The sequence below is a fragment of the Halanaerobium saccharolyticum genome, from assembly GCF_003259895.1.
Taxonomy (GTDB): Bacteria; Bacillota; Halanaerobiia; order Halanaerobiales; family Halanaerobiaceae; genus Halanaerobium; species Halanaerobium saccharolyticum_A.
This window is the reverse complement of sequence record NZ_QLME01000017.1, coordinates 1-57,671: the sequence shown is the minus strand read 5'-3', so window position 1 is coordinate 57,671 and position 57,671 is coordinate 1. Positions and strand designations below refer to the sequence as shown.

Sequence of the window (57,671 nt, the reverse complement as noted above, 5' to 3'; positions counted from 1 at the left end):
GTCATTCTATTTTCATCATCAACAGTGGTTCCTGTCTGCAGAGCCAGTAAAATATCCTGCAGTTCTGCATCTTCTTTGTTCAGGTAATGGCTGTCATTTGTAACAACAGCTGGAATATTATTTTCTCGACTCAATCTGAGTAAACCCTGAGCTGCTTCTTTCTCCTGCTGCAGATTATGATCCTGCAGTTCTAAAAAGAAATTCTCTTTACCAAAAATAGCCTGGTAATCAGAAGCAGCCTTTTTTGCCAGGTCATAATTACCATTAATTAAAAGCTGCGGAATTTCGCCCTGCAGACAGGCAGATAAACAAATTAGACCCTGACTGTATTCGGCCAGCAGTTCTTTATCAACCCGGGGTTTATAATAAAAACCCTCCAGCCAGGCTTTAGAAACCAGCTGAATCAAATTGTGATATCCCTGCTTGTTCTGGGCCAGCAGAACTAAATGATAACGCTTGCGGCTCTTTTCCAGACGGCTGCCCGGCGACAGATAAAGCTCGGCTCCGATAATCGGTTTAATTCCTTCTTTTTTTGCTTTTCTATAAAAATCAATCATTCCATAGAGAACTCCATGATCGGTGATGGCAGCTGCCGGCATCTCATATTCTTTTGTTTTTTTAATTAAGGAATCCACTCTAATTGCCCCATCCAGGAGACTAAAGGCAGTATGATTATGAAGATGGACAAAATCGGACATTTAAATCATTCCTTTTAAATTTATGCTTGTAAAATCTTGAGTTTTTTTGTATAATATAATCAAATGCTAATTTAGGAGGTGCAAGTATGAAAGAAGAAGTAGAAAAATATATTGATAAAATCAGACCAAGTCTTCAGGCTGATGGTGGAGATGTTGAATTAGTAGAAGTTACTGAAGATGGAGTCGTTAAAGTAAAACTTTTAGGAGCCTGCAGTGGTTGTCCAATGTCAACCTTAACCATAAAAAATGGTATTGAAAGAACTTTAAAACAAAATGTTGACGGGATTCAGGAAGTACAATCTGTTTAATTTCGTTAAACAAATTAGAGTTTTCAACATTTAAATAGAAAAAGATTTTAAAAGCATCCTCAGGTGGGGATGCTTTTTTAAATTTATTTTTTGCTGTCTTCCGCTTCAGCTGCAGTTTTACTATCTTCTGAATCAGCTGTTTCCGACTTTTCGGAAGGCTCACTCTCAGGCTGTAATTCTTCTTCTGGAATTCCAACTTCAATATCCGAAAATATTATTTTTTGAATATCCTGTATTGTCTGGCTTAAAGCATATTCTGCCTCTAAATATTTCTTTACATTATTATTAATCTCAATAAAATTCTGCAGGTTCTGCAGTCTTTCTTTATCTTCTTCACTTAATTCTTCTCCTGACATTCTCTTACTCTGCATCTCCATCATTAAATTCTGATAATCCAGGAGCATCTTTTTAGAACCTTCCTTTTTCATCACTTTTTCGCGCAGCTGCTGATATTTTTGATACTCATCAGAATTCTTTAACTTTCTCTGCAGTCTTCTTGCTGTATCATGTACTGACATTAAGATTCCTCCTTCAAAATTTTAATTTCAGCTTTTATTTCTTCTTCAATTTCTATTATACCAAATGTATAGTTTTTTTCCAGTCTTTTATCCGTTGGTGAACCTGGATTAAAAAATAATTTATCACTCAAACGCTCATTAAAAGGTCGATGTGTATGCCCAAAGACAATAATATCACTATCTACAAAAGTGTAATTTAATCCCTGAAGAATGTTTTTTCCCCTAAATTGATGGCCGTGAATAACCGATATTTTCTGTCCGGCAGCTTCAAAAGTCAATTTATCTTTTAATTTCTTCTGTAAAGGATAACTATCACGGTTGCCGGCAACAGTTTTAACTTCCGTAATCGACTTTAATTTATTTAAATATCTTTCTTCACAGTGATCACCAGCATGAATAATTAAATCAACATTTCTTAATTCTGCAATCAGTTCTTCAGGCAAGTCCTGCCCAGCATTCGGCAAATGCGTATCTGAAATAACTCCTATTCTCATTTTTGTTAAACCTCCATTAATTTGAAAAAAGCAGCTTCGCCAGCAGTGGATATTTTATTTCTACTGCATCATAGGGACAGAGTTCCTGACAGCAGAAACAGCGAATACATGCATCTAGCTCCACTTCCGGAAAATCATCAACCATTGTAATTGCATCAGGCGGGCAGTTTTCGGCACAGGTTCGACAGCCCACACAATTTTCTTCTTTAAAAACTGGTTTGGGACGCAAAAATTTTTCCAAAATATCTGATAAAAAATCAGGCAATTTTGCATCAAGCAGATTATTTTCCTTTTCTATTTTGGGAATCTCAACATTAGTTAACGGCTTAATCTCATCTCCCCGGAGCTCTAACTTTTCTTTTTTAAGAATCTGATCAGCCAGTGCTGCCTTAATTGAAGGGACTTTTTCCTCCGGTGTAATTCCCATTAGTCTGACAGCTGCTAAATCAAGATAATAGGGAGAAGTAGAAGCCAGTAAATAATTAAACTTCCGCGGCTGTCCATTCGAAGGACCTTCTCCTTCCATGCCCACAACTGCATCCATAATTGTTAATTCTGGAGCAACCAGGCCAGCCAGATCATTTAACATCCTCGAGAAATCATCAACTGACTGCATCCGCAGATGGTATTCTGCTTTCAAAACTCCCGGGATACAGCCAAAAAGATTTTTAACTGCACCTGTATACATTGTTAAACCATGAGTTTTTAACTTTGGTAAGTTGATTACTAAATCAGCAGCTTCTAAATAAGAGACCAGCTGAAAAGATTTATTTATTTCCCCTGCTCGATATTCATGTTTTTTAGAATCAGTATTATAATTTAATTTTAGATCTTCTGCAGCAGCCATCTCATAAAGACCTGATTTTTGATAGGCTCTTTTAAGCAGCTTTTTATTAAACGGTCCACCCGGACTATCAGCAATAATTACCTCTGCCCCCAGTTCTTTGACCTTTCTGGCTAGAGCTCTTATAAATTCAGGATTGGTGGTTACAGCTGCCTCTGGTGCTTTCCCCATTAAAAGGTTTGTCTTAAAAACTACCTGATCACCGGCCCTGATAAATTTTTTCAGTCCCCCAAGCTCCTGCAGCAAAAAATCCAACTTTTCAGAAAGTTCTTCTGCCTGATAACTATAACATTTTTTAGCAGCTACAATAGTCATTTTTTACCTTCTTTCGTCTTCAAAAGCAAAATTATAGATAAAAAAATTAAAACCGGCACTAAGGCCGGCTTATTTGCGTAATTTTATGGCTCAAATATAAACTGGCCTCGCACCAGCAAAAAAATACTTTAAGAAACTTTTTCACTCTTTTTTTCTTTAGCATTGGTTGAGCTTTTGGATGAACTTGTGGTTGAGCTTTTTTTCTCCTGATTCACATAAAAATTAGATCCTTTAAAAATAATCCCAGGTGAGCCAATAATTCGCTTAACCTCACCACTGCATTCCGGACATTCCTCTAAAGCATCCTCACTAATATTTTGAAATTCTTCAAATCTACCACATTTTTCGCATTCATATAAATATGTCGGCATTTTTATTCCTCCTTCATATCCTGTTTTCAAATTCAATTTTATTCGTTAACAATATTTAAATAACCCCAGTAATTATAAAGCTGGATAAAAACAAATAAAGCAGCAATTAACCACTTAGAATGATAAATAAAATATCCTAATCCTGCTACTGAAGAAATAATTATAGCGGTTAAGACAAATTTTCTCTTTATCTTAATTTTTAAAATCTGCCAGGGCATTAAACCCAGGCCAATAAAAACACCCGAATCAACATTATAAATTAAGCCTGCAATTCCAACTATTACAAATATAATTAATAGAAATAAATTCATAATTCAACCCCCAATTATGGAGTAACTTGATTCTTAAAATAATGACCAACTTTATAATAATATATCATAAGAATACCAGTCTTGGCAAGCTTTTTATCATAAATTGGTGCAAACTACTTATAACAGCTGGTTTTTAAATGCCAGCTGTTATAAATGATAAAAAATTTTATATTTAGCTTTCAAATAACATAAATAAATTACAGTCAGTTATTAAACTAATATCTAGAGAAAGCCCCTTCCAAAAATAAGGGTCAGAATAAACAAAATCAGAAAAACAGCAAATATCAGTTTAGCAATTGATGCCGAAGCATTAGCAACCCCTCTAAACCCAAATAGCCCCGCAACAATAGCAATAACCAGAAAGATTATGCCATATTGCAACATTTTTTTCACCTCACTTGAATTTGAGACAACAATTTAAAAATTATCTTTTTTAAGCTTATAAGTTATCCAGCCAGCTATCCACTTCTTTTTTTGCCTTTTCTTTTGTCTTATTGTACTTTTCCTGAACTGTTTCAATCAGTTTATCTTTATCACCTTTAATTTCACTAAAATCCTGTTCTGATATTTTATCCCATTGATTCTGTACCTTATCCTTCAATTCTTTCCACTGCAATTTAAGATCATTTTTATCCATCATTTAACCCTCCTTAATTGTAGTTGAAATATTTATTATTTATTAATTTAAAAATAAATAATCAAAATCAATTAAAGATAATAATAAAATTTACTGAATAACGTATTTTATTCCAAACTTATTTTCTATTTAATATTGTTTCATTTTTATTTGATATATTCCGTAAAAACAAACACAATTTTTAAGTTTTATTCAAAAAAGCAACAGATTCTAGATGATAAGTCTGCGGAAAAAGATCGACTGGCTGGATTTCTACTAACTGATATGCTTCCTTTAAATTTCCAAGATCTCTTGCCAGAGTAGCTGGATTGCAGGAAATATAGATTATTTTCTCAATCTTATTTTCCAGCAGCAAATTAATTGTTTTTTCATCCAGTCCTTTTCGTGGTGGATCAAAAATAATTGTATCAATTTGATCATTTTTCAGTAATTCCGGCAGTTTATCTTCTACCAGTCCCTGCTCAAATTCTACATTATTAATCTTATTTAATTCAGCATTAGCTCTGGCATCTTCCACAGCAGATTTTAAAGATTCAACTGCGTAAATTTTTTCCGCCTGATCTGCCAGATAAAGAGCAATACTACCCGTACCGGAGAAAGCATCAATCACTCTCGCATTACCATCATCACCAAGATATTTTGCTGCTGTATCATACAACTTTTTGGCCTGCATGGTATTAACCTGAAAAAATGATCTGGCAGAAATTGAATAAGCTGTCTTACCAATATATTCAGTTATTTTATTTTCACCAGCCAGCAGAATCTCCTCTTTACCAAAAATAACATTTGTATTCTTAGTATTAATATTTTGGACTACTCCTTTTAACTCCGGAATTTTACGCATCAGAGTTCTGGCAATTAAATTTTTATCAATAAAGTCATCACCATTTGTAACCATGACCAGTAAAGCCTGATTAGTACAGGTTCCAACTCTAATTACCAGGTGCCGCAGCAGTCCCCGTAGTGTATGCTCATTGTAGACACTCAACTGAAATTTATTTAATTCTTCCAGAGTGATTCTTAAAATTCTGTTGATTAAGGGATGCTGAATCAGACAGTCCTGATTGGGAACAATGTCATGACTTCCCCTTTTATAAAAACCAGCAGTTATCTGATCATTCTCATCTACATCCAGTGGGAACTGTGCCTTATTGCGGTAGCGAAAATCATCATCTGCAGCCAGCACATCTCTTAATTTAAAGTCTTCAATTTTTGCAATCCGATTAATTAGCTGTTTAATATTGTTCTGTTTAAATTCTAATTCTTTTTGGTAATTAATATGCTGAAGTTGACAGCCTCCACACTCATTATAAACCGGGCAGGGAGCTTTGATCCTTCCTTCACCGGATTCAATAACTTCTACCAACTCAGCAAAAGCATAGTCTTTTTTGATTTTAGTAATTTTTGCCTTTACAAGGTCTCCAGGTAAAGTTAGAGCAATAAAAACAGCCTTCCCATTTTCGGCTCTGGCCACTCCATCTCCCCCGTGGGCTAAATCTTCTATTTTAAAAGTTTTAATTTCATTTTTTTTCAAAATGTGCACTCCTCAATAATTATAATTACTATCTATCCTTCTAAAAGTTTATCACAAAAAACTCCCGGATAGCAAACACACTTTACAGGCTATTGCTTCTATGGTAGAATTATTTGATAGAATATTTATGATTTAGAAACAAATTTAATTAAATTTACTTATTAACAATAATGTTTGAGACAACTAAAACATTTTACAAGGAGGCAGTGCTTTGAATTTTCAGATTGTCATAACCCAAATTATATCATTATTTTTACTAATTGCTGTCGGATATTTTCTCAGACACAGCGAACACCTGGACAAAAAAGAAACCGGAGCGATCTCTAAACTGCTTCTGGACTTAATCCTGCCCGCTATGTTAATTTCATCCCTACAAATTGAGATCACAGCTAAAATGCTGGGGGATTTTAAGAACTTATTTTTATACTGGATTGCTTTTTATTTAATTTTAATAGCAGCTGCTTCTCTAATTTCTAAACTTTTTCCAATTTCCAGAGACAAAAAAATTGTACTGAAGTTTTTCTTAATTTTTGGTAATGTTGGTTATATGGGACTGCCGGTGATTGATGTCTTATTTCCAGAAAACGGAATTTTCTTTGGCTCAATTGGAGTAGTTGTCTTTAATATCTTTTTATGGACTTATGGGGCCAATCTTTTTTTACGTGGAAATGAAGGAAAAAAAATTAATTTAAGGGATATTTTTAATAATGGAGTAATTGCAATTATTATTGGCTTATTTTTAATGTTAACAGGCATCAAGCTCCCCACATCAATTATGACAGCTGTTGATATGCTGGCAGAAGCTACTTTTCCGCTTTCCATGCTGGTTATTGGTAGTGGGCTGGCCCAGATTAAAATATCCGGTATTTTTAAGGATTTAAATATTATTGCTTATTCAACTTTAAAATTATTAGTAATACCTGCAGCTTCCCTGCTGATTTTAAGCTACTTAAATGTTGCTGATCCGATTAGGAGTATTTTGGTTTTACAAATAGCGATGCCAGCTGCTGCCAATGGAGTAATTTTTGCAGAAAGATATGAAGGAAATTATGTTTTTGCAGCTGAAAGTCTATTTTTATCTACTTTGATGGCAGCACTCAGCATTCCTTTGATTTCGTATTTAACAACATATTTTAAATAATAAATAACTGGAGGCAGTTAAAATGCAAAATAATTCCCAAAAACTTGGCACAGAATCAATAATTCCGCTGCTGATAAGGCTTTCGATTCCCTCAATTATTGCTATGGCAATTCAAGCTTTATATAACGTAGTTGACAGTATTTATGTAGGAAGAATCAGTACTGATGCTCTTTCAGCTCTGTCTCTAGCTTTTCCGATTCAAATTATTTTAATCGGTATTGGAGTAGGGACCGGTGTTGGAGCCAGTTCATTAATTTCCAGGCGACTGGGAGAAAACAATGAACATGCTGCTGTTAATGCAGCGGAACACAGTATTATGCTTTCTGTGTTTTATGGAATAATAGTTGCTATTTTTGGTTTTTTCTTTTCTGATCAGATTCTTCAATTATTTACAAACGAAGCTAATTTGATTAGAATGGGAAGTGAATACATAAAAATTATTTTAATTGGTTCTATAGCTATGTTTTTCCCGATGATTAGTAATAATATACTACGCGGAGAGGGAAATACATTTACGCCCATGATAGCCATGTTGATCGGCTCTATTTTGAATATTATCCTTGATCCCTTTTTGATTTATGGACTCTGGATTTTTCCGGAAATGGGAGTGGCTGGAGCAGCTATTGCAACAGTAGCTGCACGTATAATTAGCGGCAGCTTTTTAGTTTATATCTTACTTTTTAGCAGAAAAAATGAACTTCAGATTTCTTTAAAAGATTTTTCTTTTGATTTTCAAATAATAAGAGACATTTATGTGGTTGGTTTTCCAGCAATGGTTATGCAGTTTCTGGCCAGTTTCATGCTGGGAGGAATGAATAGAATTCTAGCCGGCTTTGGGAGTACAGCAATTGCAGCTGCCGGTATTTATTTCCGGCTGCAGTCTTTTATTTTTATGCCTGTTTTTGGACTCAATCAAGGATATATGCCGATTATGGGGTATAATTTTGGTCATAATAATCCTGAGAGGATGAAAAAGACTTTTAAATCTGCTCTTTTAGTTGCTGTAATCTTTACAACTACAGGTTTTATTATTTTTCAGACGGTTCCCGAATTATTAATTAAAATGTTTAATAGTGATCCAGAGCTGCTTAAGATTGGTACAGACGCCCTGAAAAAAATAAGTATTGCTTTCCCTGTTATCGGCCCTGCAATAATTATCTCAACTACTTTTCAGGCTCTGGGTAATGGATTTCCCAGTCTAGTTTTCTCCTTTTTACGACAAATTGTTGTACTGCTGCCGGTAATGTATTTTTTAGGGCATTGGTTTGGTCTGGAGTATCTCTGGTTTGCTTTTCCAATCTCAGAAGCAGTCAGTATTTTTCCGGCTTCAATCTGGCTTAGATATAAATTTAATCGAATTTTTATAAATATGGAAGCAAAACAAAAAACTTAAAATAATTCTCTATCCTCAATATGATTAAAAAATAATTTTTGACATTAAAAACCCCTGAGAAAGCTTTAAAAAACTTCGCCTTCTCAGGGTCTTAATTTAATAGTTTTCTTTTTTAGTTAAGAATAAGCTCCAAATCTATATTAAGTATTAAATTCACTATTTAAATAAAGAGACTCATATTTGATTCATCAGCTGAACCTAAGAAAGTTGCAACTCCTCCAACTTCCACGCCTGAAATTAATTCCTCTTTTTTAATGCCGAGCATATCCATTGTCATCTGACAGGCAACAAGTCTAACTCCATTATCAACAGCGTTTTCAATCAATTCTTCCAGAGAATCAACTCCTTTTTTCTCCATAATTCCTCTAATCATTTTGGGACCAATTCCCATCATGTTCATATTAGAAAGAGGGAGTTTTTTACTGCCCCGGGGCATCATTTTTGCAAACATCTTTTCCATCATATTTTTATCTGCGTTTACCGGGCCATCTTTTCTTAAAACATTTAAGCCCCAGAAGGTGAAAAATAAAGTTACCTGATTACCCATTGCGGCTGCTCCATTAGCGATAATAAATGATGCAATTGCCTTATCCAGTTCACCACTAAAGACCACCATAGTTTTACCCTTTTGAACTGGCTTAGAGTTTTCATTACTAATTTCATTACTTTTCTGCTGGAGTTTATCAAATTGTCCTTTTGCTAGTGTAACCTCAATTTTATCAGCAGCCTCATCAATGCTTAAAACTTTATTGCCTGTATTTTTAGCCCAGGCTTTGATGTCCTGCACAAAACCAGGATCTGTTGCTGTAACCTCCAGAAGATCTCCGTCTTCCATTGTTTCCATTTTCTTATAAACCTGCATAATCGGCCCTGGACACTGCAGACCACAGGCATCAAGTTCCACTAATTTCCCCCTGCTGTGCTTGAGCATATCTTTACCAGCAAGTTTAGCTTCTTCTGGACTTTCAGCCGAGTTATAACTTGCTTCAGCTGGATCTTCAATAACCTGTTCCTGATCATCTTTAACAGCCTTGTATAGTTTATAACCTCCACTTAAATTTCTGGCTTTTTCAAAACCATTTTGCAGCAGTATCCTGGCTCCTATATAACCTCTTAATCCCACTGCACAATAAACTATATATTCTTTTGTAGGATCTAGTTGATCCAGATTGTCACGTAAATCATTTAGGGGAATATTAATTGAATCTTCAATACTACCTAATTGAGTTTCAACTTCTTCTCGAACATCTAAAATAACAGTCTCCTCTGGGTTGATATTCTCCAACTCCTGCCAGTAAGCGGCTTCGACTATTCCTTTTAAAAGGTTACCAGCAGCAAATCCTGCCATATTTACAGGGTCTTTGGCTGAACCAAAGGGAGGTGCATAAGCAAGTTCCAGCTCCTGCAGATCAAAAACATTCATTTCCTGCCTGACCGCCACAGCCAGAACATCGATTCTCTTATCAACTCCATCATAACCTACTATTTGAGCTCCAAGCACTTTACCACCATCAGGAGCAAAAATTAATTTAATCATCATTGGAACTGCCCCCGGATAATAACCAGCATGATTATTGGAATTGGTATGAATAACTTTATAATCCCATTTTAAATCCTGAAGTTTTTTCTCGGAAACCCCTGTTGAAGCAATAGATAAATCAAAAGCTTTAGCAATGGAAGTCCCCTGAGTTGCTTTATATTTTTCTTTTCTGCCGCAGATATTATCTGCTGCTATTCTCCCCTGCTTATTTGCAGGTCCAGCCAGAGGAATTCGAACAGCCTGATCTGTAACTAAATCTTTCACTTCAATTGCATCACCAATCGCATAAATATTGGGATCTGATGTCTGCAAATATTCGTTTACTTTGATCCCCTTACTGCTTCCAATTTCCAGTCCGGCTTCTTCTGCCAGCTCGGTTCGGGGACTAACTCCTATTGATAAGATAATCATATCAGTTTTTATAGTTTTACCGCTCTGTAGTTTTACTATTTTTCTTCCAGCAGCTTCTTCTACTGCAGTAATGCCATCTCCTAAATGAAGATCAATACCTTTAGTTCTGAGATGGTTATGCAGCATTGCAGCCATTTCATAATCTAGAGAACCCATTAGTTGATCCATCATTTCAACCACCGACACTTCGATTCCTCTTTCATGAAGATTTTCAGCCATTTCCAGGCCAATAAAGCCACCTCCAACCACTACAGCTCTTGCCGGCTTTTTGTTATCTACAAAATTCTTTATTTTATCTGTATCTGGAATATTTCTCAGCGTAAAAACCTCTGGAAAATCCAGACCAGGAAGTGGTGGCTTGATAGGTTCTGCCCCCGGAGATAAAACTAGTTTATCATAATTTTCTTTATATATTTCCCCACTTTTTAAATCTTTTATCTCAACTGACTTTTCTTCCCGGTTAATTCTTACAGCTTGATGTTGAATTCTAACATCAATTTTAAATCTTTCCTCCATTGACTGCGGAGTTTGAACTAATAGTTTTTCTCTTTCCTCAATTACCTCACCAATGTGATATGGTAAACCACAATTAGCAAAAGAAATATGTTCTCCCTTTTCTAACATAATAATTTCTAGATTTTCATCCATTCTTCGCAGGCGAGCTGCAGTACTTGCCCCTCCAGCAACACCACCTACTATTATTACTTTATCCGACATTTTATACCTCCTAGATATTTTTCAACACAAAACAGATTAGCACTTATCTATTTTTTTCAAAATCACTTAGTACATTTACGATCTTCCTAATCGTTTTATTAACAACATAATAATTTCTTTCCAGTCCATTTCTTTTACTATTCAAAATATTGGCCTCCCTTAATTTCGCTAAATGCTGAGATAAGGTTGACTGAGGAATATTTAAACATTCCTGCATTTCTGAAACATTACAACCCTCTTCAGCCATTAACCCTTTAACAATCACCAGTCTAACAGGATGAGCCAGTGCTTTTAATAATTTTGCTTCTGCTTCCAGAACATCTTCATTCTTTTCTAAAACTTCTTTTCCCTTCTCACTTGTAAAAAAAGGCATTTTTCTACCTCCATTCTGAATTTGTATTGCTTTATCTAAATAATACGATATAGTGAATAAAATGTCAAGCTATTTAAGGATTTTCTTAACAAAGTCATTTATAAAAATTATGCGGTTTTATTACAATCGATTAAATTAAAATAAGCTTTTAGTGCTTTATAATCTCAATAAAACTCCTTGTAATCTCTGCTGTAATACCCCAGATAACCCTATCCTGATAGCGGTAAAAATAGATTTGATAATCTCCCTGACGGGGATTAAACTTTTCTCCCTGTGGTAAAAGATGATAGGGAAAATCCTGATCGAATTCACTTTTTAAAACAGCTGCATATTTTTCAGCCTGATGGTTAAGAAAAAATTTCAGAGGAACTGTAAAAATCTCTTCCACTTCATAATTATTAACCTTGATTGACTCGAGTGAATCAATATTAATTTTACCGACAAAAGTGTAAATTATAAAATTATAAGGAGTTATTAAATAGTCAGCCTCTCCTAAAAGTTCAATTTTGGATTCAGGAATTAAAAGTTCTTCACTGCATTCCCTAACTGCAGCCTGAGAAAACTCTTCTCCCCGTTCAATTCTACCTCCCGGAAATGATACTTCCCCCGGCTGGGTTTTTAAATTTTGAGATCGCAGCTCATATATTAAATGAATTTCCCCATTTATTTCTATTAAAGGCACTAAAACTGAGTAATAATGCTGAATTCTAGTTGGCCCGGGTATTCTGTTCTGAATTTTTTCTTTTATAGTTTTAATTTTCAAAAAAATCACCCTCAAAAATAAGATTCAGTGCTTCTAATTTTAACTGGCTTCCAGAACTCTGCAGCTCCAGAAGCCAGCTGATAATTAGGCTATAATTATTGAATTTAGTACTAATTCATTAATTTATCTCTGAGCATCTGATTTACCAGGCCAGGATTGGCTTTACCTCTTGTTTCTTTCATAACCTGTCCTACTAAAAATCCAATTGCTCTCTCCTTACCATTTTCTACATCTTCTACTGCCTCTGGATTATCTTCAATAATCGCATCTACAATATTATCTAATTCATCCTGATCACTAATCTGTTTTAATCCCTCTTCTTCCACAATAGTTTCCGGATCTTTGCCGCTGTTATACATTTTCTCAAAGACTTCTTTAGCAATTTTACCACTGATAATATCCTGATCGATCATTTTTAACATTTTCGCCAGGTTAATTGGACTAACTCCAGATTCAAAAGGAGAATGGCTATTTTCATTTAATAACCTCAAAAATTCTCCCATCATCCAGTTGCTTAAGTTTTTAGGATCATCATAGTCAGAAAGTACTTCTTCAAAGAATACTGACAGATCCTTATCTCCAGTTAAAACTCCTGCATCATACTCAGGCAGTCCCAGCTCAAAAATAAAGCGTTTATATTTTTCTCTGGGAAGCTCCGGAATTTCTTTTCTCATCTCTTCTTTCCAGGCTGCATCAATTTCTAAAGGAACTAGATCAGGCTCCGGGAAATAGCGATAATCATGTGCTTCTTCTTTGCCGCGCATAGAAATTGTCTTATTTAAAGACTCATCCCAGGTTCTTGTTTCCTGAACTACTTTTTTACCTTCATCAAGAAGTCCCTGCTGTCTTTTAACTTCATATTCCAATCCTTTTTCTACAGCACTAAAGGAGTTCATATTCTTCAGTTCAGCTTTAATACCAAACTCCTCCTGCCCCACAGGCCGCAGTGAAACATTGGCATCACAGCGCAGTGATCCTTCCTCCATATTGCAGTCAGAAATATCAAGATATTCCATAATCATTTTTAACTCTGTTAAATAGGCTTTTGCCTGAGCTGGAGTCCTCATATCTGGTTCACTTACAATCTCGATCAGAGGTACCCCAGTTCTATTGTAATCTACTAAACTACCCTTAGATTTATCAATACTTCCCTCATGAATCAGCTTACCTGCATCTTCTTCCAGATGAACCCTGGTAACTCCAATATTGAAGATTCCTGCTTCAGTTTCTATTTCAATCTCACCATTCTCAGCAACCGGCAGGTCAAACTGAGAAATCTGATAGGCTTTAGGTAAGTCTGGATAGAAATAATTTTTGCGGTCAAACTTAGAGTATTCTGCAATATCACAATTTAAAGCAAGTCCTGCCATAATCGCATAATCTACTACCTTTTTATTTAAAACCGGTAAAGTCCCTGGTAAACCAAGACAAACCGGACATGTGTTTTCATTTGGCTCTTTTCCAAATTCTGTACTGCAGCCGCAGAAAATTTTGGATTCTGTGTTTAACTGGACATGGACTTCAAGTCCAATTACTGTTTCATATTTAGTGGTCATTTTTTCACCTCTCTCAATGATTTATAGTTCTGCTCTCTTTTCGTTAATATTTAATAATTTCTCTAAGGTATAAGCTGCCTGTATGATTTTCCCTTCGCCAAAATGAGGTCCAATCAACTGCAGTCCAATTGGCATTTCACTGCTGTCAAATCCACAGGGAACAGACATTGCAGGTACCCCAGCTATATTTATTGGTACAGTAAAGATATCTGTGTGGTACATTTCTAAAGGATCACTTTTTGATCCCAGTTCAATCGCTGTTGAGGGAGCGGTTGGGGTTATGATCAGATCAAAATCATTAAAGATACGGTCAAAATCATCTTTAATCAGGGTTCTAACCTTTTGCGCCTTAAGATAATAGGCATCATAATAACCTGAACTTAAAGCATAAGTTCCGATCATAATTCTTCTTTTTACCTCATCACCAAAGCCCTCATGTCTGGTATTAGTGAACATCTCACTTACATCAGCTGCCTGCTCACTGCGCAGTCCATAACGTACTCCATCATAACGGGCCAGATTAGAGCTGGCTTCTGCAGGTGCAATTACATAATAAGCTGCCAGTGCATAAGAGGCATCTGTCATATGTACTGTTTCTACTTCAGCGCCTGCTTCTTTTAGTTTTTCCACTGCTGCCAGAACACTGGCTTTAACTTCTTCATCAAATTCCAAATTAAAATATTCTTCAGGAATTCCAATTTTCATCCCGCTGACATCTTCTTTTAGATACTTAGTATAGTCCTCTTTTTGACCTGCAATAGAAGTCGAATCCTTTGGATCATGGCCTGCAATTACATTCATTAAAATTGCACTATCTTCAACATCTTTGGTAATTGGTCCAATTTGATCTAGAGAAGATGCAAAAGCTACCAGTCCATAACGGGAAACCATTCCATAGGTGGGTTTTAGACCAACTACACCACAGTAAGATGCAGGCTGTCTGATTGAACCGCCTGTATCCGAACCCAGAGCTGCTGCGCATTCTCCTGCAGCAACTGCTGCTGCTGAACCTCCACTTGATCCACCCGGAGCGTGATTTAAGTTCCAGGGGTTATGGGTATCAAAAAAAGCTGAGTTTTCTGTAGAAGAACCCATAGCAAACTCATCCATATTGGTTTTCCCCATTATAACCGCCCCGGCTGCATTTAGTTTTTCAACTACTGTTGCATTATAGGGTGGATTATAGTTTTCCAGCATCTTAGAACCACAGCTGGTTTTAATTCCATCAGTTGACATATTATCTTTAACCGCAATTGGAATTCCAGCCAGCAAAGCTTCTTTTTTGTTTTCGTATTCTGCAAGATCTTGTTCTGCAAGCTCATCAGTTACTGTAACATAAGACTTAACTCTATCTTCTACCTCATTAATTCTATCTGCATATGCCTTTTTTATCTCTGCTGGAGTCAATTCTCCGGCAGCAATTTTTTCTTTTAATTCGTGAATTGTTAGGTCATAAATATTCATTTTATTATCTTACCTCCTTAGCTGCTTAATCTGACATAATTTTTGGAGCTCTAAAGTGCCCATCTTTTTCGTCTGGCGCATTTGCCAGTGATTTCTCGCGTAGTAGAGATTCTTTTACTTGATCCTCACGCAGAACATTTTTCATCGGTACAGTATAGGCTGTTGGTACAACATCATCTGTATCCAGTTCACTCAGCTTATCAACGTAATTTAAAATTTCACCAATCTGTTCTGTATACTTTTCTTTCTCTTCTTCGTCAAGTTTTAGCTGAGCCAGTCCTGCTGCATATTCTACATCTTTTTTATCAATCATCTAAATTTCCTCCTCACTTTAGGATAATTTCTGTTAAATTAATAGCTAGCTGTTATCATAAATTATTCATTTAAACTATTCAGATACTCGGATTTTTCTAGTTTACTCAACTTCTTTATTAGTTGTCCTGTTTTCAATCATCTGGGTAAATTCATCTTCTTCCAAAATTTCTACCCCCAGCTCCTGAGCCTTATCATATTTAGAACCAGGATTATCTCCGATAACCAGATAATCTGTTTTAGAACTAACTGAAGAAACTGCTCTCCCCCCAGCTTTTTCGACCAGGTCCTTAACTTCAGAGCGGGTATAATTGTTAAGTGAACCTGTAAAAACGAATTTTAGTCCATCTAGAAACTTCTCATTTTCCTGCTCTTTTTCTTTTTCCAGTCTGATTCCTGCCTGTTTTAATCGGCTTAAAAGATCTCTATTATGTCTTTCCTGAAAAAACCCAACAATACTTTCGGCAATTACAGGTCCTATCTCATCAATCTCTTCCAAATTTTCAGCTGAAGCTGCTTTTATCTCTTCTATTGAATTAAAATTTTCAGCTAAAATCCTGGCAGCTCCAATCCCGACATGTCTGATACCTAAGGCATAAAGGACTCTAAAAAATTCTCTCTCCTTACTGGCTTCAATCGCTTCTATAACATTCTGAGAAGATTTTTCTCCCATTCTTTCCAGATCTTTAAGATGTGCCTGTTTAAGAAAATATAGATCAGCATAATCTTCAATCAAATTGTTTTCCAGCAGCTGTTCAATTAAAGCCGGTCCTACTCCATCAATATTCATTGCATCTCTGGAAACAAAATGAAGTATACTTTCTTTACGCTGAGCCGGACAGCTGATGTTAGTACAGCGGGTAACTGCTTCTCCTTCAGGCCTGATTACTTCACCACCACAAACCGGGCACTCATCGGGCATTTTAAATTCTTTTTCACTGCCATCCCGTTCTTCTTTGATAACTTTTACTACCTCTGGAATAACATCTCCTGCCTTCTGTACCAGAGCAGTATCACCAATCCGGATGTCTTTCCTTTTAATTTCATCTTCATTGTGCAGAGTAGCTCTGCTGACAGTAGAACCGGCAAGTTCAACAGGTTCCAAAATAGCAGTAGGAGTCAGAGCACCTGTACGTCCCAGAGAAATTTCTATATCTTTGATTTTAGTTGTTTTCTGCTGGGCAGGAAATTTATAGGCAATTGCCCAGCGTGGTGATCTAGCTGTTGTACCCAATTTTTCTCTTAAAGCTAAATTATTAATTTTAATCACCAGACCATCAATTTCAAAGTCAAGACTTTCTCTTTCTTCCTGCCACTGCTCACAAATTTCGATTACAGCTTCTATCTCAGCAGCAGACTGATGCCAGTTAACCTTAAAACCCTGTTCTTTGAGATAGGAAAAAACTTCAAGATGGGTTTCAAATTCTCTATCCGAATGGGAAATAAGATCATAAATTAAAATCGAAAGACTGCGCTGAGCCGCAATTTTGCTATCTAACTGTCTAACTGAGCCAGCTGCTGCATTACGTGGATTAGCAAAAGGAGATTCCTCATTTTCCAACCTTATTTCATTTAAACGCTGAAATTCACTTTTAGGTAAATAAATTTCTCCTCTAAGTTCCAGTTCAGCTTCTTCTTCAATTTTTAAGGGAAGTGAACGGATAGTTTTCATGTTTTTAGTGATATCCTCACCTACTTCCCCATTTCCACGAGTAGCACCCAGCTCAAAACTACCATTATTGTAACGGATTACTGCAGAAAGACCATCAATTTTATGTTCTACCACATACTGATAATCTTCACCATTAAGATTTTTTTGCACTCTTTGATCAAAATCACGTAATTCTTCTGCTCCAAATGCATTATCCAGACTGAGCATTGTAGAAGAATGTTCAACTTTTTCAAACTCATCCAGAACTTCCCCTCCCACTCTTTGAGTTGGAGAATCTTCAGTTATCAGCTCAGGAAAGGCTTTTTCCAATTTAATCAATCTCTGCATCAGCTGATCAAATTCTGCATCAGAAATTGAAGGATCATCCAGCACAAAATATTTATATTCATGTTCCCTGATTTTCTCTCTTAAAGCCTTAATTTTCTTTTCAGCTTTCTCTTTTGTTAATTTTGACATTCTAGCACCTACCTATACTTTCTGAATTGGAGCATATTCTGCCAGTAAATTCCTGGTTTTTCCCTGTTCAAAGGCAATCTTTAGTTCTGGATTTTTATCGCCTCTGATTGAAAGAATTGTTCCAATTCCCCAGCGAGGATGAACAATTTTCTGACCGATTGCATAATTTGTTCCAGAATTATCACTGTGAATCATTTCTTCTTCTCTTGCCATCTCAGAACGAGTATCTGCTGCCCCAGATAACAGTTCAGCTGGTATCTCTTCAATAAATTGAGAGGGAGGATTCATTTTTCTTTCCCCAAAACGAAGTCTGACCTGAGCCCTGCTTAAATATAACCTTTCTTCAGCTCTGGTCATTCCAACATAGCAGAGACGTCTCTCCTCTTCCATACCCTGCTGCTCAAACATTGAGTTTGAATGAGGGAAAATACCATCTTCCATTCCAACCAAAAAGATCACCGGAAATTCCAGACCTTTAGCAGAATGAATAGTCATCAAGGTTAGAGAACTCTGTTCTTCATCCATTGAATCAATATCTGACATCAGAGTAACTTCTTCTAAAAAGCCAGCCAGGGTATTATTATCACTATTTTTCATATATTCGTTAATTACAGAAAACAGTTCTTCAATATTTTCCAGTCTGCTTTCTGCCTCCGCTGTTTTTTCTTCTTCTAAATTATGTCGGTAACCACTCTTATCCAGAAGCTTCTCGGTCAAGCGGGCCAGAGCAATCTCTTCCTGCTCTGCTCTCAATTCTTCTATGATCTCTGTAAAGTGAAGTACTCTTTTTGCATAAGTTCCACTTAAAGCAGGATTTTCTTTAGATTTTAAAGCTGCCTCATATAAATTTAGTCCTTCTGTCTCGGCAAAATCCTGAACCTTGGCCAGAGTTCCAGCACCAATTCCCCTTTTGGGACGGTTAATGATTCTTAAAAAACTAATATCATCAGCCGGATTATAAATCAAACGCAGATAAGCCATTATATCTTTGATTTCCATCCGCTCATAAAATCGAACTCCTCCAACAATTTGATAGGGGATGCCGTATTTCATCAGCATATCTTCAAAAGCCCGGGACTGAGAATTAGTTCGATAAAGCACAGCCAGATCATCAAAAGTTAAATCCTCTTTTTCTGTCAGCTCTTTAGCTGTCCGACAGACAAAGTCTGCTTCTTCTTTTTCATCTTTTGCCTCATATAACTCAAGTTTGGGGCCTTCTCCCTGATCTGTCCAGAGTTCTTTTTCTTTGCGGGAAGAATTATTTTTAATCACTGCCTGGGCAGCTTTTAAAATATTACCTTTTGAACGGTAATTCTGCTCCAGGCGAATGGTTTTAACATCAGGATAATCATCCTCGAAATTTAAAATATTCCGGATATCCGCTCCTCTAAAACCATAAATACCCTGATCAGGGTCACCAACCACACATACATTGCGGTAGCGCTCAGCCAGCAAATTTACCAGCTGATACTGGGCATGGTTTACATCCTGATACTCATCTACCAGAATATACTTAAAACGCTCCTGATAATGCTCTAAAACCAGTGGGAATTCTTCAAAAAGTCTCACAGTCTGCTGGATTAAATCATCAAAATCCATTGCATTATTTTTTTTGAGCCGTTTTTGGTATTCCTCGTAAATATCAGCAGCTGTCTGATCAAAAAAGCTGCCTGAAATGGCACTCATCTGCTCCGGAGTTTTTAGTTCATTTTTTGCATTAGAAATTTTATTTAAAACTGATCTTGGCTTTGTTTTTTTCGGATCCAGATTTTTTGATTTTAAAACTTCTTTAACCAGTTTGCGCTGATCAAGGCTGTCAAAAATAACAAAGTTTTTATTATAACCCAGTTTTTCTGCTTCCCGGCGCAGAATACGCACACAAAAAGAATGGAAAGTACTAACCCAGAGACTGCTGTTTATTCCCCCTACCATTTCTTTAGCTCTTTCTTTCATCTCATTTGCTGCTTTATTGGTAAAAGTTACAGCTAAAATATTATAGGGAGAAACACCATAATGATTGATCAAATAACCAATTCTTCTGGTCAAAACCCTTGTTTTTCCACTTCCGGCACCTGCAAGCACAAGCTCCGGACCTTTGTGGTGTTCAACTGCCTGTTTTTGAGCCTGATTAAGATTTTTAAGTATTTCAATATCCTCCACCAAATCACTTCCTTATTTTAAGTAACAAATTATTTCATTATAATCACACTAAGAATTAATTTTTTTAAATTCTGCTGTTAAATTTTTGCTTTTAATTAAATCTTCCAAAACAGTCCTGCCTGCAGTCAAAGAAAAATATATTAAATGACTTTCACAGCTGCAGTCACTGGCTCCAAATCCAGCAGCAGGAGTCCTGCCTCCATTTTCTGTCAATATTCGGGCCAGAAAACATTCTCCCTCTCCCGGCAGCTCAAAAACAAAATCATTTTCTAAATCTGCCTCAGCCAGAAGATAATCAATATGCCAGTGAAATTTTTTATCACTGCTGTAATGGCGATTTATTCTTGCTGCAAGATTAGTCTGTGCTGTACCAGTATAAAAATAATAACCGGGAGTAAAAGTTTTTATTCCCAGAGCTCCAATTTTAATTTTCTTTTCTTTTCCCAATTTAACTTTCAAAATATAAACCCCACCATCAGGGTAATCCTGCATAAAAATCACTCCACTAACTATCTTAATTCTAGTTTAAGCCATTAGTTTCCTGCATATTGAACAGAAAAAATGCCGGTATCCCGGCACTTCAATTATAATACATTTATTTGTTTTTATCAATTTTTAGAGAGATTTAAAAAATTATCTGATTTAAAACACTTAAGGTATCAGCTTTAACAGCTATTAATTAGAGTCTGCAAAATTCTGAACTAATTTTTTGGCAGCTTTTTCAGAAATCATTGCCGAAGGACCACCAATACACCCACCAACACAGGCCATTCCTTCCAGAAAATTATAATTATTTTTTTTAGCTTTAATTAAATACAGTTCCTTTTTTAAGCGGCCCAGTCCATCAATCTGTTTGCTATTATAATTATCGGTTACCAATTCCTGCAGACTTTTCTGCAAACCACCAGCATAAGCAAATTGTCTACCTAAAACACCTGCATCTTCTAATTTTTCACCCTTCTCTATTGCAGCCAAATTGATATTATGAGCAGTAAATAAAGCAAGTAACTCTTCAAAGGTTATTACATAATCAACATTCTCATTTTGTAAAGCTTCTTCTTTCTTGGCTGTGCAGGGCCCAATAAAAATAGTTTTTAGCTTATTATTTTCATTTTTTATTTTTTTGGCTGTAACTGCCATTGGAGAATCAGTATTAGAAATCAAGCACGACAGACTTTCAAATTCATTTAAAACCATTCTTTTAAAAGCTGGACAGCAGGAAGAAAGCAGAGTTTTCTCTTCCATTATTTTTTCTTTTAGTTCTTTACTTTCTGCAGCAGCCGTTATTTCTGCCCCCGCCGCTACCTCTCTTACTTCTTCAAAGCCCAATTTTTTTAAGGCATATTTAATTTTGGCTGGGCTCTGTTGATAGCCAAACTGGCCAACAAAAGATGGGGCCAGCATTGCAGCTAAACTATTCTTTTCAGAAAATAATTCCAGAGCAACCTGAATTAAATCTCCAGTCTCAGTAATTGCTCCAAATGGACAGGCAGTTATACAGCTGCCGCAGCTAACACATTTTTCTCGATCTATTTTTGCCTGGCGATTTGAATCAGAACTGATGGCATCAAGTTCACAGGCTCTACTGCAGGGGCGCTGATTTTCTAAAATAGCATTATAAGAACAGGCTCCTGCACACTTACCACATTCAACACATTTATCCTGATCAATATAGGCTTTATTCTGGATAATTACAATTGCATTTACCGGACAGGCATTAACACATTTATGGGCAACACAGTTTCTACAGGCATCAGTAACTATATATTTATCAATTGGGCAGCTGTCACAAGCAGTGTCAATTACTTCTACAATATTTCTTTTTTTCTCCTGTCTGGGTAATGATTCTGCCAGCTCTTCTAAACTTTTATCTTTATTACTGGCAATATTAAATCCCATTACCGCTTTAATTCTCTGATCAAAAATAGCTCTTTCTTTAAATTCGCAGCATCTATAACGGGGGGACTCTTTTGTTATCATCTTTTGAGACAGATTGGAGATTTCTTCGACCAGCTTCCCTGTTTTTACAAGTCTCAGTAGTTCAATATATAACCTTCTTTTTAACTTAATTACCTCAGAAATAGTATTTCTACTCATTTTAACATCTCCTATCTTATATTATTTCTTATAATCTTATATAGTTTTTCAGGATTTAAATCCTGATAGATTTTACCATTAAATTCTACAACAGGGGCCTGCTCACAACAATCATCAATACAGTGACTTGTTTTTAGATCAATTTTATCTCTTAAACTCTGATCAAGCTCAGCTATTGATTCCAGCAACTCTGAGGCTCCCATCAAGTGGCAGGGAGTTCCTATACATATTTTTAAAGTATTTTTAGGCATTTAATCCACCTCCTCTATTTTAAAACCATTCAATTTTAACTTCTTTTTTTATTCTTCGCAGCTGTTCTGCAATCTGACTTATTATCTGGCTTCTAATCCCTAAATTAATGGGAAGGTTTAAACTTTGATGAGATTCATTAACAGCTCTGCCAACAAAAAATTGAACACTATCACTTTCAAGTAATAATCTAGTGAAACGAGATGCCCCATCTTTACCATCAACCGGAATCTGCCCCGGTTTATATTTTTTAAGTAAGGAAAGTACTTTATTTAAAGTTAATAATCCTTCTGTTAAAAGATCAAATCCCTTCATTTTGCTGGTAGGCGGAATATCTTTATCATAATATTCAAGTCCAGGTTCTAATTCTTCATCTAACTCCCGGGACGCTATCTGTGCAGTTGTACCTCCACTGATCACCTTTTTCCCTTCTGCATTATGAATTTTCTGAGCCAGATGCTTATCATCTGCTTTTTTTAAAGGTGGACCACTCCAGATATTTAATTTTCTTTTCTTTCTGTATTTCATTCCAATTATAGTAAAATCATCACCAGCCTGATCTCCATAAAAAGTATTAAATATTTTAACAAGATTATTGATACTGTCTTTTAAGTCCTCCTGATTTTTATTAACTGTTCTCTCAATCTCTTCTGCAACTCCATTCCATCCCAGGCCAAAATTTAATAATCCACCTATTCCAGCATGTGTTACCCCATCACTTACCAAAAAGAGCTGATCCTGACGTCGAAATTTAAAGTTAGCTTCCTTAATTTTTTTTCCTTCCAGCTCAAATTCCTGATATTCTAATTTTTTAACCTGATTATTTCTAAATAAAAAAGCTGAAGGGGTGTCAATTTCTATCAGTCGGAGCTGTTGTTTTTGGTCTATTATTAAAAAAGCAAGGGTTGCATAAGCAATACCTCTAACTTCACAAACAGGTAGTGTCGCAAGAATAGTTGAAAGTATTTCCTTTAAAGGTAGTTCTTTATCCAGAAGTCCAGAAGCAATTTTAGATGTCAAAGTAGAAAGAATATTAGCCTTAATCCCACTCCCCAGTCCATCAGATAAAACAATAATTGTTTTATTTTCTTTTTTTATAATTTCTACATTATCTCCACAGACTTCTTCTCCAGCTTTAGGTATCGATCTATAAAATTCTTCAAAAACTAGTCCCACTAATCATCACCTGCCTGCAGGAGCTCAGATAATTCTGTCAGAGCTGCTTTTGTTTCTACAGTCGTTTCTCCTAAAAGACCCGCTATTTCCTGTACAGTCTGCACCTGTTTATTAACAACATCATTTGTTTTTTCTACAGCAACCTCTTTCATCTTCTGCATTTTTCGCCTCTGTTTTTCCTGTTCACTAATATCAGTTAAGATTCCAACTATAACTTTATGCTCTCTGAGAGCAAAAATAGTTTGGTCAACTGTAATACTTCCATTTTTATAAGAACATTTTTGATGAATCAGCCGTTGATTGAGATTCCATGCTTTCTGAAAGCTGCTGCTGTCCATAAATTTATCAAGTTTCATACCCTGCAGCTCTCTACTTTTCTGGGTAAACAATTCTTTAGCTACAGGATTAAATTTCTGAATTTTCATCTGATCATTAACTACTATTATTGCATTATGTGATGACTCAACTATAATTTGAGAAAGTGACTCTGCTCTTGATTTCATATAAGGAATACACATTTTCTTTTCTGCAAACCCATAAAAAACTGCTGCTGCCTTTTCTCGACAGCTGGAATAACCACAGCCCCCACAATCTTTTTCGTCTTCTTTATTTTCTTTAGCAATCGAGGTTAATATTTTTTTAATTTCAGACTCCGGTACCTCTGGCAGAGATATCTTTTTATTCTTATGTTTTCGCCTGACTGATATTTCATTTATCGATCTTTCATTTTCCAATGAAGGAGTTTTTTTGTAGTTATTTCTCTTACTGGTTGATAGATAATTATGTACTTCCAACTCCTTTAAAGGAATACTTAAGTCATTATTTATTGCTGGCCCATTAATACAGCCTCCTGAGCAGGCCAGAAGTTCTACCATTTCAACATCTATCTTATCTTTATCCCTTTTAAAATCCTCTAAAAAATTTATTATGTTTTCTAATCCACTTAAGTGTAGGGCTTTATTGCCACAACCTGGATCTGCTTTAAGCAGATCAGCTGCCTTAACTGCTCCTCCGGAAAGAGCATAATCTGCAGTTAAGTGGGTTGCCGGGAGATCAACATCTGCTGAATCAAGCTCAGAGATTTTAATCCCTTGTTCTTCTAAAAAAATTCTTAAATGTTCAAAGGTAATTACAATATCCGGTCTGTAATCTCTTCTTTTTTCATTTTTGCTTTCTTCTATTTTGGCCAGACAGGGGCCAATGAAAATAACTCTGGCACAATCAAAATTATTTTTTAACTCAGCAGTTTGCAGCATCATTGGCGAAAGTACTGGTGCCAGCTGCGGCAGTACTTCCGGATAATGTTTTTCAATTAAATTTACAACTGCCGGACAGCAGGAGGTTATAAGAGTACTGTCCATTTTTTCTCTTTCCTTTTTAAATTGTTTAACAACTCTGGTTGCTGCTTCTGCAGTTTCTGCTATGTAATCAAAACCAATTATTTTTAAAGCTTGAATTAGCTGTCCTGGTTTAAGATCAGGAAAAGCAGTTACAAAAGAAGGGGCAATAGATGCTATTAGATAACTGTCTGATTCTAGAAAAGCTTCTAATTTTTTTTCTTCAAACAGAGCGCTCTTTGCTCCCTGGGGACAAGTTTTAATACAGTTACCACAGTAAATACACTTTTCTTCAATAATAAACGCCTGACTATCTTTAAAACCAATCGCTGCAACTGGACATTCCCTCAAACATTTGTGACAGTCTTTACAGCTAGCTGGTTTTACAATTAAAGTATCATTCATTCTGATCATGCATTAAATGCTTTTTAAAAATTTCTCTTGCATTCTCTTTATTAACTGCTGCTATTTTTTGCTTATTAATTTCTATATTAACTCCTTCAGTACAGTTCCCCTGACAGAAACTGCCGGAAATTTTGATATCGTTTAAATTGTTTTTCTTTATTTCTTCTTTAAAAATTTCTATTACTCTTTCTGAACCTTTAAGATGACAGCTGCTGCCGACACAGATAATAACCTCATTCATTATAATTCATCCTCCTATAATATCAAATCGAAAGCTAAAGATAAAAACTATATTATATTAGTTTTTTGAAAATTTGAAAATATTCACTTTATACGATATTATCAATCACAAAAAGATGCTCTGGGGAGAGCACCTTTCTGCATAGAGTATATTTTAGCATTTGGGCAAATTTATTATAAATCTCCTTTAAATGATTTTTGATATAGACCTTTGATTTCAGAAATAAGTGGATAGCGGGGATTAGCTGCTGTACACTGATCATCAAAGGCTAATTCGGAGATTTTATCAACTTTTGAGTTAAACTGTTCTTCAGTTATTCCTGCATCTTTAATTGCTGCAGGAATATCCAATTCTGCTTTTAGTTTATTAATAGCATCTATTAAGAGATCAACCTTCTCATCCGGAGTCTTTCCCCCGAGTCCAAGGTGATCTGCAATTTTTGCATATCTGATCTTGGCTCTAGGATATTTATACTGCGGGAAAGATGCCTGTTTAACCGGTTTATCACTGGAGTTATACTTAATAACATTGTTAATTAAAAGCGCATTTGCTAATCCATGTGATAAATGGAAAGCAGAACCTAATTTATGAGCCATTGAGTGACAGACTCCTAAAAATGCATTGGCAAAAGCCATCCCGGCAGTTGTTGCTGCATAATGAATCTTTTCTTTTGCCTTGCGGGCATCTGCTCCTCCATGATAGGATTCCGGCAAATATTTAAAGATTAATCTAATTGCTTCTAAAGATAAACCTCTAGTATATTCACTGGATAAAACCGAAACATAGGCCTCAATAGCATGAACTAAAGCATCTATTCCAGAATGTGCTGTCAGAGTTTTGGGCATTGAAAGCACCAGATCTGGATCAACAATTGCCATATTTGGAGTTAATTCATAATCGGCAATCGGGTATTTAATACCTGTACTGTCATCTGTGACTACTGCAAAAGGCGTAACCTCTGAACCTGTACCGGAAGTAGTGGGAATAGCAACTAATTCTGCTTTATTTCCGAGTTCAGGAAATTTATAAATTCTCTTTCTGATGTCCATAAAGGTCATTGAAAGTTCTTTAAACTCTGCCTCTGGATGTTCATATAATAACCAGGCAATCTTTGCTGCATCCATTGGTGAGCCTCCACCAAGGGCAATAATTAAATCAGGTTTAAAGCTCTGCATCTGTTTTACAGCTTTTCTAACCATTGATATTTCCGGATCTGGCTCAACATCAGCAAAAACTCTATAATCAACTCCATATTTGTCGAGTTCATCAGTTATTCGATCAGTATAACCCATTTTAGCCAGCGGTTTATCTGTCATAATAAAAGCTCGTTTTTTATCTTTTAATTCTGCCAGAGCAGAAGGTAAAGCACCATATTTAAAGTAGATATTTTCAGGTACTTTAAACCAGAGCATGTTTTCTTTTCTTTCTGCAGTTGTTTTGATATTCATTAAATGTTTAACCCCCACGTTTTCACTGACTGAATTTCCACCCCAGGATCCACAACCTAAAGTCAATGATGGTTCCAACTTAAAGTTGTAAATATCACCAATTGCACCCTGAGATGAAGGCATATTAACTAAAATTCTACCTGTTTTCATCTGCTGACTAAAATAATCTTTTCGCTGATCATTTATTCTGTCAGTATATAAAACGGAGGTGTGTCCAATTCCACCAAATTTAATTAATTCTACTGCATTTGCTACCGCATCCTTAAAATCAGGTGCTTTATATAAAGCCAGAGTTGGAGATAATTTTTCATAGGAAAAAGGTTCCTGACTACCAACCTCTTCTACCTCTGCAATTAATACTTTGGCATCCTCTGGTACATTTACTCCTGCCATTGCTGCAATATCATGGGCACTCTGACCTACAATCTTAGAATTTATATGTCCATCAACCAGAAGCAGTTCAGAAACTTTTTTTCTTTCTGCTTTATTTAAAATATAGGCTCCTCGATCAACAAATTCTTTTTTTACTTTATCGTATACCTCATCAACTACTGTTACCGACTGCTCAGAAGCACAGATAACTCCATTGTCAAAAGTTTTACTCATCAAGATTGAACTTACTGCCATCTTAAGGTGAGCAGTCTCATCAATTACTGCCGGAGTATTTCCTGCACCAACTCCAATCGCTGGTTTACCTGAAGAATAAGCTGCTTTAACCATTCCTGGTCCACCTGTAGCCAGAATCATGCTTACCTTTGGGTGCTGCATTAAATGCTGAGATAATTCAATTGAAGGTTGATCAATCCAGCCAATAATATTTTCTGGAGCTCCTGCTTCTACTGCTGCTTCCAGAATCGTTTTAGCTGCCTCAATTGTGCATTCTCTGGCACCCGGATGTGGTGAAAAAATAATAGCATTTCTTGTTTTTAAAGAGATGAGCGATTTAAAAATAGTGGTTGAAGTTGGATTGGTAACCGGAACAATACCAGCGATAATTCCAATTGGTTCTGCAATCTTCTTAACACCATGAGCAGTATCCTCTTCTAAAACACCGCATGTTTTTTCGTTTCGATATTTATTATATATATATTCTGATGAAAAGTGATTTTTGATCACCTTGTCCTCTACAATTCCCATTCCAGTATCTTCAACAGCCATTTTTGCCAGCTGAATTCGCTGATCATTGGCAGCTATTGAAGCTCGTCTAAATATCTCATCAACCTCTTTTTGACTGTACTGAGCATATTTCTCCTGGGCTGCTTCCACTTCTGCAATCAGTTGATTAAATTCTTCCACATTACTAACATTTCTAATCTTCATTAATTATCCTCCTTCTGGACTTATAAAGTTATTGTGAAGATTATAACAAGACTTAATAAAAAAATATATTCACTTAAATTATAAATAGTTACTTCCTTATTTCATCAGTCTTTTTGGCTTATTAACTTAACTGACACTTATAGAATAACATGCAAAAATGATTTTTTCAAACAGTCAAGTGCTTAATTTCACATTATAAATAGACTTTAAATCGGATTAACTCTTAAATACTGCTTTAGATCATATAATTTCTTAGATTTAATCAGTAATCACTACTTAAGTTTTTAAAATTTTTAAAAAATGTTATAATAAATTATAGAGAATAACAACTAAAAAATTTTTAACTGTTTTAAAAACTTTAATTGGGAGATGATATTATTAATAATAAATTTGAAATAAATGAAAATAATGATATGTATCAGATAGAAGAAATGGAAGAAAAAGCTGTTCTGGTTGGTTTAACTGAAGGTGAACTAAAGGAACTGGAACTGCTGGTTGAAACTGCAGGTGCAGAAAGTATTTTAAAAATGACCTATCATGATCGCAAAATTGATCCTGCTTACTATATCGGCAGTGGTAAGGTTACTGAAATTAAGGAAGCTGCCGAAACTGTTGGGGCTAATCTAATTGTATTTGATAATGAACTCTCTCCTGTACAGCAGCGTAATCTGGAAGATAAAATTGAGGTTAAGGTAATTGACCGTTCTCAGGTAATCTTAGATATTTTTGCCCGTCATGCTCACAGCCGCGAAAGCAAAATCCAGGTAGAACTGGCTCAGTTAGAATATCGGCTTCCCAGACTTCAGGGTCGGGGAGTAGAGATGTCCAGACTGGCAGGTGGAATTGGAACCAGGGGTCCTGGTGAAACAAAACTCGAGGTTGACCGCCGCCGCATTGAAAAAAAGATACACCGACTACAGGAAAAACTGAAAGAAATCAAGGCAAGCAGAGAACTTCAGCGCAGCCGCCGCAAAGATCCTCTGGTAGCACTTGTTGGTTATACAAACGCTGGTAAGTCAACACTAATGAACAGACTTGCTGGAGCTGACAGCTATACTGCCGATAAATTATTTGCAACTTTAGATTCCACCATGAGGCAGCTGGAACTTCCTGTAGGACAAAATGTTATTTTAAGTGATACAGTAGGTTTTATCAGCAAACTACCTCATCAGCTGGTAGCCTCCTTTAGAACTACCCTGGAAGAAGTAGAAAATGCTGATATTATATTACATTTAATTGATGCTTCAAATTCGGAAATGGAAAAAAACATGCGGGTTGTAAATAATGAAATCAGAGAACTGGTAGATCCTGACTGCAGAATTATCAAAGTTTTTAATAAAATTGATTTAATTGAAGAATCCAGACTTGATGATTTAAAAATCATTTATCCGGAGGCTCTCTTTATTTCAGCTTTAAAAGGAATCAATACTGACTCGGTAATAGAAAAATTAAACAGGATTATCAGTGAAGAAATGGTAGAAGTAGAATTAGACCTTCCTTATTCGGAAGCAGGCTGGGTAGAAAAAATTCATAATACAGCTAAGGTCTATGAAGAAGAATATCAGAAAAACAATATTTATATCAAAGCTCTGCTGCCTCAAACTACAGCAGCAAAGTTAGATAAATACCGCAGAGAGGTTTAACTCTCTGCTTTATTTTTATTAGCTACTATTTTTCTTTATTATTTTCAGTTTCAACTACAATTTGTTCAGTATCAACTTCTGGAATATCCTTTTCTCCTGCTTCCAGTTCAGCCAGCAGTTCTTCTACTTCCTCTTTCTCAAAAGTATAGGTGTTATTACAGAAATGACAGCGGACTTCAATTTCTCCCTCCTGGGCCAGGGTTTCCTCTATCTCATTCTTACCGAGACCTGCTACCAATTCATAACTCCTTTCTCTGCTGCAGCGGCACTTAAATTTAACATCTTTGCGGGCCATTATCCGATAATCCAGATCTCCCAGCAGTTCTTCCAGTAATTCTTCAGGAGTCATCCCCTCTTCAATTAGCTTGCTGATAGACCCAATTTTATCCAGATTGTTTTCCAGCATTTCAATTGTTTCCTCAGAAGCATCAGGTAATAACTGAATAATAAAACCTCCGGCAGCTTTAACACTGAGATCTGTATCTACCAGAACTCCCAGTCCCACTGCAGATGGAATCTGTTCGGAAGCAGTAAAATAATAGGTTAGATCTTCACCTATTTCTCCCGAAACTAAAGCTACACTACCTGTATAGGGCTCCTTCATCCTCATAATTTTTGTCAGAGAAAGTTCTCCAGCTCCAACAGCTTTTGCAACATCAAGTTTACCAGTATCAGTCTGATATAAGTCCAGATTTGGATTCTGGATATATCCCCGCACTTCTCCCTCCTGATTTGCATCTGCAACAATTTTACCGGCTGGACCTGTACCCTGGATCTTTAAGACAATCTCATCCCCAGATTTAACTAAAGATCCTGTTAACAAAGCGCCTGTAATTACTCTGCCTAAAGCTGCAGTTGCTACAGGAGTAGTCTGATGTCTCTCCTGTGCTTCTCTGACAACTTCAGTAGACTTAACTGCCAGAGCTCGAATTTCCTTATTTGTAGTTATTGCTCTTATTAAATAATCATCCATTATATAATCTCCTCCAGATTAATTAGCTTCAAAATAAATAGTTTTCTTTAATTATCCATACATTATTTTATTAAACTGAGTTTTAAAGTCAAATTACTTTATCTAACTGTCTCTTAGCCTTGACTCAATGTAAAGAAGCTATTAAATATTCCCAGGTATTTAACCTCACTATCTGATTTCTCTAAAGTGAAAATACTAAAAAACACATAATCATTAACTTCTGTCTGCAATTCCAGCATTGGTGCCGCAACTGCTCCTCCAAAAATTCTTTCTAGATCACTTTCTGCCTCAGACCTAATTTCTGCCACACCCCAATTGATAAATTCATCTCGCGAAGGATTGGTAACTGCTGCTAATAATAATAAAGCCAGAACAACAATAGTAATTATTATTGGTTTTCTCATTTATCTCACCTCTTCTTTTTTTAATTGATAAATATCAGTGTCTATCTTTAAGGCCTTTATAACAAAATCAAATTTATTAATTTTTAAACAGTACTCAAAATCCTCTTTCGGCATCTCTGACTGAGTCTCTTCTCTAAAAAATCTATCCCCAGCCGGACTGCGCAGACGCCTTTTAATCTCTGCTTCAGCCAAAGTTCTTTTTCCATTTAAAAGTTTCTTTAATTCCTGAGCGTATAGATTATCCTCATCTGCTTTGCTAACCCCATTATTCCCCATTGCTATCAGAGAAACAAGCTCCGGGTTCCTGGCTTTAATATATTCTGCAGCTGCCTTGAGGTTAACAAAACTGCCGGTGATAATTTGATCGGCATTCTCAGCTGCAATGATTCCTTTGGTACCTGCACTGGTACTTAAAATGATTTCTTTTCCGGCAAAATTAGACTGAGAAATAAAATAAGGCGAATTATTATAATCAAAATCTTCTATTTTGATTCCTTTTCTTTCTCCAATCAAAATCGGATCATCTAATTTAGCTTTCAATTTTCTTGCAGTTTCAAGTTTACTGACAATAAAAATCTTTTCGGCCTGATTTGCAAAAAGATAGGCAGCAGTTGTATAGGCCCTGAAAACATCAATAATTACTGTTAATCCTTCTGCTTTAGCCGCACCCTCTAAAAACTTTAAAGTTTTAATTTTCATCTTCCCACATCCCAACTATTTCTTTAATTGTAATACAGCTTTAAGTTTTTTCGATGTTAGATAATTTACCAAAATCAAGATTTTCCTGAAATTAGAGTTTTATTTATTAGATTTTCTATTTTAGCTGCTGACTTATTATTAATAAATCTTCTAAATGCAGAACTTTCTTTTAAAAGTTTGGTCAAATTTTTTTTGCTTAAATTTGCTTTTCCCTGATCCTTATTTCCACCTTTTGTAATTAAAAGTTCCTGATAAGAAATATATTCAAAATTAATCACTGCCTGAGCCTGCAAAAATTCTAAGCTTCTTTTGATAGTTATATCTTTAGCTCCCAGAGCTAGTGCAGCCTGTTCAATATTAAAAACCCCATTTTCCTGCTGCAGACTGTATTTAATCAGAGATAGAAGCTTATTAATAAAATCATTTATACTTACCCCTTGCTTTTCATTATTAACTAAAATCAATTTTTTAGCTGTGGTTAACAGTATAATTTCTTTTAAGATAGCTAAAGAAGGTGGAATAGTAAGCAGGACTAAATTTTCAGCCCCTCGATAGTAGTTGCGATTAATTAAAGGGTAGAGATCATATTCTGCTAAACCTTCAGCAAAATAAACAGTATTTTCCACCCCTGCTTCCAACTGAGATGCCTTTTTCTGCCGCCAGTCTAATATGCTAAGTTTCTTTTTCGCTTCAATTTTACTTTCTGTTTTTTTACTTTTATCTTTCAGGGGGGCCAGAGCTTTAATTTCCAGCTGCAGGCTCCTGCTGCCCCTATAAATATTTTCTGTAAGTCTGCAGGCACTCTGCTGTCGGTAATTATTTTCTATTTCCCCGGCCCACCACCAGAGAGCAGTAATTTTTTTCTCTGCTGAGCCTAAAATTAGACGTTTATGTCTGCCGGCCGAAATCTCACGGCTGCTCAAAATATCACTTTCCAGATAAAAGAGTGGTTCCGGATTTCCTTCACCAAACGGAGCAAAGAGGCGTAAGCCCTGGTAAAATTCCTCTGTAATTTCCGACATTTTTAAATTTATATCTGTCTCAATTTCCAGCTCTGAATCGAGTTTTTCTAACTCCTGTTCAATTAAGCGCTGCAGTCTTAATTTGAACTTCTCCAGCCTATCTTTTTTTAGTGAAAATCCAGCCGCTGCAGCATGACCACCGTGTTTTTCCAGAAGATCAGTACATTCAGCAATTAAATTATTGATATTAATACCTTCAATTGAACGAGCTGAACCTGTAATCAGACCACTCTGCTGATTGGAAGTCATCAAAACAGCTGGCACCTGATAATTTTCTGTAATTCTACCGGCAGCAATCCCAATTACTCCCTGATGCCAGTCAGAATCATAGCTTACCACTGCCTGTCTCTGCTGAGGATCGAGCTTTTTTTCCAGTTCCTGATAAATTTTCTGGCTTATCTCCTTGCGGTGTTGATTGATCTGTTTTAATTCCGCCGCCAGACCAGCTGCTTGATCTTTATTTTCTGCCAGTAATAATTTTAAACCTTTTTCTGCACTGTCAATTCTACCGGCAGAGTTTAATAATGGTCCAATTTGAAACCCCAGGGTCTTTTCGTTGATCTCCAGCGGGTTAATCTCAAGCTCATTATAAAGTGCCTTAAGTCCTATTCTGTCTGTGTGTTGTAGTTTTTTTAGTCCTGTTTTAAATAAGTATCGGTTTTCTCCTTTAAGAGGTACTACATCTGCTATAATTGCCAGCAGTAAAAGATCTAAAAATTCTTTTTCCTCCCCCTTATTCCCGGACTTTATAAAAATTGCTTTAATTAAAAAATAGGCCATCCCTGCTCCTGGCAGCCAGTAACCCTGATGATCTTCAGGCAGCAGCCGGGGGGAAATTACATAATTGGCAGGCGGCAGTTCCTCCGGTAAATCATGATGGTCTGTTACAATAAAGTCCATTCCGGCTTCTCTGGCAAATTTGACTTCCTCATAATTGCTGATTCCACAATCACAGCTGATCACCAGATCAATCTCTTCCTGATAAGAAGCCAGCACCTCCTGATTAAGACCATAACCTTCTTTAAAACGGTCCGGAATATGATAGCTGATCTGATTGCTCAGACGACTCAAAGCCCCCACTAGAATTGAAGTGGAAGTTATTCCATCAACATCATAATCACCATAAATTAAAATTCGGCTCCCTTTTTTAATATGTTCTAAAATAAAGTCCCCAATCTCCATTATCTGGGGAAAGTCTTCCAGTTCAAGTGGAGAATATCGTTCTGGTTCAATAAACTCAATTAATTTAGCTTTAGTGTCCAGTCCCCGCTTCTGGGCCAGACAGGCCAGCTTCCGGCTGCCCAAATATTCGACTAATTCTTTTTTTGCTCTGCAGTTTTCTGCCTTTTTTATCCTCATCTCTGCCCCTTTCATTCTCTATATTTAAACAGTATATTTGAGTCCAGATAACGAAAATATCTTTTTTTCTTATCTTTAAGTTCACGGCTGCCAAAAAAGAAAATAGAAAAAGCCTCCCAGAGAAAAACCCAACCCCCAACAAATAATCCTTCCATCAACAGGGAAATTAAAAGTGATAGATCTTTACTCTCGGGAATTAAATAAGCTGTAATTAAAAATGTAATCCCCATTAAAATATAGGTGGCAATTTTTTTGCTATTTTGCTTTAAATCCTGATTAATAAAAAAGAGCTTCATTCTAAAATTATTTTTAATAGTAGCCCTGGAATCAGCTTCCATTTTTTCGTCCTTTTTGCTCTCAGGTAGATAAAAACAAAGCTCCACCCTGTCTTTTAAAGGCAGTTCATAACTTGCTCTTTCCAAAAAATGACTCAGTTCCGGATCAAGCTCTTTGCGGTCAAGAGCCGAACCATCCCAGCTGTTAAATAAATCATCATAACAATCTAAATTAAGCTCAATTAAATAGGCCTTATTGTGCTGGTTGGTATGGTAAATATAGCGCAGCTGATAATCTTCCTCATCTTTTCTAAACATAACATAAGAATAAATTTTTAAATTTATTCTGTAAAAATCACCTCATCTTAAAAATTATAAAGCACCAGTTTTCAGCATTATTTTTTGTTTAAAACTCTATTTCTTCTACTGCTTCCCAGTCTAGATTTAAATCCAGGTCTTCTTCTATTACTTCCTTGCTTTCAGGGGTTTTTCCCCTGCAGATTGGTCTATATTCACAAAATCTACATTTATTTAAATCATCTGTCAGCGGAAATACTTCTTCAGTTAAAATTTCTGTGATTAATTTTTGAAAATAGTCCCTATCCTTTTTGAAATCAGCTTTACTATAATTAATTTGAATATTTTGGTCCGGATAACGAGGATTCCAGTAAATAAGTTCTGGCATTTCCTGCAGCTTATAATCAGCAGCAAAATATTCATAACCTGCTTCAAATAAAAGATATAGATAAAAACGGCTCTGCATAGAATTTTCAATATCCTTTTCGTACAGACTTTTTTTGTCTGTTTTCCAGTCATATATTATAAATTTACTCTGTCCTTGATCATATTTTAAAAGATCATATTTGGCCAGTAATTTTAAGTTTTTTTTCTGAAAACGCAGTTCCTGTTCTGCAGCAACTATGTTTTCTGCCGGACAGAAAGTTTTTAATCTATTTAACCAGGACTGCAGCAGCTGATTTGAACTTAGAACAGTTTCTCCCAGAGTCTGACTGTAATATCTTTCTGCCAGAAGGTGGAACAGGCTTCCCTGTTTTAAATCCTTTTTTACTTCTTCATTCATTCCCCATTCTGCCGGCCAGTAAAGTCCATCCAGATAACGATAGCGAAATCTTCGGCGGCAGTCCTTAAAAATAGAGAGAGCAGACTGTGAAAAATAAAGATCTTTTAAGTTATTGACTGCCATTTATTTTTTCCTCCCTCTTATAATTTCCGCTTTGAAATTCCTCTTTCTTTTCTGAAATGAATTTTTCCAGGGAAGTAAAAATAAATGCCGGATCCTTATCCCATTTCCCCCGTTTTTGATGAGTGCTTAAAAATAAATTTATACGGGCTCTGGTAATTCCTACATAAAGCAGGCGGACTCTTTCGGCAATTAATTCCTGTCTGGCTTTATGATCTGCATTGCGTTCCTTTTTTTCATTTAAAATAAACTCCAGTTCCGCTCTGGCGGAAGCTTTAGGGTTTTTAATTTCTTCGTTTAAATAGAATTTTTCTCCCATAAAATAATCATCACTATCGTGCTGAAAGTGACTTGAAGTTAAGCTGCCAATAAATACTGTATCCCATTCCATACCTTTGGCCTTATGCAGAGTGGAAAGTGTTACCTGATCCGGTTTAGCTTCAAATCCTTCCATTTCTGTCAAAGTTTCTGCAAACTGTCTGATTCGGTCTCTAATTTCCGGCAGCTCTGCTGTTAACTGATCCAGCCGCCAGGCAGGATTTTCCTTTAAAAGCCTGCCAAATTCCAGAGCCAGATTTTGAGCCAGAGCCAGCTTCTTACCAGTCAATTCGATTCTTTCAGCCAGAAATAATACCAGTTCATCTGGAGGAAGTTCCATTGAAGCTTCAAGCCAGCCCTGAACTTGAGTCAAGCTTTTAAAAAACTGATCGAAAGCATCTTTTTTTCTAAACTCAAGCTCAAAATTATCTCTATTTAAACCTGAAAGCGGAAAAATAAGTTCCTGATTTTCTTTTGCTGCCAGAGCTTCTTCCAAGAGCTGATTTAATTCTTCCTCTTCTCTGCCAAAAACTTCGGTAAAGAGCAGTTTTAAATTATCAGCTGAAGCAGGGGAAGTTAAAAATTTTAAAATTACCTCCAGTTCTGTTAAGAAAGCATCCCGGGAACTGCTGCCGGCAAGCTGAAATTCGCCTCCCAGAGCATTAATTTCTCTTGCTATTTCTTCCAGCTGCCAGCCGGTAGGCATCAGCACTGCAGTAGTCTGCTTATTATTTTCTCTGGCTTTGCGCAGAGCCTGTCTGGCTATAAATTTCTTTTCCGTTTTCCAGTCCTTAAATGACCGGCTGCCGATTCTATAGCCTTCAACTTCCGGATTTGGTGAAGGATCGTCTGCTGCAGTAGGTTCAATATACTTTTCTTCTAGAGGGTCAATCTCTCTTTCGGAAAACTCTTCCTGGCTCCAGTCAACCAGATAATTTGCCAGGTCAATAATCTCCCGGGTACTGCGGCTGGAAACTGCCATAGTTTCTACTTCAACATCTTCTCTTCTGCAGTAGCTGCGGAAAATATCAGGATCTGAAAGGGTAAAAGTCCCTGTGATTGCCTGGTTGCTGTCTCCAACTCGAACTAAGTTATTATTTTTTCCTGCCAGCAGATAAAGCATTTCTTCCTGGGCCTGATTGGAATCCTGAGCTTCATCTTCAAACACAAAGGCATATTGAGCGGCAATACGTTCGGTAAATTTCGAGTCTTCCTTAAGCAATTTTAAGCTCTGCTGAACCAGATCATCAAAATCCAGTAAACCTGCCTGAGCCATCCTGAATTCATATTCTGCAAATATTTCTGCTGCCGGAGTTAAAATATTAGCTGACTTAAGACTGGAATACTTGACCATATTTTTTAACTCTTCTCCCTCGAGCAGCTTCAGTTTAAAATAAGAAATCATGGAAGCTACATAGGCCGGGAAATCATCTTCTTTCCATTTTTTTAAGTATTTATCAAATTGATAGCTGTTTTTTTCCAGATTAAAAAACTGCTGTAAAAGATTACTATTTTCTCCCGCCCATTTGCGGCATAAATCTTTAATCCAGCGGTAGCGTCTGCCTGATTCAATTAATTCGAAATCCTGATTAATCAATCTGGCTTCGGGTTTTTCTTTAATAATACCCAGGGCAAGTGAATGAAGGGTTTTAACACTATAACCTCTGCTTCGGGGCAGTCCCTTTTCAGCCAGAAAGTCTCCAATTCTTTTGCGAAAGTTGGCAACTGCTGAGTTCATATAGGTCACTATTAATATTTTTTGATCATTGTCTAATTCAGAGGCAATCAACTCTGCTGCCAGATGAGCAAGAACTGTTGTCTTACCTGCACCTGGTACTGCAGGAACAGCAAGCTGTCCACCTCGATATTCTAAAACTTCTTTCTGTCCGGGTCTCGGTTTGAAATCCATCCTTACTCTCCTCTCACATCTAGCCAGCGGTAAAGTGGGCCTTCCTGTTCTTTACCACTGCTGTTTAGAAAACTATCTGCTATATAAATTCCTTTTTTTACTTTATAAATTAAACTAATCAAAAAATCACTAAGCTGATTTAAGCGAATCTTTTGGTCAAGCTGATCATCCCAGTTATTTACCTGCTGCCACTGTTCGGTATAAATATAGGGATTAACTAATTCCTTAGCAATACTCTGCAGCCAGTCACTGCTTGAAATATCAAGTAAGAATAAATAATCAACTCCAGCCAGCTCAGGTGAAAACAAAAATTTATAAGGAGAAGCCAGGATAACTCCCGCCTCTTTTTCCTGTCCTTTAAATAGAGTTTCGGCAGCCAGAGTTCCCTCATAAATCATATTTATATAACGCTCACTTAAATCATCTTTTTGATGATGAAAGTTTTCTACCGCCTGATGAAAACGAGCAACTGATTCTATCATCTGTCTACAGGCAAAAATATCTTCCTGCGAAGGATCTAAAGGTGCTAAAACTTCACTAAAAACGAGCTGAAAGAAGACCTCAATTTCTAATTGTTCTTCCTTTTTATCCTGCAGCCAGTCCTTTAAATAATCATATTTTTCTGCTGCCTGAAAATTAATCTTATCTCTTAAATCTGATTTGTCAAGATCAATTAACTCCATACCTGAAGCTGCAATCTCTTCTGCCAGAATATATGAGCGCAGGGGGTCAAGTTCTAAGAGCAGTGAAAGAGCCTGCTGCAGAGAAGAAACTCCAACTATGTTGGTCCGCTCACAGTGAAATAAATATAATATTAAGAGGGCTCTGGCGAAGGGAATATCAATTAAACGCTTTGAGCGGTTAAAATTACTTAATTGATACCCATTTTTTTCTAAAATCTGCTCCAGACTGAAACTTAATACCTTATCTATTTTAGGAGAAATAACTGCTATCTGATCAGCTTCAACCCCTTTTTTTAAGAGAGAAATAATTTTTTTTCCGACTTTAATTAACATTTCTCCTCTTAACTCACTGTCTATCTCTTCTAATAAAAGCGGTGACTGAACTAAATTTGATTTCCTTTCCTTAACCACAGACTTTATTGCCGCAGCTAACTGACTGCTGGCTTCTGCTGCTGTATAATTTTCCTTAATTTCTATTATTTCCGCATTTGAATCAAAAAAACGTTTTTTAGCTGCTGCCGGATTTCCACCAAAAAAACGATTAAAGCCTCCGCTTTCATTAAAAGTAAAAATTCCTTTGATCTGAGCTTCAGTTAATGTTTTTATCAATTCCTGACCGGCAGGAATCATCTTCTCTAAATCATCTACCAGCAGATAATTATATTTATTATTCAAATTTTTTAGATATTGCTCGTTTTTAAGGAGATATCTGTTAAATAATGATACTGCAGCAGAATAATCAAACAAACGGTAGTTTAACGAAAAATTTCTAAAAGTCTTCATAATTTCAATTGACTGCTCTGCATATTCTTTACGTTCTTCCTCATTTTGAGTCCAGCTGAGCAGCCTCTGTTCAAGTTCTTCAAAATCAAGCATATTAAAAGCCGCCAGATTTAAATTATCAATCAGCTGGACTGCAATCTGCACCGGTCTGGCTTTAATACTGCGAAAATAAGATTTATCTTTTCTATATTTAGCTACATAATTACTCATTAAAAAATGAGATGTTTCGATATTCATAAAAGTTGGTTCAATTACCTGATTTACACCGCTGTAATTTCTTTCTACAGCCGGCCAGTGTTTATTTAACTGCTGGTTGACAAAACCAAAATATGTATAAATATTTAAATTACCCAGCATCTTTAAGTCAATTTCTTCCCGGAACTGACTGACAGAACGAGCTGAATTCAGAAACAGCAATATTTTCTCACTACCTGAGTCGGCAGCCAGTCTTTGATATTCCGCTTTTAATTTTGTAGTTTTACCACTGCCAGTACTGCCGCTGTAGATTTTATACATCTGCCAGCCTCCCCTCATTCAAAATATCAATATCTAATAAATTTTCCGTAATTTCTTTTAATAAGCGGTTTAAAGCTGATCTATATTTAATATATTTCAATAAAAAACCAGATCATCAAAAAAATCTGCATTCCCAGTCTGGATGCCGTACTGGCTACAAAAGCAAAAATGCTGCTTACAGCTAATTTAAAAGAATTCCTTTTATTTCTGCTCTGCCAGTATTCGGCAATAAAAATTAAAACAAAAGGACCAATTATAAATCCTAAAGGCCCCAGGAAAATTGTCCCTACAATCATTCCAACAACTGCAGCCATTATCGTCCTATTACTGCCTCCACGTTTTTTAATAAAATAGGCATTAGCCAGATAATCTGCCATAAATATAACTAAGGTAACCAGAATTGCCCCTGTCCAAAAATAGGGGGAATAACTTATATCAGTTTTTATTAATCTGTATAAAATAACTGCTGCCCAGAAAAAAACTGAATCCGGCAGTACCGGTAAAAATATTGCTGCAATTTCTACTGCAAATAAGATCAAGACCATAATAATTAAAAAAATCTCCAAAATGACCACTCCTAAATTATTGTCAGCTTTAAGCTGTTGAAATCAGTTTTTAAAATAATAAAAATTAATCTGCAGAAAGCTTTATTTAAAATACCTACTAAATTTAATTATAACACAAATCACAAAGAGCAAGCAAAAAACCCTGTTTTGAAAACAGGGCATTTACTTGCTCTTAAATATAATTATTTAGAATAAATTAGTTGTGAACTTTTTACTCTACTGCTGAATAACATTTAGAACTATTCAGGTTATTCCAGCCAACTATATATAATCAAATTTTAAGCATTATCAGCTACAGCTTCTAAAACTTCATCAATATCGGGTAATTCTGGAACTTCATATTCTTTTGCCCAGAGAACTTCGCCCTGATCATTAACTAGAATATTAACTCTACCTGAAATTCCTTTTTTCTTAATAAAAATACCCAGTTTTGTGGCAAATTCTCCATGGGGCCAGAAATCGGATACAAGTTTTAAGTTTTCTAAACCTAAAGTATCCGCCCAGGCACTCTTAGAAGGTACAGGATCAACACTAATTCCCAGTGGAACTGTATTATTCTTTTCAAATTCTTCGTAATTATCTTCTAATTCCTGCATCTGGTTGCGGCAGACACTGGTCCAGGCTAAAGGATGAAATGACAGCAGTACATTTTTACCCTCAAAATCGTCCAGAGAAACTTCTTCTTCATTCTGATCTACTAATTTGAATTCCGGAATTTTTTCACCTTTGTCAAATTTCAAGAATTTCATTTTTTATACCTCCTGTTAAAAAATATTAAAACTTTAACTCTTAACCTAGTTTAATTGTATAGTTATTGAGAATAAATATCAAGTGAAAATTTAACAATTACTGAGATAATTTTGCTTTAGTATTTTTTGAAATCATGATATAATATTCTATATTAACAGCTGGCTGTGGCGCAGCTTGGTAGCGCGCTTCGTTCGGGACGAAGAGGTCCAGGGTTCAAATCCCTGCAGCCAGACCATTTATTTTAAATATAAATTCATCTTAAAATATAGAAAAGCAATAAAACTCACTTGCTGTCTTTAAACAGACTGAGCTTTATTGCTTTTATTGTTTAGTTTACACTTTTAAGTATTCATTTTACAATTAAACATTAATTTTAAATATATATTTTTAGCTAATTAGTTATTTGCTTTTAACTTTTCCATTATTGAGCGGGCAATTACTATCCCGGAAACTGAAGCCTGCATTAAACCTCTGGTTATACCTGCTCCATCCCCTCCGAAAAATAAGTTTTCCACCTTACTTTCCAGATTATCTTTAACAGCAAGTCGGGAAGAGTAAAACTTAACTTCTACTCCGTAAAGAAGAGTATCTCTTCCATAAATACCCGGAGTAATTTTATCTAAAGCTTTTAACATCTCAATAATTCCTGTCAGATGTCTGTGCGGCAGGACAAGAGATAAATCTCCCGGGGTTGCATCTTTTAGAGTCGGTTCAGTAACTGAACGCTTTAATCTTTCTTCAGTAGTTCTTCTACCTTCAAGCAAATCTCCCAGTCTCTGAACTAAAACTCCTCCAGCCAGCATATTTGCAAGTTTAGCTATATCTTTACCATAAGTAATTGGTTCGTGGAATGGCTCAGTAAATGTTTTGCTCACCAGCAGGGCAAAATTTGTATTGTGAGTTTTAAGATCAGAGTGACTGTGACCATTAACTGTAATCAAACCCTGATTATTTTCACTAACAACTTCTCCATATGGTGACATACAGAAAGTTCTTACCTTATCCTCAAAAGTTGGGGTATGATATATTAATTTGGATTCATATAAATTATCAGTCATATATTCTGTTACTGCAGCAGGACATTCTACTCTAACTCCTATATCAACAGGATTAATTGCTGTCTCGATCTCTAATTTTTTTGCCTGATTGGTCAGCCATTCTGCATTTTCTCTGCCTGCAGCAGTCATTACAAAATCAGCTGTAATTGTATTACCCTCAGCTGTTTCTACTGCTTCAATTTTATCATTTTCTACAATAAATTTCTTTACATTTACTCCAAATCTAACTTCAACACCTTTTTCTTCTAAGTAATCCTGCATATTCTGTAAAACTACCTGACTGTAGCCGGTTCCTAAATGTCTTAAACTGGCAGGGATAAATTTCAATTCAGCTTTAACAGCCTTTTTTCGAATTTCATCCTGCTTATCTTCGGCAACCCCAAAAACTCTATCCGGGGCGCCAAATTCCATATAAATATCATCTGCATAAGAAATATTATCAATCAGCTGCTGTCGCCCAATATAATTTTCCAGGTTTCCTCCAATATCGGGAGAAAGTGAAAGTTTTCCATCACTGTAGGCACCTGCTCCACCCCAGCCTGATACTATTGCACAGCTGGGACAGTTAACACAGCCCATACCAGGGTTTTCCTTCATTGGACAGACCCTTTTTTCCAGATTAGTTCCTTTTTCTAAAATTAGAATATCTAAGTCTGCTTCCTTTTTTACAAATTCCATCGCAGTAAATATTCCAGTCGGTCCAGCACCAATGATAATCACATCATAATCTTTTTTACTCATTAATTTTTAAACCTCCAGGTTTTTAAAATAAAGTCTAAATATTATTTTTTAGACAAACCAATACTATAGTTTCTAGACCAAAGGTGAGATTCCTGCTTTTAATTTAATTTTTTTAAATAAAAAACCGATCCTTAATCAAAAATGACTAAAGATCGGTAGCTTGATTTGTTTATTTTATCTTATTTTATTTCTCATCAGTATTGATTAAAAGCCAATAAAAGTAGAGATTCCAAACTTAAGACCTTTAGCACTATCACTTAAAGCCATCAGATCAGAAATACCTACATTAATTTTAAAATTATCGCTGATATTAATTCCCATTCCAGCTGCCAGCTCAACATCTTCTCTTAAAGAAGAATAATTAAGTCCCAGACGCAAGGGGATAAATTTAGTTTTTCTAAATTCACTACCTATGGCATAGATATTATCATCCTGGCCGCCATCATAACTTACACGTGAATAATCAGCATAAAGAACAGTGTTTTGACTAAATTCTTTTTTGATACCCAATCTGTAAACCCGTGGAAGCTTATATGTTATTTTTTTGTTTTGCAAGGCGCCTTTGTAAGTTGTTTCCTCTAAATAATCATTATTTCCATCACTATCAGAATCTTTAGCTTCATATTTAGCTCCATCTTTATAATATTGATCGGCTGAGAGTTCCCCAATATTCATTGCACTGAAAGCAAAAGTGTAATCGTCTTCAGTTTTCATTGATAAACCAAAATCAAAAGCATTACCACTGGCTTCACCGTCTTCAGTTCGATTAGCAAAAAATTCTGCACTGCCATCATACTTTACATATGAATTATTTGGATTAGAGTTATCTATAATAGCTTCTGCATTAATTTCCCCATTACCAGCAAATTTATAAATCTCTCCTTCTAAATAGTGATAGGTAGCTCCAAAATATACAGAATCAATATTTTTAGAATTATTTGACCAGTTATTAAAAATCTCACGAGCATAACTCAAAGACACATCAGCTGTAGCTGCTGCTCCACCTCCACTTTCTTCAAATTTAACCCTAATTAACCCTTTGTCTCTTAACGCATCAAGACTTATTTCTGGAGTGTCACCTGTCAAAATCTCAGCTGCATCACTATCTGTTTCCAGCATTCCTTCTGCTCTTCCATTAACAGCCAGAGCAAAGTTTTTGTAATAAAACTGAGTTCCAAAAGCACTTCTTCCAGCTAAAATTAAATCTTCACCAGTTAGTTTGCTTTCAATTTCATCTTCAGTAAATTCACTATTCTCAAAAACATTATTCCAGACAGAAAAACCAAAGTTTGCTTTTAAAGCAAAATTATTTTCTCTTAAAGCCATTCCAGCTGGATTGGAATAGTAAGCAGCCTCACCTGTCATAGTAGAAAAGTTATCTCCCATTCCGATTGCTTCAGCATCAAGTGCTGCAGAGGCAGTTAATGCTGTTGAAAAAATGATTGTAATAGTTAGTAAAAATAATAGTGATCTCTTCATTTTTTTCCCCCTTGATTTGTTTATATTTATTATTATCAAAGAAAAAAGCCCAAAATGAGCTTTTTTCTTAATAATCTTTAATTATCAGGATTACTGCTTGCTTCCAGACGAGCCAGAATTAAATTATAGCCGTCTTCTCCGTATTCCAGCGAACGCTTAACCCGACTGATGGTTGCAGTACTGACTCCAGTTTCAGCAACAATATGATCGTATGTATAGCCTTCTTTCAGCATTCTGGCTACTTCCAGTCTCTGACCCAGCGCTTTTATTTCACCAATAGTAGCTATATCCTGAAAAAAATTATAACATTCTTCTTTGCTTTCCAGCATCAATATTGCTTCAAATAGCTGTTCCGTAAATTTATCCTTTATATTTCGGGACAAAGTTTACACCTCTTTCCTGGATATTACTCCCATTCTATTGTTCCAGGTGGTTTTGATGTAATATCATAAACAACTCTATTTACTTCTTCCACCTGATTAACTATTTTATTAGAAATTGACTGCATTACCTCATAGGGTAGACGGGCCCAATCTGCTGTCATAGCATCATCACTATTTACAGCTCGTAAAATAATAGGATAACCATAGGTTCTTTCATCACCCATAACCCCAACACTCCTGAGATCAGGAAGAACTGCAAATGACTGCCAGATATCACGATAAAGTCCAGCTTCTTTTATTTCTTCCTGCACAATCGCATCAGCATTTCTTAAAATTTCTAATTTGTCCCAGTCCACATCACCGATAATTCTGATTGCAAGTCCAGGTCCGGGAAAAGGCTGCCTCCAGACAATTTCATCCGGCAAACCAAGAACTTCTCCTATTTTTCTAACCTCATCCTTAAATAGAAAATGCAGTGGTTCTACAAGTTCCAGATTCATTTCTTCCGGCAGCCCACCTACATTGTGATGACTTTTAATCGTTGCTGCCTTTTCTGTTCCACCACTTTCTATAACATCAGAATAGATAGTCCCCTGAACTAAGTAACGAACATCTGATAATTTTTCAGCTTCTTCGTCAAAAACCTTTATAAACTCATCCCCAATTATTTTTCTTTTTTCTTCTGGATCGTTAACTCCAGCTAATCTGTCTAAAAATCTTTTTTTAGCATCTACATAAATCAAAGGAATATTAAATTCTTCACCAAAGGTTCTTTTAACCTGTTCTGCTTCACCTTTGCGCAGCAGACCGTGATCAACAAAGATACAGGTCAGCTGATCCCCAATTGCTTTGTGGACAATAGCTGAGGCAACTGCAGAATCAACACCTCCAGAAAGACCACAAATTACTTTACCCTGACCAACCTGTTTTCTGATTTTCTCCACTTCTTCGTTAATATAATCTGCCATATTCCAGTTGGCTTTAAGATCTACAATTCTGAATAAGAAATTATGCAGAATTGTTTTCCCCTGAATGGTATGATTAACTTCGGGATGAAACTGGACTCCGTAAAAATTTCTTTTAAAATCAGCCATTGCAGCCACAGCAGTTATCTCCGTTTTAGCAATAACTTCAAAGCCTCTGGGCAGCTCTTTTACATGATCACCATGACTCATCCAGGCCTGGGAGTGGTTTTCTATCTCTTTAAATAGTCTTTTCTGGCTAAAAATTTCTAAATCTGCTTTGCCATATTCACCCTGTTCTGCTTTTTCTACATGACCGCCTTCTAAGAGCTGAGCCATTAACTGCATCCCATAACAAATCCCTAAAATTGGAATCCCAAGCTCAAATACACCCTGATCAACACCAGGAGCCCCTGGAGATGTTACACTATCCGGCCCACCTGAAAAGATTATAGCAGCTGGATCTATTTTTTTAATTTCCTCCAGCTCAATATTATGGCCTCTAATAACAGAATAAACATTAAATTCTCTCACTCTTCTTGCAATCAATTGGCTGTACTGACCGCCAAAATCAAGAATCAATATCTTATCGTAATCCATCTAATTCCCCTTCCGCTTTTATTTAATAAAGTATACAGTGGATTTGCTGTCTTTGTCAAGGGTTCTGCGGCTAGATAAAATATTTTTTTGATTTAGATATTTAAAACTCCCTCCTAATTAATAGATAAATAGGAGGGAGTTAGGTTTATAAACATCTAGTAGCTCATAAACACAGCTATCTATTTAACAGCTAGTCATTTTTTAATGCAGCCTGAGCTGCGGCCAGACGTGCAATCGGCACTCTATAAGGTGAGCAGGATACATAATTTAAACCTTTTCTGTGGCAGAACTCAACTGAAGAAGGTTCTCCACCGTGTTCACCGCAAATACCTAATTTAAGATCTGGTTTTTCTTGACGTCCAAGTTTAACTGCTGTTTCAACCAGCTGACCCACACCTTCCTGATCTAAGACCTGGAAAGGATCTTTTGCAAATATATCCTGATCTAAATATTTGCTGATAAACTTACCGGCATCATCACGAGAGAAGCCATAAGTCATTTGAGTCAGATCATTAGTACCAAAGGAGAAGAAATCAGCATGAGCTGCAACCTTATCTGCAGTTAAAGCAGCTCTTGGAATCTCAATCATAGTTCCAATACTATAGTTAATATCTACACTTGAATTTTCAATAAGTTCTTCTGCTACTTCTAAAGCATCTTCTCTTAATATTTCAAGCTCCTTAGCTGTACCAACAAGAGGAATCATAATATCTGCTTTAACATCATAGCCCTCTTCTTCTTTAACTTCTAAGGCTGCAGAGATAATTGCTTTAACCTGCATTTTATAAATCTCTGGATAAGTTATTCCCAGACGACAGCCGCGATGTCCAAGCATTGGGTTCATTTCTTCTAATTCCCCAATCAGCCGTTTTAAGTCATCTACTGGAACACTCAGCTGGTCTGCCAGATTTTTGATATCTCTATCATTTTGCGGCAGGAATTCATGTAAGGGTGGATCTAATAGTCTTACTGTTACAGTCTTATCTTCCATTACCTTAAAGATTCCTTTAAAATCTTCTTTCTGATAAGGGAATAGCTTATCTAAGGCTTTCTTCCGTTTTTTCTTGCTGTCAGCAACTATCATTTCACGAACAGAAATTATTCTTTCACTGTCAAAGAACATATGCTCAGTCCGGCAGAGACCAATTCCTTCTGCTCCAAAATCAAGTGCTACTTCGGCATCATGTGGAGTATCCGCATTTGTATAGACACCCATTGTCCGATATTTATCTGACCATTTCATCAGCATCTTAAAGTTCTCTGTTAAATGGGCATCTGTAGTTTCTACTACTCCAGCATAAACTTCACCTGTACTTCCATTTAAGGATATAAAATCTCCTTCATTAAATACCCGGTCATCTACAAAAAACTGGCGGGAACTTTCATCAACCTGAATATCCCCGGCACCTGCAACACAGCATTTCCCCATACCACGGGCAACCACAGCTGCATGAGAAGTCATACCACCACGAGAAGTTAAGATACCATTGGACTTAACCATACCTTCAATATCTTCTGGAGATGTTTCTTTACGAACCAGAATTACATCTTCACCATCGGCAGCAGCTTCAGCTGCATCTTCTGAATTGAAATAGATTTTACCTGTGGCTGCACCAGGAGATGCTGCAAGTCCTGTAGCCAGCAGATCAGCTTTTTCTAACTCGTCTTCTTTAAAGTTAGGATGTAATAATTGACTGATATCTTCAGGATCTATCCTCATTACTGCTGTTTCTTTATCAATTAATCCTTCTTCTTCCATATCAACAGCAATATTTACAGCTGCATCAGCAGTTCTCTTACCGGTTCTAGTCTGCAGTAAGTAAAGATCACCCTCCTGAATAGTAAACTCAATATCCTGCATATCTTTATAATGCTGTTCTAGGGTTTCAGTTACTTCTATAAATTCATCATAAACATCAGGCATCAAATTTTGTAATTCCTGAATATCTTTTGGAGTTCTGATGCCAGCAACAACATCTTCTCCCTGAGCATTAAGCAGGAATTCTCCAAATACTTTATTTTCTCCAGTAGCAGGGTTACGGGTAAAGGCAACACCTGTACCAGATTTTTCACCTATGTTACCAAAAACCATAGTTTGTACATTTACTGCAGTACCTAAATCATGTGGTATATCATTGTGATTTCTGTAAGAAATAGCACGGTTATTATCCCAGGAACTAAATACGGCTTTGACAGCCATTAATAGCTGTTCTTCTGGTTTTTGTGGAAATTCTATGTCTTTTCTATTTTTAATTAAAGCTTTAAAATCTTTAATAATGTCTTTTAAATCTTCAACAGTTAAATCAGTATCATTATCATAACCTTTTTCATCTTTTTTATCTTCAAGATAATTATCAAATTCATATCCTGGAATTCCAAGGACAACATTACCAAACATCTGAATCAAACGTCTGTAACTATCATAGGCAAAACGAGGGTTTGAAGTTTTCTTGGCAAGCCCTTCTACACTCTTATCATTTAAACCTAAGTTTAAAATTGTATCCATCATACCAGGCATAGAGATTACTGCACCAGATCTAACAGAAACTAAGAGAGGATCATTGACATCACCAAATTCTTTGCCTATTTTTTCTTCTAAATCTTCCAAATGCTCAAAAATACTTTCTTTTAGGCTATCTTCTAACTTTTCACCAATTTCAATATAGTGAATACAGGCTTCGGTAGTTAGTGTGAATCCTGGAGGTACCGGCAAACCAATTTTACTCATTTCAGCAAGGTTGGCACCTTTACCACCCAACAGTGACTTCATTTCCTTTTTACCTTCTTCAAAGGCATAAACATATTTCTTCAACAAAACCCCTCCTTTTATTAGTTAAGATCGTTTATGATATCAATAACTAGATTGGCTGCTTCTTCGACAGCCTTTTTAGTCATATCAATTACCGGACAGCCAATTTTTCTCATTATTCTCTCAGCATAATCCAGTTCTTCATAAATTTTTTCTACTGATACATAATCTACACTATTGTCAAGTCCTAAAACCCTGATTCTTTCCCGGCGAATTTCTATTAAATCAGACGGATCAATCATCAGCCCAATAATTTTCTTTCTGGGAACTTCAAATAATTGATCAGGAACTTTAGAACCTTTAACCAGCGGAATATTAACAACTTTGTAATTTTTATGAGCAAGATACATACTTAAAGGAGTTTTTGAGGACCGTGAAACTCCAATTAAAACTATATCTGCTTTTAAAATTCCGCGTGGATCTTTACCATCATCATATTTTACAGCAAATTCTACAGCTTCTACTCTTTTAAAATAATCTTCATCAAGTTTGCGAATAACTCCAGATTCCCTTACAGGTTCCTTATCCAAAAATTTAGTAAAAGTCTCCAGACAGGGATCCATAACATCAATATAGGGGACCCCTTTTTTTTCGCATTTTTGCCGCAGATATTCAGATATTTCTTTATTAACAATGGTATAGACAAAAATTGAATTTTCTGAATTAAGGTTTTCTATAATATTATCAACTTTTTCTTTGCTTTCAACATAAGGATATTTCTTAATATCATAATCTGTATCTTTATACTGTTCTGCTGCAGCTCTTGCCACCTGTTCTGCAGTTTCTCCTACAGAGTCTGATAATACATAGACTAAGAAATTTTTTTTCATATAATCACCTTATCCTACTGAGCTTTTTTTATGAATTGTCTTTACTCCTTATCTTTTTACTACCACCACCTGTATTTTATCTCTATTTTTTGAAAAATAAACCTTCTCTTTTCGCGAAAAATTGTGAAAATTTAAAGCAAAGTATTTAATAGATAACTTATTGCCTCTCTTATTTTATTCAAACAACTACATTTTAAAGGAATTATTATAATGAAAAACTTTAATTTAAACTTTCACAGCTAAATAGTTTTCTCTTATTAATATTTATTCTCTGTCCATTAAAAAAATCCTTTTTTAAAAGCAGAAAAATTTTCACTGACTCTTCATTTTATTACGGATGGTCGAGTCAGCATTAGGATATCGAATCCGTCACTCTAACTCTTCATTTTATTACGGATGGTCGAGTCAGCATTAGGATATCGAATCCGTCACTCTAACTCTTCATTTTATTACGCATGGTCGAGTCAGTATTAGGATATCGAATCCGGCACTCTAATTCTTCATTTTATTACGGATGAACAAGGTTATTTTTATTTTGATAAATAGAAAAAAGGATGCATTCTCTAATCAAAGAGAATACACCCCTGAATTTTACAATTAACTTATTGAGTGGTTCGGGCTTACATCATACCGCCCATTCCACCCATACCGCCCATGCCGCCCATTCCTCCGGGCATGCCACCAGGCATTCCGCCACCATTGCCATCATCATCATCGTCGCTGTTATCAGCAACAAGGCATTCGGTGGTTAAGAGCATGGAAGCAGCACTTGCCGCATTCTGTAAGGCAGAACGTGTAACTTTTGCTGGATCAATAATACCAGCCTGAATCATGTTTACATATTCACCTTTTAATGCATCAAAACCAATTCCTGCTTCTTTTTCTTTAACTCTTTCTACTACAACAGATCCTTCGTGACCTGCATTATTTGCAATCTGCTTTATTGGAGCTTCCAGAGCTTTGCGGACAATATCCACACCAGTTCCTTCGTCTCCTTCTAAATTAAGGTCATCAAGAGCAGACATAACTTCTAGATATGTTGTACCTCCACCTGCAACCAGACCTTCTTCTACAGCTGCTCTGGTAGCAGATAAAGCGTCCTCAATTCTATGCTGTTTTTCTTTTAGCTCAGTTTCTGTAGCTGCACCAACTTGAATTACAGCAACTCCACCGGCTAGTTTAGCTAATCTTTCCTGAAGCTTTTCTCTATCAAAATCAGAAGTAGTAGTCTCAATCTGCTTTCTTAACTGAGAAATTCTATCCTTAATCTTTTCTTTATCTCCATTACCTTCAACAATAGTTGTATCATCTTTAGTAATAGTCACTTTATGAGCCTGACCTAAATCATTAATGCTTGCATTTTCAAGCTTTAAGCCAAGATCTTCAGTAATTAGAGTACCACCAGTTAAAACTGCAATATCTTCTAACATTGCTTTACGGCGGTCACCAAATCCAGGTGCTTTAACAGCAACACAGTTAAATGTTCCACGAATTTTATTAACTACTAATGTAGCTAGAGCTTCACCTTCAACTTCTTCTGAAATAATCATCAAACTCTTACCTGACTGAGCAACCTGTTCTAATAATGGTAAAATATCCTGAATGCTGGAAATCTTCTTATCAGTAATTAAAATATATGGATCTTCTAAAGAAGCTTCCATTGTATCAGTATCAGTTACCATATATGGAGATGAGTATCCACGATCAAACTGCATACCTTCTACAACTTCTAAGGAAGTCCCCATACTTTTTGATTCTTCAACAGAAATAACTCCGTCCTGACCAACTTTTTCCATTGCTTCTGCAATTAAGTTACCTACTTCTTCATCATTACCAGCAGAAATTGTAGCAATCTGAGACACAGCTTCTTTTCCTTCTACTGGTCTTGCAACTGAAGCTATCTCATCAGTTAATTTTTCTACTGCTTTTTGAATACCTCTTTTTAGAAGCATTGGGTTAGCACCAGCTGCTACATTTTTAAATCCTTCTTTTAAAATTGCTTCTGCTAATACTGTTGCAGTAGTTGTACCATCACCAGCAACATCATTAGTTTTAGTGGCCACCTCTTTTACTGCCTGGGCACCCATATTTTCATAACGATCTTTAAGTTCTATTTCTTTGGCAATACTTACTCCATCATTAGTAATTGTAGGAGCACCAAAGCTCTTTTCTAAAAGTACATTACGTCCTTTAGGACCAAGAGTTACCTTTACTGCATTTGCTAAACGAGAAACTCCGCTTTCTAACTTGCGGCGTGCATCTTCACCGAACTTTAATTGTTTTGGCATCTAAAACCCTCCTGTATAGTTAAAACTGATTTTTTAAGTAAAAATTTAAAATTTAATGTTCAGATTTATTTAACAGTAAAATAAACTAGCATTCAAAATCTATCAGATGCTAGTCAATAACTGCTAAAACATCTTCGATTGAAAGAATAATATATTCTTCAGAATCAACTTCTACCTTTGTTCCAGCATATTTGTCAAAGACTACTGTATCTCCTACAGCTACTTCTGCTTCTTCGCCTTCCGGAGCAATATTTTTGCCTACAGCAATGATTTTTGCCTGCTGTGGTTTTTCATCTTTTTTTGCTGTATCAGGAAGTACAATTCCTCCCTTAGTTTTTTCTTCACCTTCATCTTTTTCTACATGTTTTACTACAACTCTGTCATTTAGCGGTTTAATACTCATTTAAAAATAACCCCCTTCTAATATGATATTCTTTTATAGTAATTAGCACTCATTTGAGTCGAGTGCTAATAAGCACTGTAAACATAATATCTAAGTCAGAAAGGAAAATCAAACTCTCTAAAAGACTATTAATTACTATCTAAAACAATTAAAGACTCTTAGACTAGTTTAAGTCTCTAAATCTTTGAAAAGCATTAAATGTTTTTCTAATGGACTGCAATCATGTTTTTTTAATATTATTAAATCAATATAACTTTTGTTCCAAATTCATCTTCTAATTGACTATAATGGTTTCCCAGTAGATCATTCCCATAGTAATCAAAGATTATTTCTGGTAAAATTAAACGTTCAATTTTATTTTCAAGACTACTTAAAGCTTTAATTAAATCCTGATTAGTTAACAATCCGGCAGCAATAATTGAACCTCCAAAAAAATTATTTTCTGTCTGCAGCAGTTCTAAATTATGATTTGAATTTAAATAAGGCTGTAAAAATTCTTTTAAAAAATCATAGGCCAGCCGGGAACAAAGAATTACAGTTAAATAATTATTCTGTTCTTTCTTACTTTCTTCAGCATAAGCCTTCAATTTTCTTTTTTGTTCCAGACTTAAATCGTAAGACATTATTAGACCAGAACTTTGATTTTTTTCTTTACTGACAATTGCTGACATCTTTTTATTTGCTCTTAGAAATTCTATCTCAGGATTTAAAGCAGACTTAATTTTATAAAAAGCATCAACTCTGCTTTCAACTTGCCGCTGATTAACTTTAGTAATTATATCTTTCTCTTTTAAACCGGCAGCTTCGGCAGCTGAATCAGTCATTACAGCATTAACTTCTGCCTGCAGAGAAGAAATCTGCTGGGGCTCAATAATAATCGGATAAGAATATTTATCTCTTTTTTTAGCAATGAATTGGGCCAGCTGATGATATTGATTTTGATCAATAATTAAATTTTCTGCTGCATAACTGCTAAAACCGGCGATGAATACCCTCAGACTCCGGGGAAGATATTTTTCTAAAAAATCAAATGTTCTATTTAAATATTCAAATCCCTGCAGCTGATGCATCGAAACAATACTTGCTTCAAAATCAATCTTGTATTCTCTCAACTTCGGAATTACTTTAAAAACATTATCCGGACGAGAATCATTCATTAAAAAAACCCGTTCCTCAGGAGCGGGGGCATTTAAAGAAATATTTAATTCTAGGGGATCTAAATTTTTCAATGCTGCTATTTGACTCAGATCCAAAAATGAGCCGCTGGTAGTAATTTTGATTTCAATTTCTGGCCAGCGCTGACGCAGATATTTGAGAACTTGATAAATCTCAGGATGAACAAAAGGCTCTCCCTCTATAATCTTGCTGGCTGATTCTCCTATAAAAACAGCCCGCTCTGGATCCAAAAATTCAATCATGGTTTTAATTAATTCCAGCTCTAGATGGCCAAAACTGTAAGTTTCAACCTGAGGCGGATTATTTTTATGACTGCAAAAGATACAGTTTAACTTACAGATTGAAGTTATGGGTAGAATATTATCTTCTTTAACTGTTTTAAAAAGTATTTCTTCTCTGCTTCGTTTGTTTTTCAATTTAATCACCTACAATTTCAAAGATGGTTCTGCACTGAGGCTTAAAGGGGCAAAATCACGCTCAAGATACTGATAATATGCAACTGCTCCAATCATAGCAGCATTGTCAGTACAGAGTTCTAAGGGAGGATAATATAACTCTAAATTATGTTCTTTTAGTCTTTCGGCTATTACTTCTCTAAGCCGCTGATTGGCTGCAACCCCTCCGGAGATAACAACACTCTCAACCTTATATTCCTGAACAGCTTTAATCAAATTAGAGGCCAAACTGTCAACAACAGCTTCCTGAAAACTGGCTGCCAGATCATTTTGGTCAATCTCATTTCCCCGCTGTTCTTCATTGTTTACATAATTCATTACAGCCGTTTTTAAACCACTGAAACTAAAATCATAACTGTCACCTAAATCAGCTCTGGGAAAATAAATAGCAGTTTTGTTTCCGGAAAGGGCCGCTTTTTCTATAGCCGGACCACCAGGATAACCCAGTCCCAGAAAACGAGAAATCTTATCAAATGCTTCACCTGCAGCATCATCTATAGTGCGTCCTAAAATCTGGTAGCCCCTTAAATCTTCAAAATATAATAAATCTGTATGACCTCCAGAAATTGTTAAACAAATAAGAGGTTTCTCTATCTCGGGATTGGCAATAAAATTGGCATATATATGTCCGGCAATATGGTTAACGCCAATCAAGGGTATATTCAAAGCCAGAGAAACAGTTTTAGCTGCAGTCAAAGTCACTAAAAGTCCACCAACCAGTCCCGGACCATAAGTGGAAGCAACTGCATCTAAATCCTTAAATTCAATTCCGGCTTCAGCCAGAGCCTGATCAATTACCGGCAGCAGCAGTTCCAGATGCTTACGGGAGGCAATCTCTGGCACCACTCCTCCAAACTTTTTATGTAAATCAACCTGAGAAGAAACAACATTAGATAATATCTCCAACCCATTTTTATTAACTGAAGCTGCTGTCTCATCACAGGAACTCTCCAGAGCCAGTATATAAATATCTTCGTCTTTATCTTTTAATTTATTCTTATAATTCACTTTCTCCACTCCCATATTATTTGCTGCCATATTTCTGCTGCCAGTTAATTTCTGCCTGAGGTATTTTAAGATAGGCGGGTTTGAGCTGATAAATATCATCAGCCTGACCGGAACATATATAATCTCCTCCCAATCTTGCTAATACTGCTGCTCGAGGAAGATTCTTTTCTGCCTCAAAAATCCTGGTTTTAAAGTTATTCTCTACCAGTAGCTCTCTAACTTCAGCGGTCTTTTCTCCAATAATTGAAATTTCTTGATTTTGATATTCATTCAAAATTTGAGGCAGCTCAGAAATGCCGGCACTTGCTGCTTTTTTAACTTCTTTCAAAAAATTATTATCTTTATTCCCATTTCTCTGATAAAAAGAATAATAAACTCTTTTTCGTCTGGCATCAAGCAGAGGTAGGATATATTCTCCTTCAGCCCCGGCTGCCATAATCTCTAGAGTAGAGATTCCTTTAACTGGAATCGAAAATATTCTCCCCAGCACTTTGGCTGTAGTAATTCCAATCCGCAGCCCGGTAAAAGAACCTGGACCAACAGCCACAGCTATTCCGTCAAGATCTCCAGCTTCAACACCAAGCAGCTCAAAAATTTCTTCTATTAAAGGCAGCAGTTTTTCGCTGTGCTGCCTTTTTAAACTCAAATTATATTCTCCCTTAAGCTGACCGGAATCCATTAAAGCCAGTCCTAAAATATCTGTAGAAGTATCAATTCCTAAAATTAACATGCTTTATTCAACCTTTCTATTAACAATCTGCTCTGTTCTCCTTCCCCCCGAACAGTAATTTTTCTCTGCTCAGCAGAAATCTTTTCCAGATTTATAAAAATAAAATCAGCCGGAATTAAAGGTAGGGCAAGTTCCGGCCATTCTATAAATATCACTGCATTTCTATTTAAATAATCTTCAAAACCAATATCTAATAATTCATCACTGCTGTTAAGTCGGTAAAGATCCATATGAATAATTTCGACTTCAGCCTGATACTCCTGAACCAGATTAAAAGTAGGACTTGTAACATCTCCCTGATAACCCAGAGCAGAAACTGCGGCTTTAATAATTAAAGTTTTTCCCGTACCCAGCTCACCCTTAAGTAAAACTAAAGTTGGAATTTCAATTAATTCTGCCAGTTCTCTCCCAAAGTCTTTAGTTTCAGCAGGTGATTCAGTGATAATTGAATAACTGCTCTTCATTTATTTCCCCAGCTCCTCAGATCGCTCAACTGCTGTTTTAACAGCCTTAATAACAGCTGAACGGAATGCATTACTCTCCAGCTCAGAAACACCAGCAATTGTAGTTCCGGCCGGAGAACAGACCATATCTTTTAATTCAGCGGGATGTTTACCTGTACTTAAAACCATCTCAGCTCCCCCTTTAACTGTCTGCGCAGCCAGTTTTAGAGCAGTCTGACGATCAAGTCCATTTAATACTCCTGCATCAGCTAAAGCTTCTATAAAAAGGTAAACATAAGCAGGACCACTGCCGCTAAGACCGGTAACTGCATCCATTTCGCCTTCTTTAACCTCTGCTGTTTTCCCCAGAGCTCTGAATATTTTTTCTACAAAGGCTTTCTCATCTGCCTCAACAGGTGGAGAATAATAAAGTGCACTCATCCCCTGAGCCACTAAAGCCGGAGTGTTAGGCATAACTCTTATTATTTTGGCATTTGAGCCAAAATACTGGGAAAGCAAATCCGTCTTAATTCCTGCTGCTATTGAAATAATAACTTTCGCAGCAGCATCTTTTTTGATATCTTCCAGCACAAATTTAATTATCTGTGGTTTAACAGCCAGAATAATGTAATCTGCTTTCTGAACTGCCTCCTGATTGTCAGCTGTAATTTCTATTCCTGAAAACTCATCCTGAAGTTTAAAATCTGGTTCAGCAAACTTTTTGTCTGCTGCTATAATATTTTCAGGCGTAATTATATTCTGTTTTAAAATGCCACTTATAATAGCCTGGCCCATGTTGCCCAGGCCAATAATTGCTAATTTCATCTAAAAGTCCTCCTCCAGCTTACTCGTACTGTAAAATATTTTTGAACATTTTTCAGTCTAAACCTTGTTATATCAACAATCTATATTTAAAACTTGCCAACCTCCCCTTTTCAAGGTAT

General features: G+C 36.0%; 51 protein-coding genes and 1 tRNA gene (1 of these 52 running past the window's edge). 5 read left to right on the top strand and 47 right to left on the bottom strand.

What is annotated here, in order from left to right:
- On the bottom strand, positions 1-698 hold the 5' end (the start) of the coding sequence (locus tag C7958_RS10945) for a DNA polymerase III subunit alpha (RefSeq protein WP_111572717.1). 2,659 nt of this gene lie to the left of the window's left edge; 698 of the gene's 3,357 nt are visible here — the first part of the coding sequence; it begins with the start codon at positions 696-698; its stop codon lies off the left edge, out of view.
- Positions 699-784: 86 nt separating this feature from the next.
- On the opposite strand from C7958_RS10945, the gene C7958_RS10940 reads away from it, so the two are divergent.
- The gene (locus C7958_RS10940) at positions 785-1,006 is read left to right on the top strand and encodes a NifU family protein (RefSeq protein ID WP_111572716.1); all 222 of its coding nucleotides are present in this window, start codon (positions 785-787) and stop codon (positions 1,004-1,006) included.
- Positions 1,007-1,089: 83 nt separating this feature from the next.
- Here the strand turns inward: C7958_RS10940 and C7958_RS10935 are convergent, their stop codons facing one another.
- The 8 genes from C7958_RS10935 to rlmD all read right to left on the bottom strand — a co-directional run bounded on the left by C7958_RS10935 (position 1,090) and on the right by rlmD (position 6,030).
- On the bottom strand, positions 1,090-1,524 hold the full coding sequence (locus C7958_RS10935; RefSeq protein WP_111572715.1) for a YlbF family regulator: 435 nt from the start codon (positions 1,522-1,524) through the stop codon (positions 1,090-1,092).
- Positions 1,524-2,018, bottom strand: coding sequence for a YfcE family phosphodiesterase (locus C7958_RS10930; protein ID WP_111572714.1), 495 nt, complete (start codon positions 2,016-2,018; stop codon positions 1,524-1,526). Before C7958_RS10930 ends, C7958_RS10935 begins: the two co-directional genes overlap by 1 nt.
- 16 nt (positions 2,019-2,034) lie before the next feature.
- The gene (locus tag C7958_RS10925) at positions 2,035-3,177 is read right to left on the bottom strand and encodes a DUF362 domain-containing protein (protein WP_111572713.1); all 1,143 of its coding nucleotides are present in this window, start codon (positions 3,175-3,177) and stop codon (positions 2,035-2,037) included.
- A 128-nt stretch (positions 3,178-3,305) separates the two neighbouring features.
- Complete coding sequence (locus C7958_RS10920) at positions 3,306-3,548, bottom strand: FmdB family zinc ribbon protein (protein ID WP_111572712.1); 243 nt, start codon at positions 3,546-3,548, stop codon at positions 3,306-3,308.
- A gap of 38 nt (positions 3,549-3,586) precedes the next feature.
- Positions 3,587-3,859 (bottom strand): hypothetical protein, encoded by a 273-nt coding sequence (locus tag C7958_RS10915; RefSeq protein ID WP_111572711.1) that lies wholly within the window; start codon positions 3,857-3,859, stop codon positions 3,587-3,589.
- A gap of 222 nt (positions 3,860-4,081) precedes the next feature.
- A complete protein-coding gene (locus tag C7958_RS10910) occupies positions 4,082-4,243 on the bottom strand; it encodes a DUF1328 domain-containing protein (RefSeq protein ID WP_111572710.1) in 162 nt (53 codons plus the stop codon).
- 55 nt (positions 4,244-4,298) lie between these two features.
- Positions 4,299-4,496 carry a hypothetical protein gene (locus tag C7958_RS10905; protein WP_111572709.1) on the bottom strand — a complete coding sequence of 66 codons (198 nt, stop codon included), beginning with the start codon at positions 4,494-4,496 and terminating at the stop codon, positions 4,299-4,301.
- 181 nt (positions 4,497-4,677) lie between these two features.
- On the bottom strand, positions 4,678-6,030 hold the full coding sequence (gene rlmD, locus C7958_RS10900) for a 23S rRNA (uracil(1939)-C(5))-methyltransferase RlmD (protein WP_111572708.1): 1,353 nt from the start codon (positions 6,028-6,030) through the stop codon (positions 4,678-4,680).
- Positions 6,031-6,241: 211 nt separating this feature from the next.
- On the opposite strand from rlmD, the gene C7958_RS10895 reads away from it, so the two are divergent.
- Both C7958_RS10895 and C7958_RS10890 read left to right on the top strand, forming a co-directional pair.
- On the top strand, positions 6,242-7,171 hold the full coding sequence (locus C7958_RS10895; RefSeq protein WP_111572707.1) for an AEC family transporter: 930 nt from the start codon (positions 6,242-6,244) through the stop codon (positions 7,169-7,171).
- 22 nt (positions 7,172-7,193) lie between these two features.
- Positions 7,194-8,564, top strand: coding sequence for an MATE family efflux transporter (locus tag C7958_RS10890; RefSeq protein ID WP_111572706.1), 1,371 nt, complete (start codon positions 7,194-7,196; stop codon positions 8,562-8,564).
- Between the two features lie 160 nt (positions 8,565-8,724).
- On the opposite strand, the gene C7958_RS10885 is transcribed toward C7958_RS10890, so the two are convergent.
- From C7958_RS10885 to adhE, 15 genes are all read right to left on the bottom strand, one after another.
- Entirely contained in the window at positions 8,725-11,232 is a 2,508-nt protein-coding gene (locus C7958_RS10885) for a CoA-disulfide reductase (RefSeq protein ID WP_111572705.1), read from the bottom strand.
- A gap of 43 nt (positions 11,233-11,275) precedes the next feature.
- Positions 11,276-11,605 (bottom strand): ArsR/SmtB family transcription factor, encoded by a 330-nt coding sequence (locus C7958_RS10880; RefSeq protein WP_111572704.1) that lies wholly within the window; start codon positions 11,603-11,605, stop codon positions 11,276-11,278.
- A 148-nt stretch (positions 11,606-11,753) separates the two neighbouring features.
- Positions 11,754-12,377, bottom strand: coding sequence for an NUDIX hydrolase (locus C7958_RS10875; protein WP_243834328.1), 624 nt, complete (start codon positions 12,375-12,377; stop codon positions 11,754-11,756).
- 101 nt (positions 12,378-12,478) lie between these two features.
- Positions 12,479-13,924 (bottom strand): Asp-tRNA(Asn)/Glu-tRNA(Gln) amidotransferase subunit GatB, encoded by a 1,446-nt coding sequence (gene gatB / locus C7958_RS10870; protein ID WP_111572702.1) that lies wholly within the window; start codon positions 13,922-13,924, stop codon positions 12,479-12,481.
- Between the two features lie 21 nt (positions 13,925-13,945).
- Positions 13,946-15,388 carry an Asp-tRNA(Asn)/Glu-tRNA(Gln) amidotransferase subunit GatA gene (gatA, locus tag C7958_RS10865; protein WP_111572701.1) on the bottom strand — a complete coding sequence of 481 codons (1,443 nt, stop codon included), beginning with the start codon at positions 15,386-15,388 and terminating at the stop codon, positions 13,946-13,948.
- A gap of 25 nt (positions 15,389-15,413) precedes the next feature.
- The gene (gene gatC / locus C7958_RS10860; protein WP_111572700.1) at positions 15,414-15,701 is read right to left on the bottom strand and encodes an Asp-tRNA(Asn)/Glu-tRNA(Gln) amidotransferase subunit GatC; all 288 of its coding nucleotides are present in this window, start codon (positions 15,699-15,701) and stop codon (positions 15,414-15,416) included.
- Positions 15,702-15,803: 102 nt separating this feature from the next.
- Positions 15,804-17,828 carry an NAD-dependent DNA ligase LigA gene (gene ligA, locus C7958_RS10855; protein WP_111572699.1) on the bottom strand — a complete coding sequence of 675 codons (2,025 nt, stop codon included), beginning with the start codon at positions 17,826-17,828 and terminating at the stop codon, positions 15,804-15,806.
- Between the two features lie 12 nt (positions 17,829-17,840).
- Positions 17,841-19,988: a DNA helicase PcrA gene (pcrA, locus tag C7958_RS10850; protein WP_111572698.1), complete on the bottom strand. Its 2,148-nt coding sequence runs from the start codon at positions 19,986-19,988 to the stop codon at positions 17,841-17,843.
- A gap of 48 nt (positions 19,989-20,036) precedes the next feature.
- Positions 20,037-20,480, bottom strand: coding sequence for a GIY-YIG nuclease family protein (locus C7958_RS10845; protein WP_111572697.1), 444 nt, complete (start codon positions 20,478-20,480; stop codon positions 20,037-20,039).
- A 183-nt stretch (positions 20,481-20,663) separates the two neighbouring features.
- The gene (locus C7958_RS10840; RefSeq protein WP_111572696.1) at positions 20,664-22,085 is read right to left on the bottom strand and encodes a monomeric [FeFe] hydrogenase; all 1,422 of its coding nucleotides are present in this window, start codon (positions 22,083-22,085) and stop codon (positions 20,664-20,666) included.
- An 11-nt stretch (positions 22,086-22,096) separates the two neighbouring features.
- Positions 22,097-22,336 (bottom strand): NAD(P)H-dependent oxidoreductase subunit E, encoded by a 240-nt coding sequence (locus C7958_RS10835; protein ID WP_111572695.1) that lies wholly within the window; start codon positions 22,334-22,336, stop codon positions 22,097-22,099.
- Between the two features lie 19 nt (positions 22,337-22,355).
- On the bottom strand, positions 22,356-23,510 hold the full coding sequence (locus C7958_RS10830) for a SpoIIE family protein phosphatase (protein WP_111572694.1): 1,155 nt from the start codon (positions 23,508-23,510) through the stop codon (positions 22,356-22,358).
- On the bottom strand, positions 23,510-25,252 hold the full coding sequence (locus tag C7958_RS10825) for a [Fe-Fe] hydrogenase large subunit C-terminal domain-containing protein (RefSeq protein WP_111572725.1): 1,743 nt from the start codon (positions 25,250-25,252) through the stop codon (positions 23,510-23,512). Before C7958_RS10825 ends, C7958_RS10830 begins: the two co-directional genes overlap by 1 nt.
- Entirely contained in the window at positions 25,245-25,493 is a 249-nt protein-coding gene (locus C7958_RS10820; RefSeq protein WP_111572693.1) for a (2Fe-2S) ferredoxin domain-containing protein, read from the bottom strand. The genes C7958_RS10825 and C7958_RS10820 overlap by 8 nt, the downstream gene beginning before the upstream one ends.
- Before the next feature lie 173 nt (positions 25,494-25,666).
- Positions 25,667-28,261, bottom strand: coding sequence for a bifunctional acetaldehyde-CoA/alcohol dehydrogenase (gene adhE / locus C7958_RS10815; RefSeq protein ID WP_111572692.1), 2,595 nt, complete (start codon positions 28,259-28,261; stop codon positions 25,667-25,669).
- 413 nt (positions 28,262-28,674) lie between these two features.
- On the opposite strand from adhE, the gene hflX reads away from it, so the two are divergent.
- Positions 28,675-29,904 (top strand): GTPase HflX, encoded by a 1,230-nt coding sequence (gene hflX / locus C7958_RS10810; protein WP_166668530.1) that lies wholly within the window; start codon positions 28,675-28,677, stop codon positions 29,902-29,904.
- 25 nt (positions 29,905-29,929) lie between these two features.
- Here the strand turns inward: hflX and hslO are convergent, their stop codons facing one another.
- The 10 genes from hslO to C7958_RS10760 all read right to left on the bottom strand — a co-directional run bounded on the left by hslO (position 29,930) and on the right by C7958_RS10760 (position 41,361).
- A complete protein-coding gene (gene hslO, locus C7958_RS10805; RefSeq protein ID WP_111572691.1) occupies positions 29,930-30,877 on the bottom strand; it encodes an Hsp33 family molecular chaperone HslO in 948 nt (315 codons plus the stop codon).
- Positions 30,878-30,990: 113 nt separating this feature from the next.
- Positions 30,991-31,281: a hypothetical protein gene (locus tag C7958_RS10800; RefSeq protein WP_111572690.1), complete on the bottom strand. Its 291-nt coding sequence runs from the start codon at positions 31,279-31,281 to the stop codon at positions 30,991-30,993.
- Positions 31,282-31,980: a 2-phosphosulfolactate phosphatase gene (locus tag C7958_RS10795; RefSeq protein WP_111572689.1), complete on the bottom strand. Its 699-nt coding sequence runs from the start codon at positions 31,978-31,980 to the stop codon at positions 31,282-31,284. It lies immediately after the preceding gene.
- Between the two features lie 74 nt (positions 31,981-32,054).
- Positions 32,055-34,361, bottom strand: a complete 2,307-nt coding sequence (gene recJ / locus C7958_RS10790) for a single-stranded-DNA-specific exonuclease RecJ (RefSeq protein ID WP_111572688.1) — start codon at positions 34,359-34,361, stop codon at positions 32,055-32,057.
- A gap of 11 nt (positions 34,362-34,372) precedes the next feature.
- Positions 34,373-34,954: a hypothetical protein gene (locus tag C7958_RS10785; RefSeq protein ID WP_111572687.1), complete on the bottom strand. Its 582-nt coding sequence runs from the start codon at positions 34,952-34,954 to the stop codon at positions 34,373-34,375.
- A gap of 88 nt (positions 34,955-35,042) precedes the next feature.
- Positions 35,043-35,840, bottom strand: a complete 798-nt coding sequence (locus C7958_RS10780; protein WP_111572686.1) for a PD-(D/E)XK nuclease family protein — start codon at positions 35,838-35,840, stop codon at positions 35,043-35,045.
- On the bottom strand, positions 35,827-38,064 hold the full coding sequence (locus tag C7958_RS10775; protein WP_111572685.1) for an ATP-dependent helicase: 2,238 nt from the start codon (positions 38,062-38,064) through the stop codon (positions 35,827-35,829). Before C7958_RS10775 ends, C7958_RS10780 begins: the two co-directional genes overlap by 14 nt.
- A gap of 2 nt (positions 38,065-38,066) precedes the next feature.
- Positions 38,067-40,046 carry a UvrD-helicase domain-containing protein gene (locus C7958_RS10770; protein WP_111572684.1) on the bottom strand — a complete coding sequence of 660 codons (1,980 nt, stop codon included), beginning with the start codon at positions 40,044-40,046 and terminating at the stop codon, positions 38,067-38,069.
- A gap of 86 nt (positions 40,047-40,132) precedes the next feature.
- A complete protein-coding gene (locus C7958_RS10765; protein WP_258394141.1) occupies positions 40,133-40,621 on the bottom strand; it encodes a DUF456 domain-containing protein in 489 nt (162 codons plus the stop codon).
- A gap of 269 nt (positions 40,622-40,890) precedes the next feature.
- Complete coding sequence (locus C7958_RS10760; RefSeq protein ID WP_166668527.1) at positions 40,891-41,361, bottom strand: redoxin domain-containing protein; 471 nt, start codon at positions 41,359-41,361, stop codon at positions 40,891-40,893.
- 159 nt (positions 41,362-41,520) lie between these two features.
- Between C7958_RS10760 and C7958_RS10755 the strand changes: the two genes are divergently transcribed.
- A tRNA-Pro gene (locus C7958_RS10755) sits at positions 41,521-41,597 on the top strand.
- 160 nt (positions 41,598-41,757) lie between these two features.
- On the opposite strand, the gene C7958_RS10750 is transcribed toward C7958_RS10755, so the two are convergent.
- The 13 genes from C7958_RS10750 to proC form a co-directional block, all read right to left on the bottom strand.
- Positions 41,758-43,161 carry an NAD(P)/FAD-dependent oxidoreductase gene (locus tag C7958_RS10750; protein WP_111572682.1) on the bottom strand — a complete coding sequence of 468 codons (1,404 nt, stop codon included), beginning with the start codon at positions 43,159-43,161 and terminating at the stop codon, positions 41,758-41,760.
- A gap of 204 nt (positions 43,162-43,365) precedes the next feature.
- Positions 43,366-44,640, bottom strand: coding sequence for a hypothetical protein (locus tag C7958_RS10745; protein WP_111572681.1), 1,275 nt, complete (start codon positions 44,638-44,640; stop codon positions 43,366-43,368).
- A gap of 77 nt (positions 44,641-44,717) precedes the next feature.
- Entirely contained in the window at positions 44,718-45,023 is a 306-nt protein-coding gene (locus tag C7958_RS10740; protein WP_111572680.1) for a YerC/YecD family TrpR-related protein, read from the bottom strand.
- 23 nt (positions 45,024-45,046) lie between these two features.
- A complete protein-coding gene (gene guaA, locus C7958_RS10735; RefSeq protein ID WP_111572679.1) occupies positions 45,047-46,585 on the bottom strand; it encodes a glutamine-hydrolyzing GMP synthase in 1,539 nt (512 codons plus the stop codon).
- A 190-nt stretch (positions 46,586-46,775) separates the two neighbouring features.
- Positions 46,776-49,400: a pyruvate, phosphate dikinase gene (gene ppdK / locus C7958_RS10730; RefSeq protein ID WP_166668528.1), complete on the bottom strand. Its 2,625-nt coding sequence runs from the start codon at positions 49,398-49,400 to the stop codon at positions 46,776-46,778.
- Between the two features lie 14 nt (positions 49,401-49,414).
- Positions 49,415-50,224, bottom strand: coding sequence for a pyruvate, water dikinase regulatory protein (locus tag C7958_RS10725; protein ID WP_111572677.1), 810 nt, complete (start codon positions 50,222-50,224; stop codon positions 49,415-49,417).
- A 620-nt stretch (positions 50,225-50,844) separates the two neighbouring features.
- Positions 50,845-52,512 (bottom strand): chaperonin GroEL, encoded by a 1,668-nt coding sequence (groL, locus tag C7958_RS10720; protein WP_111572676.1) that lies wholly within the window; start codon positions 52,510-52,512, stop codon positions 50,845-50,847.
- 109 nt (positions 52,513-52,621) lie between these two features.
- Positions 52,622-52,915, bottom strand: coding sequence for a co-chaperone GroES (locus C7958_RS10715; protein WP_111572675.1), 294 nt, complete (start codon positions 52,913-52,915; stop codon positions 52,622-52,624).
- Positions 52,916-53,154: 239 nt separating this feature from the next.
- Positions 53,155-54,516, bottom strand: a complete 1,362-nt coding sequence (locus tag C7958_RS10710) for a DUF512 domain-containing protein (protein ID WP_258394140.1) — start codon at positions 54,514-54,516, stop codon at positions 53,155-53,157.
- A complete protein-coding gene (gene tsaD, locus C7958_RS10705; RefSeq protein ID WP_111572722.1) occupies positions 54,517-55,569 on the bottom strand; it encodes a tRNA (adenosine(37)-N6)-threonylcarbamoyltransferase complex transferase subunit TsaD in 1,053 nt (350 codons plus the stop codon).
- A gap of 1 nt (position 55,570) precedes the next feature.
- Positions 55,571-56,284 carry a tRNA (adenosine(37)-N6)-threonylcarbamoyltransferase complex dimerization subunit type 1 TsaB gene (tsaB, locus tag C7958_RS10700; protein WP_111572673.1) on the bottom strand — a complete coding sequence of 238 codons (714 nt, stop codon included), beginning with the start codon at positions 56,282-56,284 and terminating at the stop codon, positions 55,571-55,573.
- Positions 56,278-56,748 carry a tRNA (adenosine(37)-N6)-threonylcarbamoyltransferase complex ATPase subunit type 1 TsaE gene (tsaE, locus tag C7958_RS10695; RefSeq protein ID WP_111572672.1) on the bottom strand — a complete coding sequence of 157 codons (471 nt, stop codon included), beginning with the start codon at positions 56,746-56,748 and terminating at the stop codon, positions 56,278-56,280. The genes tsaB and tsaE overlap by 7 nt, the downstream gene beginning before the upstream one ends.
- Positions 56,749-57,552, bottom strand: a complete 804-nt coding sequence (gene proC / locus C7958_RS10690; RefSeq protein WP_111572671.1) for a pyrroline-5-carboxylate reductase — start codon at positions 57,550-57,552, stop codon at positions 56,749-56,751.
- Positions 57,553-57,671: the final 119 nt, after the last annotated feature.

Bases quoted from the DNA above. Each gene is read 5' to 3' on its own strand.
- C7958_RS10940 (WP_111572716.1), top strand. From the start codon at position 785: ATGAAAGAAGAAGTAGAAAAATATATTGATAAAATCAGACCAAGTCTT.
- C7958_RS10935 (WP_111572715.1), bottom strand. From the start codon at position 1,524: ATGTCAGTACATGATACAGCAAGAAGACTGCAGAGAAAGTTAAAGAAT.
- C7958_RS10930 (WP_111572714.1), bottom strand. From the start codon at position 2,018: ATGAGAATAGGAGTTATTTCAGATACGCATTTGCCGAATGCTGGGCAG.
- C7958_RS10925 (WP_111572713.1), bottom strand. From the start codon at position 3,177: ATGACTATTGTAGCTGCTAAAAAATGTTATAGTTATCAGGCAGAAGAA.
- C7958_RS10920 (WP_111572712.1), bottom strand. From the start codon at position 3,548: ATGCCGACATATTTATATGAATGCGAAAAATGTGGTAGATTTGAAGAA.
- C7958_RS10915 (WP_111572711.1), bottom strand. From the start codon at position 3,859: ATGAATTTATTTCTATTAATTATATTTGTAATAGTTGGAATTGCAGGC.
- C7958_RS10910 (WP_111572710.1), bottom strand. From the start codon at position 4,243: ATGTTGCAATATGGCATAATCTTTCTGGTTATTGCTATTGTTGCGGGG.
- C7958_RS10905 (WP_111572709.1), bottom strand. From the start codon at position 4,496: ATGGATAAAAATGATCTTAAATTGCAGTGGAAAGAATTGAAGGATAAG.
- C7958_RS10890 (WP_111572706.1), top strand. From the start codon at position 7,194: ATGCAAAATAATTCCCAAAAACTTGGCACAGAATCAATAATTCCGCTG.
- C7958_RS10885 (WP_111572705.1), bottom strand. From the start codon at position 11,232: ATGTCGGATAAAGTAATAATAGTAGGTGGTGTTGCTGGAGGGGCAAGT.
- C7958_RS10880 (WP_111572704.1), bottom strand. From the start codon at position 11,605: ATGCCTTTTTTTACAAGTGAGAAGGGAAAAGAAGTTTTAGAAAAGAAT.
- gatB (WP_111572702.1), bottom strand. From the start codon at position 13,924: ATGACCACTAAATATGAAACAGTAATTGGACTTGAAGTCCATGTCCAG.
- gatA (WP_111572701.1), bottom strand. From the start codon at position 15,388: ATGAATATTTATGACCTAACAATTCACGAATTAAAAGAAAAAATTGCT.
- gatC (WP_111572700.1), bottom strand. From the start codon at position 15,701: ATGATTGATAAAAAAGATGTAGAATATGCAGCAGGACTGGCTCAGCTA.
- ligA (WP_111572699.1), bottom strand. From the start codon at position 17,828: ATGTCAAAATTAACAAAAGAGAAAGCTGAAAAGAAAATTAAGGCTTTA.
- C7958_RS10845 (WP_111572697.1), bottom strand. From the start codon at position 20,480: ATGCAGGATTACCCTGATGGTGGGGTTTATATTTTGAAAGTTAAATTG.
- C7958_RS10840 (WP_111572696.1), bottom strand. From the start codon at position 22,085: ATGAGTAGAAATACTATTTCTGAGGTAATTAAGTTAAAAAGAAGGTTA.
- C7958_RS10835 (WP_111572695.1), bottom strand. From the start codon at position 22,336: ATGCCTAAAAATACTTTAAAAATATGTATAGGAACTCCCTGCCACTTG.
- C7958_RS10825 (WP_111572725.1), bottom strand. From the start codon at position 25,252: ATGAATGATACTTTAATTGTAAAACCAGCTAGCTGTAAAGACTGTCAC.
- C7958_RS10820 (WP_111572693.1), bottom strand. From the start codon at position 25,493: ATGAATGAGGTTATTATCTGTGTCGGCAGCAGCTGTCATCTTAAAGGT.
- adhE (WP_111572692.1), bottom strand. From the start codon at position 28,261: ATGAAGATTAGAAATGTTAGTAATGTGGAAGAATTTAATCAACTGATT.
- hflX (WP_166668530.1), top strand. From the start codon at position 28,675: ATGTATCAGATAGAAGAAATGGAAGAAAAAGCTGTTCTGGTTGGTTTA.
- hslO (WP_111572691.1), bottom strand. From the start codon at position 30,877: ATGGATGATTATTTAATAAGAGCAATAACTACAAATAAGGAAATTCGA.
- C7958_RS10800 (WP_111572690.1), bottom strand. From the start codon at position 31,281: ATGAGAAAACCAATAATAATTACTATTGTTGTTCTGGCTTTATTATTA.
- C7958_RS10795 (WP_111572689.1), bottom strand. From the start codon at position 31,980: ATGAAAATTAAAACTTTAAAGTTTTTAGAGGGTGCGGCTAAAGCAGAA.
- recJ (WP_111572688.1), bottom strand. From the start codon at position 34,361: ATGAGGATAAAAAAGGCAGAAAACTGCAGAGCAAAAAAAGAATTAGTC.
- C7958_RS10785 (WP_111572687.1), bottom strand. From the start codon at position 34,954: ATGTTTAGAAAAGATGAGGAAGATTATCAGCTGCGCTATATTTACCAT.
- C7958_RS10780 (WP_111572686.1), bottom strand. From the start codon at position 35,840: ATGGCAGTCAATAACTTAAAAGATCTTTATTTTTCACAGTCTGCTCTC.
- C7958_RS10775 (WP_111572685.1), bottom strand. From the start codon at position 38,064: ATGGATTTCAAACCGAGACCCGGACAGAAAGAAGTTTTAGAATATCGA.
- C7958_RS10770 (WP_111572684.1), bottom strand. From the start codon at position 40,046: ATGTATAAAATCTACAGCGGCAGTACTGGCAGTGGTAAAACTACAAAA.
- C7958_RS10760 (WP_166668527.1), bottom strand. From the start codon at position 41,361: ATGAAATTCTTGAAATTTGACAAAGGTGAAAAAATTCCGGAATTCAAA.
- C7958_RS10750 (WP_111572682.1), bottom strand. From the start codon at position 43,161: ATGAGTAAAAAAGATTATGATGTGATTATCATTGGTGCTGGACCGACT.
- C7958_RS10745 (WP_111572681.1), bottom strand. From the start codon at position 44,640: ATGAAGAGATCACTATTATTTTTACTAACTATTACAATCATTTTTTCA.
- guaA (WP_111572679.1), bottom strand. From the start codon at position 46,585: ATGGATTACGATAAGATATTGATTCTTGATTTTGGCGGTCAGTACAGC.
- C7958_RS10725 (WP_111572677.1), bottom strand. From the start codon at position 50,224: ATGAAAAAAAATTTCTTAGTCTATGTATTATCAGACTCTGTAGGAGAA.
- groL (WP_111572676.1), bottom strand. From the start codon at position 52,512: ATGCCAAAACAATTAAAGTTCGGTGAAGATGCACGCCGCAAGTTAGAA.
- C7958_RS10715 (WP_111572675.1), bottom strand. From the start codon at position 52,915: ATGAGTATTAAACCGCTAAATGACAGAGTTGTAGTAAAACATGTAGAA.
- tsaD (WP_111572722.1), bottom strand. From the start codon at position 55,569: ATGGGAGTGGAGAAAGTGAATTATAAGAATAAATTAAAAGATAAAGAC.
- tsaB (WP_111572673.1), bottom strand. From the start codon at position 56,284: ATGTTAATTTTAGGAATTGATACTTCTACAGATATTTTAGGACTGGCT.
- tsaE (WP_111572672.1), bottom strand. From the start codon at position 56,748: ATGAAGAGCAGTTATTCAATTATCACTGAATCACCTGCTGAAACTAAA.
- proC (WP_111572671.1), bottom strand. From the start codon at position 57,552: ATGAAATTAGCAATTATTGGCCTGGGCAACATGGGCCAGGCTATTATA.